Source organism: Nakamurella leprariae, from assembly GCF_016918035.1.
Taxonomy (GTDB): Bacteria; Actinomycetota; Actinomycetes; order Mycobacteriales; family Nakamurellaceae; genus Nakamurella; species Nakamurella leprariae.
Genome location: NZ_JAERWK010000010.1, coordinates 1 through 57671 on the forward strand (window position 1 = coordinate 1; position 57671 = coordinate 57671).

51 protein-coding genes, 5 tRNA genes and 1 pseudogene (1 of these 57 running past the window's edge) are annotated in these 57671 nt (G+C 72.2%); 26 read left to right on the forward strand and 31 right to left on the reverse strand.

Annotated elements, in window-relative coordinates; translation table 11 throughout:
* The first annotated feature begins 74 nt into the window (after window positions 1-74).
* Both JL106_RS07545 and JL106_RS07550 read left to right on the forward strand, forming a co-directional pair.
* Window positions 75-824 (forward strand): 2-oxo acid dehydrogenase subunit E2, encoded by a 750-nt coding sequence (locus JL106_RS07545; RefSeq protein ID WP_328841705.1) that lies wholly within the window; start codon window positions 75-77, stop codon window positions 822-824.
* Between the two features lie 76 nt (window positions 825-900).
* The gene (locus JL106_RS07550; RefSeq protein ID WP_205260103.1) at window positions 901-1797 is read left to right on the forward strand and encodes a TIGR01777 family oxidoreductase; all 897 of its coding nucleotides are present in this window, start codon (window positions 901-903) and stop codon (window positions 1795-1797) included.
* A gap of 17 nt (window positions 1798-1814) precedes the next feature.
* Here the strand turns inward: JL106_RS07550 and JL106_RS07555 are convergent, their stop codons facing one another.
* The 5 genes from JL106_RS07555 to recO all read right to left on the reverse strand — a co-directional run bounded on the left by JL106_RS07555 (window position 1815) and on the right by recO (window position 7589).
* On the reverse strand, window positions 1815-3815 hold the full coding sequence (locus JL106_RS07555; RefSeq protein ID WP_205260104.1) for a glycoside hydrolase family 15 protein: 2001 nt from the start codon (window positions 3813-3815) through the stop codon (window positions 1815-1817).
* 90 nt (window positions 3816-3905) lie between these two features.
* Window positions 3906-4832, reverse strand: coding sequence for a TIGR03943 family putative permease subunit (locus JL106_RS07560; protein ID WP_205260105.1), 927 nt, complete (start codon window positions 4830-4832; stop codon window positions 3906-3908).
* Window positions 4829-5902, reverse strand: a complete 1074-nt coding sequence (locus JL106_RS07565) for a permease (protein ID WP_205260106.1) — start codon at window positions 5900-5902, stop codon at window positions 4829-4831. Before JL106_RS07565 ends, JL106_RS07560 begins: the two co-directional genes overlap by 4 nt.
* A complete protein-coding gene (locus tag JL106_RS07570; RefSeq protein ID WP_328841708.1) occupies window positions 5899-6780 on the reverse strand; it encodes an isoprenyl transferase in 882 nt (293 codons plus the stop codon). Before JL106_RS07570 ends, JL106_RS07565 begins: the two co-directional genes overlap by 4 nt.
* On the reverse strand, window positions 6777-7589 hold the full coding sequence (gene recO / locus JL106_RS07575; RefSeq protein WP_205260107.1) for a DNA repair protein RecO: 813 nt from the start codon (window positions 7587-7589) through the stop codon (window positions 6777-6779). The genes JL106_RS07570 and recO overlap by 4 nt, the downstream gene beginning before the upstream one ends.
* A gap of 194 nt (window positions 7590-7783) precedes the next feature.
* On the opposite strand from recO, the gene JL106_RS07580 reads away from it, so the two are divergent.
* From JL106_RS07580 to JL106_RS07590, 3 genes are all read left to right on the forward strand, one after another.
* Window positions 7784-8266: a GNAT family N-acetyltransferase gene (locus JL106_RS07580; protein WP_205260108.1), complete on the forward strand. Its 483-nt coding sequence runs from the start codon at window positions 7784-7786 to the stop codon at window positions 8264-8266.
* Window positions 8267-8346: 80 nt separating this feature from the next.
* Window positions 8347-9195 carry a formate dehydrogenase accessory sulfurtransferase FdhD gene (gene fdhD / locus JL106_RS07585; protein WP_205260109.1) on the forward strand — a complete coding sequence of 283 codons (849 nt, stop codon included), beginning with the start codon at window positions 8347-8349 and terminating at the stop codon, window positions 9193-9195.
* A gap of 143 nt (window positions 9196-9338) precedes the next feature.
* Window positions 9339-10466: an LLM class flavin-dependent oxidoreductase gene (locus JL106_RS07590; RefSeq protein WP_205260110.1), complete on the forward strand. Its 1128-nt coding sequence runs from the start codon at window positions 9339-9341 to the stop codon at window positions 10464-10466.
* A gap of 25 nt (window positions 10467-10491) precedes the next feature.
* Here JL106_RS07590 and JL106_RS07595 read toward each other — a convergent pair whose 3' ends face one another.
* From JL106_RS07595 to JL106_RS07620, 6 genes are all read right to left on the reverse strand, one after another.
* Window positions 10492-11184, reverse strand: a complete 693-nt coding sequence (locus JL106_RS07595; RefSeq protein ID WP_205260111.1) for a hypothetical protein — start codon at window positions 11182-11184, stop codon at window positions 10492-10494.
* Between the two features lie 43 nt (window positions 11185-11227).
* Entirely contained in the window at window positions 11228-12496 is a 1269-nt protein-coding gene (clpX, locus tag JL106_RS07600) for an ATP-dependent Clp protease ATP-binding subunit ClpX (protein ID WP_205260112.1), read from the reverse strand.
* A 340-nt stretch (window positions 12497-12836) separates the two neighbouring features.
* On the reverse strand, window positions 12837-13481 hold the full coding sequence (locus JL106_RS07605; RefSeq protein ID WP_205260431.1) for an ATP-dependent Clp protease proteolytic subunit: 645 nt from the start codon (window positions 13479-13481) through the stop codon (window positions 12837-12839).
* Window positions 13482-13554: 73 nt separating this feature from the next.
* Entirely contained in the window at window positions 13555-14184 is a 630-nt protein-coding gene (locus tag JL106_RS07610; protein ID WP_205260432.1) for an ATP-dependent Clp protease proteolytic subunit, read from the reverse strand.
* A gap of 336 nt (window positions 14185-14520) precedes the next feature.
* Window positions 14521-16083: a trigger factor gene (gene tig, locus JL106_RS07615; RefSeq protein ID WP_205260113.1), complete on the reverse strand. Its 1563-nt coding sequence runs from the start codon at window positions 16081-16083 to the stop codon at window positions 14521-14523.
* 83 nt (window positions 16084-16166) lie between these two features.
* Window positions 16167-16243 (reverse strand) — tRNA-Pro (locus JL106_RS07620).
* A gap of 179 nt (window positions 16244-16422) precedes the next feature.
* Between JL106_RS07620 and JL106_RS07625 the strand changes: the two genes are divergently transcribed.
* A tRNA-Gly gene (locus tag JL106_RS07625) sits at window positions 16423-16493 on the forward strand.
* 203 nt (window positions 16494-16696) lie between these two features.
* Complete coding sequence (locus JL106_RS07630) at window positions 16697-17920, forward strand: pyrophosphate--fructose-6-phosphate 1-phosphotransferase (protein WP_205260114.1); 1224 nt, start codon at window positions 16697-16699, stop codon at window positions 17918-17920.
* A gap of 613 nt (window positions 17921-18533) precedes the next feature.
* Here the strand turns inward: JL106_RS07630 and JL106_RS07635 are convergent.
* The 3 genes from JL106_RS07635 to JL106_RS07645 all read right to left on the reverse strand — a co-directional run bounded on the left by JL106_RS07635 (window position 18534) and on the right by JL106_RS07645 (window position 20322).
* Window positions 18534-19004, reverse strand: coding sequence for a ribose-5-phosphate isomerase (locus JL106_RS07635; protein WP_205260115.1), 471 nt, complete (start codon window positions 19002-19004; stop codon window positions 18534-18536).
* A gap of 39 nt (window positions 19005-19043) precedes the next feature.
* Window positions 19044-19490, reverse strand: a complete 447-nt coding sequence (locus JL106_RS07640; RefSeq protein WP_205260116.1) for a universal stress protein — start codon at window positions 19488-19490, stop codon at window positions 19044-19046.
* Between the two features lie 181 nt (window positions 19491-19671).
* Window positions 19672-20322 carry a mycothiol-dependent nitroreductase Rv2466c family protein gene (locus JL106_RS07645; protein WP_205260117.1) on the reverse strand — a complete coding sequence of 217 codons (651 nt, stop codon included), beginning with the start codon at window positions 20320-20322 and terminating at the stop codon, window positions 19672-19674.
* Window positions 20323-20660: 338 nt separating this feature from the next.
* Between JL106_RS07645 and pepN the strand changes: the two genes are divergently transcribed.
* Entirely contained in the window at window positions 20661-23225 is a 2565-nt protein-coding gene (pepN, locus tag JL106_RS07650) for an aminopeptidase N (RefSeq protein WP_205260118.1), read from the forward strand.
* A gap of 238 nt (window positions 23226-23463) precedes the next feature.
* Here pepN and JL106_RS07655 read toward each other — a convergent pair whose 3' ends face one another.
* The 3 genes from JL106_RS07655 to JL106_RS07665 all read right to left on the reverse strand — a co-directional run bounded on the left by JL106_RS07655 (window position 23464) and on the right by JL106_RS07665 (window position 25574).
* Window positions 23464-23949 carry a DUF5130 family protein gene (locus tag JL106_RS07655; protein ID WP_205260119.1) on the reverse strand — a complete coding sequence of 162 codons (486 nt, stop codon included), beginning with the start codon at window positions 23947-23949 and terminating at the stop codon, window positions 23464-23466.
* The gene (gene ctaJ / locus JL106_RS07660; RefSeq protein WP_205260120.1) at window positions 23936-24166 is read right to left on the reverse strand and encodes an aa3-type cytochrome oxidase subunit CtaJ; all 231 of its coding nucleotides are present in this window, start codon (window positions 24164-24166) and stop codon (window positions 23936-23938) included. The genes JL106_RS07655 and ctaJ overlap by 14 nt, the downstream gene beginning before the upstream one ends.
* An 88-nt stretch (window positions 24167-24254) precedes the next feature.
* Window positions 24255-25574: an MFS transporter gene (locus JL106_RS07665; protein WP_205260121.1), complete on the reverse strand. Its 1320-nt coding sequence runs from the start codon at window positions 25572-25574 to the stop codon at window positions 24255-24257.
* 695 nt (window positions 25575-26269) lie between these two features.
* Here JL106_RS07665 and JL106_RS21550 point away from each other — a divergent pair.
* Window positions 26270-26392 carry a hypothetical protein gene (locus JL106_RS21550; protein ID WP_268928058.1) on the forward strand — a complete coding sequence of 41 codons (123 nt, stop codon included), beginning with the start codon at window positions 26270-26272 and terminating at the stop codon, window positions 26390-26392.
* 509 nt (window positions 26393-26901) lie between these two features.
* Here JL106_RS21550 and JL106_RS07670 read toward each other — a convergent pair.
* Window positions 26902-27525 carry an HNH endonuclease gene (locus JL106_RS07670; protein ID WP_328841720.1) on the reverse strand — a complete coding sequence of 208 codons (624 nt, stop codon included), beginning with the start codon at window positions 27523-27525 and terminating at the stop codon, window positions 26902-26904.
* Window positions 27526-27854: 329 nt separating this feature from the next.
* On the opposite strand from JL106_RS07670, the gene JL106_RS07675 reads away from it, so the two are divergent.
* Complete coding sequence (locus JL106_RS07675; protein ID WP_205260122.1) at window positions 27855-28256, forward strand: globin; 402 nt, start codon at window positions 27855-27857, stop codon at window positions 28254-28256.
* 27 nt (window positions 28257-28283) lie between these two features.
* Here JL106_RS07675 and JL106_RS07680 read toward each other — a convergent pair whose 3' ends face one another.
* From JL106_RS07680 to JL106_RS07710, 7 genes are all read right to left on the reverse strand, one after another.
* Entirely contained in the window at window positions 28284-28973 is a 690-nt protein-coding gene (locus JL106_RS07680) for a hypothetical protein (protein ID WP_328841724.1), read from the reverse strand.
* Entirely contained in the window at window positions 28970-29389 is a 420-nt protein-coding gene (locus tag JL106_RS07685) for an acyl-CoA thioesterase (protein WP_205260123.1), read from the reverse strand. The genes JL106_RS07680 and JL106_RS07685 overlap by 4 nt, the downstream gene beginning before the upstream one ends.
* Window positions 29390-29481: 92 nt before the next feature.
* On the reverse strand, window positions 29482-34779 hold the full coding sequence (locus JL106_RS07690) for an NAD-glutamate dehydrogenase (RefSeq protein WP_205260124.1): 5298 nt from the start codon (window positions 34777-34779) through the stop codon (window positions 29482-29484).
* A gap of 114 nt (window positions 34780-34893) precedes the next feature.
* Complete coding sequence (gene ettA / locus JL106_RS07695) at window positions 34894-36570, reverse strand: energy-dependent translational throttle protein EttA (protein WP_205260125.1); 1677 nt, start codon at window positions 36568-36570, stop codon at window positions 34894-34896.
* Between the two features lie 181 nt (window positions 36571-36751).
* Window positions 36752-37249 carry a single-stranded DNA-binding protein gene (locus JL106_RS07700; RefSeq protein ID WP_205260126.1) on the reverse strand — a complete coding sequence of 166 codons (498 nt, stop codon included), beginning with the start codon at window positions 37247-37249 and terminating at the stop codon, window positions 36752-36754.
* Between the two features lie 154 nt (window positions 37250-37403).
* Window positions 37404-39521, reverse strand: coding sequence for a cytochrome c oxidase assembly protein (locus JL106_RS20810; RefSeq protein WP_205260127.1), 2118 nt, complete (start codon window positions 39519-39521; stop codon window positions 37404-37406).
* An 83-nt stretch (window positions 39522-39604) separates the two neighbouring features.
* On the reverse strand, window positions 39605-40189 hold the full coding sequence (locus tag JL106_RS07710) for an RNA polymerase sigma factor (protein WP_328841729.1): 585 nt from the start codon (window positions 40187-40189) through the stop codon (window positions 39605-39607).
* A gap of 158 nt (window positions 40190-40347) precedes the next feature.
* On the opposite strand from JL106_RS07710, the gene JL106_RS07715 reads away from it, so the two are divergent.
* From JL106_RS07715 to JL106_RS07745, 7 genes are all read left to right on the forward strand, one after another.
* Window positions 40348-40421, forward strand: a tRNA-Arg gene (locus JL106_RS07715).
* A gap of 127 nt (window positions 40422-40548) precedes the next feature.
* A complete protein-coding gene (locus JL106_RS07720; RefSeq protein ID WP_205260129.1) occupies window positions 40549-41952 on the forward strand; it encodes a tyrosine-type recombinase/integrase in 1404 nt (467 codons plus the stop codon).
* 190 nt (window positions 41953-42142) lie between these two features.
* On the forward strand, window positions 42143-42343 hold the full coding sequence (locus JL106_RS21970; protein WP_205260130.1) for a helix-turn-helix transcriptional regulator: 201 nt from the start codon (window positions 42143-42145) through the stop codon (window positions 42341-42343).
* Window positions 42344-42497: 154 nt separating this feature from the next.
* Window positions 42498-42971, forward strand: coding sequence for a zinc finger domain-containing protein (locus JL106_RS07730; RefSeq protein ID WP_205260131.1), 474 nt, complete (start codon window positions 42498-42500; stop codon window positions 42969-42971).
* A 283-nt stretch (window positions 42972-43254) separates the two neighbouring features.
* The gene (locus JL106_RS07735; protein ID WP_205260132.1) at window positions 43255-43650 is read left to right on the forward strand and encodes a hypothetical protein; all 396 of its coding nucleotides are present in this window, start codon (window positions 43255-43257) and stop codon (window positions 43648-43650) included.
* A gap of 16 nt (window positions 43651-43666) precedes the next feature.
* Window positions 43667-44044 carry a hypothetical protein gene (locus JL106_RS07740; protein WP_205260133.1) on the forward strand — a complete coding sequence of 126 codons (378 nt, stop codon included), beginning with the start codon at window positions 43667-43669 and terminating at the stop codon, window positions 44042-44044.
* 761 nt (window positions 44045-44805) lie between these two features.
* A complete protein-coding gene (locus tag JL106_RS07745; RefSeq protein ID WP_205260134.1) occupies window positions 44806-45324 on the forward strand; it encodes a hypothetical protein in 519 nt (172 codons plus the stop codon).
* 139 nt (window positions 45325-45463) lie between these two features.
* Here the strand turns inward: JL106_RS07745 and JL106_RS07750 are convergent, their stop codons facing one another.
* The 4 genes from JL106_RS07750 to JL106_RS07765 form a co-directional block, all read right to left on the reverse strand.
* Window positions 45464-45607 (reverse strand): hypothetical protein, encoded by a 144-nt coding sequence (locus JL106_RS07750; RefSeq protein WP_205260135.1) that lies wholly within the window; start codon window positions 45605-45607, stop codon window positions 45464-45466.
* 381 nt (window positions 45608-45988) lie between these two features.
* A complete protein-coding gene (locus tag JL106_RS07755) occupies window positions 45989-46252 on the reverse strand; it encodes a hypothetical protein (RefSeq protein ID WP_205260136.1) in 264 nt (87 codons plus the stop codon).
* Between the two features lie 246 nt (window positions 46253-46498).
* Window positions 46499-47335, reverse strand: a complete 837-nt coding sequence (locus JL106_RS07760) for a hypothetical protein (protein WP_205260137.1) — start codon at window positions 47333-47335, stop codon at window positions 46499-46501.
* Between the two features lie 125 nt (window positions 47336-47460).
* A complete protein-coding gene (locus tag JL106_RS07765) occupies window positions 47461-49119 on the reverse strand; it encodes a helicase HerA-like domain-containing protein (protein WP_205260138.1) in 1659 nt (552 codons plus the stop codon).
* Between the two features lie 107 nt (window positions 49120-49226).
* Here JL106_RS07765 and orn point away from each other — a divergent pair, with 107 nt between their 5' ends.
* From orn to JL106_RS07805, 9 genes and pseudogenes are all read left to right on the forward strand, one after another.
* Complete coding sequence (orn, locus tag JL106_RS07770) at window positions 49227-49844, forward strand: oligoribonuclease (RefSeq protein WP_205260139.1); 618 nt, start codon at window positions 49227-49229, stop codon at window positions 49842-49844.
* A 92-nt stretch (window positions 49845-49936) separates the two neighbouring features.
* Window positions 49937-50009 (forward strand) — tRNA-Lys (locus JL106_RS07775).
* Between the two features lie 2 nt (window positions 50010-50011).
* Window positions 50012-50087: transfer RNA gene (locus JL106_RS07780), tRNA-His, on the forward strand.
* Window positions 50088-50146: 59 nt separating this feature from the next.
* Complete coding sequence (locus JL106_RS21975; protein ID WP_205260140.1) at window positions 50147-50866, forward strand: glycoside hydrolase family 16 protein; 720 nt, start codon at window positions 50147-50149, stop codon at window positions 50864-50866.
* Window positions 50867-50981: 115 nt separating this feature from the next.
* A complete protein-coding gene (locus JL106_RS07790) occupies window positions 50982-52544 on the forward strand; it encodes a DUF2252 domain-containing protein (protein WP_205260141.1) in 1563 nt (520 codons plus the stop codon).
* A 358-nt stretch (window positions 52545-52902) separates the two neighbouring features.
* Window positions 52903-53121, forward strand: coding sequence for a hypervirulence associated TUDOR domain-containing protein (locus JL106_RS07795; RefSeq protein ID WP_205260142.1), 219 nt, complete (start codon window positions 52903-52905; stop codon window positions 53119-53121).
* 33 nt (window positions 53122-53154) lie between these two features.
* Window positions 53155-53919: pseudogene (locus JL106_RS22460) on the forward strand (DUF1206 domain-containing protein); the annotation flags it as partial.
* A gap of 250 nt (window positions 53920-54169) precedes the next feature.
* On the forward strand, window positions 54170-54967 hold the full coding sequence (gene ppk2 / locus JL106_RS20825; protein ID WP_407940124.1) for a polyphosphate kinase 2: 798 nt from the start codon (window positions 54170-54172) through the stop codon (window positions 54965-54967).
* 99 nt (window positions 54968-55066) lie between these two features.
* Window positions 55067-55864: a phospholipase A2 gene (locus JL106_RS07805; RefSeq protein ID WP_205260144.1), complete on the forward strand. Its 798-nt coding sequence runs from the start codon at window positions 55067-55069 to the stop codon at window positions 55862-55864.
* A 171-nt stretch (window positions 55865-56035) separates the two neighbouring features.
* Here the strand turns inward: JL106_RS07805 and JL106_RS07810 are convergent, their stop codons facing one another.
* Together JL106_RS07810 and JL106_RS07815 are read right to left on the reverse strand one after the other, a co-directional pair.
* The gene (locus tag JL106_RS07810) at window positions 56036-57205 is read right to left on the reverse strand and encodes a L,D-transpeptidase (protein ID WP_328841739.1); all 1170 of its coding nucleotides are present in this window, start codon (window positions 57203-57205) and stop codon (window positions 56036-56038) included.
* Between the two features lie 371 nt (window positions 57206-57576).
* Window positions 57577-57671: the 3' end of a DUF3618 domain-containing protein gene (locus tag JL106_RS07815; protein WP_205260145.1), read on the reverse strand. It continues 127 nt past the right edge of the window; the window shows 95 of its 222 coding nt (coding positions 128-222); the start codon falls outside the window, past its right edge; it ends in the stop codon at window positions 57577-57579.

Below are 57671 nucleotides of genomic sequence, written 5' to 3' on the forward strand. Positions count from 1 at the left end.
GGGGGGCCCGCCGCCCCCCCCCCCCCCCCCGCGCGGGGGGGGGGGCCGCCCCCCCCCCCCCGGGGGAGGGGGCGGTGGCGCCGAGTGCGGAGGCCGTCGCGCTGATCGGCACCACGGTCAAGCTCCCGCGCATCCGTCAGTCGATCGCCAAGAACATGCTGGCCGGGCTGCAGACGGCCGCGCAGCTCACCACGGTGATGGAGGTCGACGTCACCCGGGTGGCCGCGCTCCGGGCTCGCGCCAAGGGCGCGTTCGAGGCGCGCGAGGGCGTGAAGCTGTCCTTCCTGCCCTTCTTCGTCAAGGCGATCATCGAGGCGGCGAAGCAGTACCCGATCGTCAACTCGTCGATCTCGGACGATCTCAAGGAGATCACCTACCACCCGACGGTCAACGTCGGCATCGCGGTCGACACCCCCCGCGGGCTGATCGTGCCGGTGATCAAGAGCGCCGAGGACCTCAGCATCCCCGGCATCGCCCGCCGGATCGCCGAGTTGGCTGCGCGCACCCGGGACAACAAGATCGCTCCCGACGAGCTCTCCGGCGGCACCATCACGGTGACCAACACCGGCTCGGTCGGGGCACTCTTCGACACCCCGATCTTCGTCCCGCCGCAGTCGGCCATCGTGGGCACCGGCACGATCACCAAGCGTCCCGCGGTGATCCAGGACGCCGACGGCAACGACGTCATCGCCATCCGCTCGCTGATGTACCTGGCGATGTCGTACGACCACCGCAACATCGACGGTGCGGACGCCTCCCGGTTCCTGATGGCGGTCAAGAAGCGCGTCGAGGGCGGCCAGTTCGCCGGCGACCTGGGCATCTGACCCGCTCGCTCCCCCGGCCGGCCGACCGCGTGCAGCGGCCGGCCGGCCGGATCCGGCGCATCTCGGAGGTGACGCGGTGAAGGTGGTCAGCGCAGGTTCGAGTGGCTTCCTGGGCATCCACTTGACCGACCACCTGCGGGCGGCCGGTCATCAGGTGCACCGGCTGGTCCGCCGCGCCCCGTCCGGGGACGACGAGCTCCGGTGGGATCCGGACACGGGCACGTTGTCAGCGGCGGCCCGCCGAGCCATGGCCGACGCGGACGCCGTCGTGAACCTGTGCGGCGCGGGCGTCGGCGCGCACCGCTGGACCGACGCCTACCGCCGCACCATCCGCTCCTCTCGGGTCGGCCCGACCGCGCTGCTGGCCCGGGTGTGCGCCGAGGAAGGTGTGCCGACGCTGTTGAACGCGTCCGGCACCGGCTACTACGGCGACCGCGGGGCCAGTCCGATGCCGGAGACCGAGACACCCGGCGCCACGTTCCTGGCCGGGGTCTGCGTCGACTGGGAGGCGGCCACCGCGCCGGCCGCCACAGCCGGCACCCGGGTGGTCCTGCTGCGCCAGGCTCCCGTGCTGGGCCGGGGTGGTGACCTCCTCGACCGCCTGTCGCTCATCGTCCGACTGGGTCTCGGCGGCCCGATCGCCGGCGGTCGCCAGTTCCTGCCGTGGATCTCACTGCGCGACCACCTGGCCGTGGTCGGCTTCCTGCTCGAGGCGGACGTCGCCGGCCCGGTGAACCTGGCCGCCCCCGAGACGGTGACCAACGCCCGGTTCGTCCGCGCGCTCGGCGCCGTGCTGCACCGGCCGACGCCCTGGCCCGTTCCCGGCATCGCCCTGCGCGTGGCGCTCGGCGGGTTCGCCGAGGAGATCACCGGCGGTCAGCGCGCGGTGCCGGACGTGCTCACCGGGGCCGGCTTCCGGTTCGCCGACCCGGAACTGCGCGGCGCGCTGGAGTGGGCGCTCGGGCAGTCGTGACCAACAGCGCCTGACCGTCAGTCCCCCGGCGGCGCCGGCGGCGGGTCCTCCAGCGACATGGCCGCCTGCAACAGCGCCAGGTGGGACAGCGCCTGGGGCAGGTTGCCCATGAACGCCCCGTCCCGCGGATCGATCATCTCGGCGAACAGGCCGACGTCGTTGGCCATCGGGACCAGCCGGCGCATCAGCTCCCGGCCCTCCTCGGCCCGGCCGACGGCGGCCAGCGCCGCCACGCCCCAGAACGAGCAGGCGACGAACGCACCCTCCTCCTGAGCCATGCCGCTGTAGCGGTACAGCAGCGGGCCGTCCCCCAGCTCGGCCAGTACCGCGTCGATGGTGGACGACATCCGCGGACCGGTGTCGAACCCGCTGATCGCGTGCAGCAGCACCGAGGCGTCGAGGTCCTGCGTGCCGGGGTACCAGACGTACGCGCCGCGCTCGTCGTCCCAGCAGTGCTCCCGGACCCACGCGGCGATCCGGTCGGCCTCGCTGCGCCACCGGGACGGGTCGCCGGGGATCTGCCCCCGGTCGGCCAGGTCGGACGCGCATCGCAGCGCCTGCCAGCAGCCCAGTTTCGACGACGTGTAGTGCCGCTCCTCGTGCAGCTCCCACATCCCCGCGTCCGGACGGATCCACACGTCGCAGGTGCGGTCGGCGATCGCGGCGAGGATCCGCCCGGTGTCCGCGTCGATGAGGTGCTCGTTCAGCACGGCGAGTCGGACGATGTCGAACAGGTCGCCGAAGACGCCGAGCTGGAGCTGGGTGGACGCGGCGTTGCCGACGACGACCGGTCCGATGTCCCGCCACCCCGGCAGCTCCGGGTAGTGGTGACCGCGGGGACGGCTGCCGTCCATCTCGTAGAACACCGACAGCTCGGGGCCGTCGGCGCGGATGGTGCGCAGCAGCCAGCTCACCGCGGCGTGGGTGTCCTCGCGGACGCCGTACCGGAACAGCGCATTCAGCGTGTACGCCATGTCGCGCACCCACGCGTAGCGGTAGTCCCAGTTCTTGCCGCCGTCCCAGGACTCGGGCAGGGACGTGGTCGCGGCCGCCGCGATCGAGCCGTGCGGTGCGTGGATGAGCAGCTTCAACGCGAGCGCGCTGCGCAGCACCGCGTCGGCGAACTCGCCGCCGGGACGGTCGTGCCCGGACGCCTCGCCCGCGGCATCGGTCGAGGACCCGTGCTCCTCCGGACGTGCGGTACCCGGCTCGGTGGTCCCGCGCAGCGCCGGATCACCGTCCGGATGCGCGGCGGCGCGACCGCCGCGGCCGCCGGCACTGAAGGTGCGCGACCAGCGCTGCCAGCTGTCGATGGTGCGCTCGATGCCCGCGTCGACCTCCTCCGGCGGGTTGAGGTGCAGGGGTTCGGCGTCGGTGGCGACCAGACCGACCAGATACCGCGAGCCCGCGGTCGCGACGAACTCACCGGCCACGTCCTGCTCACCGAGCGCGACGTCCATGTCACCGAGCAGCCGGACCGCCATGGTGACGCCGTCCAGCCGCAGCACGTGACCGTGCACGGTGTCCTGGCGCCACGGGGTGGCGGTGCCCAGCGCCGTGCCCGGAGCGACCCGCCAGCGCATCGGCACTGCGCCCCGGAGTCCCTCGATCCGGCGGGCCAGCTCGGACCAGGGCAGCCGGCCGGCGATCCCGGAGTTCATCGAGTCGGTCACCCGGACCTGTCCGGCCGGGCCGGTCCATGTCGTGCTCAGCACGTTGGTGCCGTCGACGTACTCCCGGTGCACGGTCATCGCGTCCGCGTCGACCGGTCGGAGCTCGATCCAGCCCCCGTTGTCCCGGTCGAGGATGGCGGCGAAGGCCGGTGGCGAGTTCAGGTCGGGCAGCGGCAGCCAGTCGATGCGGCCGTCCCGGGCGACCAGTCCGACGGTGCGTCCGTCACCGATGGCGCCGTAGGTGCGCAACGCCGCCCACTCCGGGGCGGCCGGGGAGGCCAGGAAGCGACCGGGTGGCCGGGCGGCGCTGCGGGGCGGGTCCTGCGGTCCGGCGTCAGTGGTCATCGATCGGTGCTCGCCGCTCCTGCTGGTCGGGGCTGGTCGGGTCGGTACCGCGGGCCGCCTGCTCGGCGCCCGCCGCGGTGCTGGTGGAGGTCAGTGCTCGTACGGGTCGGCCGGCTGTGCCACGGTGCGCAGCGCATGCACCTGCACGGTCGGCACGTAGAAGTTGTCCGCGTTGCCGGTGCCGGGGACCGCGGTGATGACCGCCTCGACCCAGGTGTCGGACGGGAGCGGGGCATCACCGTCCACGTGCAGCTGGACCGGGGTGGCGTCGGCGGCGCAGCAGCTGATCACCATCCGGGCGATGCTCCAGCCGCCGTCGAACCCGTCACCTGCCGGCGCGACGAACCCGGTGACGGTGACCGGGTGGTCGGCCAGCGAATGCCCGGGGTCGTACAGGGCGCGCAGCACGGTGTCTCGCATGGTCAGCGGCGGATCGCTGCCGTCCGGCAGCGGCGGGAAGGTGCTGGCCGCTCCCTCGCCCGTCGGGGTGTCACCCCCGGCCGCACGCGCGGCGGCGCCGCCCAGGTTCTGCCGGTCCGCGACCGACCCGGTCTCCTGACCACCACCGACCAGGGAGTACCCGGCCACCGCCTGCGACTGCGCGGTGCGGGTGATCGAGTCCGCGCCCAGCGCGGGCGGCGCGACCAGCAGCAGCACCAGCACCGGCACCACGATCAGCCAGGGGGCGCGGGACGAGTCGTGGTCGTGACCGTGCGCGTCCGGGCCGACGCCCTGGGCGGCATCGTCGGGGGCGACATGATCGGGGGCGGCATGATCGGGGGCGCCGTCGTCGTGTCCGTGCTCGGCTCCGACCCGCTGGGACCGCTCGGCCCGCAGGTCCGCCCGTACGGCCAGCACCAGGCTGATCAGCCCGACCGCCACCAGCGCACTCCCGCCGATGATGAGCAGCGGCGCGAACCCCGGCTTGACGTATGCGGTGAAGCGCCCGGAGACGGTGATGGCCAGCAAGAGTCCACCGAGCAGCACCGTGATGATCGACTGCGTCAGCCGGTTCACGACCATCCTCCCCAGAACAGCAGGCCGGTGGCCGTGCCCACCACCACCGCCACGACGAAGGTCAACGGCGCGAACCGGACGGCGAACCGCTTGCCGAAGGTGCCGGCCTGCATGGCGACCAGCTTGACGTCGACCGCCGGCCCGACGGTCAGGAACACCAGTTTGCCGACCATCGGGATGGTCGAGAACGCAGCCGCAACGAAGGCGTCGGCCTCCGAGCAGAGGGCCAGGATGAACGCCAGGGCGGCCATCAGCAGGATCGACAGCAGGATCGACGACGCGATGTGCTCGTCCATCCAGCGCCGGGCCAGGACGTTGAACGTGGCCGCCGCGGCCGCGCCGATCACCAGGAAGCCCGCGGCCTGCGCGAAGTCACCGAGCATGGTGCCGACGAACAGCCGCCAGCGGCCGGCCGCGGTGGCCGGGCGGTCCGTCCCGTCCAGCTCCAGGGCCCGACGTGGCACCAGCCACTGCGGTTTGCCGATCCGCTGCCAGATCCACCCGACGATGAGGGCCGTGGCCAGGCCGGCGACCAGCCGGGCCCACACCATCGACGGCTCGGTCGGGAACGCGATGGCCGTCGCGACCAGCACGATCGGGTTGACCGCCGGCGCCGACAACAAGAAGGCCAGCGCCGCGGACGCGGGCACCCCTCGGTCGATGAGCCGGTTGGCGATGGGCACCGACCCGCACTCGCACCCGGGCAGGGCGATGCCGGCCGCGCCGGCGACCGGCACGGCCAGCGCGGGACGCTTCGGCAGCAGCTTCTGGAAGACCCGGGCCGGGACGAAGGCGGCGATGGCGCCGGACACGATCACGCCGAGGACCAGGAACGGGGTGGCCTGCACGATCACGGCCACGAACACGGTCGACCACGTCTGCAGCACCGGGCGGTCGAGCAGCCGTTCCAGCGGTCCCTTGAGCAGCACGCCCAGCAGCAGCACCGCACCGAGCATCTCGAGCGATCCGGGCCGGTAGCCGGAGCGACCGCGCCGGGCGAGCCCACCCGACGGTCCGCTGCCGGGGCGGGTCGTGGTGGTGTCCGCGCCGCCACCGTCGGGGCCGGTCATCGAGCGGCCCGCTCGGCGTCGACCGGCGCCGCGGACCCGGACGTCCCAGCACCGCTGCCGTCCTCGAGCACCGCGCCGAACCGCCGGGTACGGCTCGCGTACAGCTCGCAGGCCTGCCACAGGTCGCGCCGGTCGAAGTCCGGGAACAGCGTGTCCAGGAACACCATCTCCGCGTACGCGGACTGCCAGAGCAGGAAGTTGCTGGTCCGCTGCTCCCCCGACGACCGCAGGAACAGGTCGACGTCGGGCATGTCCGGCTCGTCCAGGTAGCGCGCCACGGTGCGCTCGTCGACCCGGTCCGGATCCAGCCGGCCGGCGGCGGCGTCCTGGGCGATGGCCCGGGCAGCGTCGGCGATCTCGGCCCGGCCGCCGTAGTTCACGCACATGGTCAGGGTGAGCACCGTGTTGTCCGCGGTCAGCTCCTCGGCGGCCTCGAGTTCTCGGATCACGCTGCGCCACAACCGCGGTCGGCGACCGGCCCAACGCACCCGGACACCCAGCTCGTGCATGGCGTCCCGGCGGCGCCGGATGACGTCGCGGTTGAACCCCATGAGGAAGCGCACCTCGTCCGGCGACCGTTTCCAGTTCTCGGTGGAGAACGCGTAGGCCGACAGGTGCCGGACGCCGATCTCGATCGCGCCCTCGACGACGTCGAACAGGGCCGCCTCGCCGCGCTTGTGCCCCTCGGTGCGGGGCAGACCCCGGGCCTTGGCCCACCGGCCGTTGCCGTCCATGACCAGGGCGACGTGCCCGGGCACGGTGTCGGCGGGCAGCGCGGGCGGCCGGGCTCCCGAGGCGTGCGGTGTGGGCGGTCGAACCGGCCGGACCGATCGGGACGATCCGGCGGCCCGGGCACCGCCGCGCAGGCTCGGGCTCACCCGACACTCCCGGCGGGGGCCTGCGGCCCGGGACCGGCCACCGCGCCGGTGGTCACGGGCACCCCGTCGGGTCCGTCGCCCGACCGGTCGACCAGGGGCAGCGAGCGCAACGCCCGTTCCAGGTGCCACTGCAGCAGCGCGGCCACCAGACCGGCCGACTCACGCCGCTGCACTGGCGTGGACGCACACGCGGTGACCCAGTCCCCCTCAGCCAAGGCCGCCATCAGTCCAACGGTCGCCGGTGACGGCCGGGCCGCGCCGGTCGACCGGCAGACCGCGCAGAGCAGGCCGCCCGCCGGCACCGAGAACGCGGGGTGCGGGCCGGGAGTCGCGCACCGGGCGCACTCGCGCAGCGCCGGCGCCCACCCGGCCAGCGCCATCGCCCGCAGCAGGAAGGCGTCCAGCACCAACGCGGGATCGCGGTCGGTCTCCACCAGCGTCCGCAGCGCCCCGACCAGCAGCAGGTGCAGCCGCAGCGCCGGCTCCCGCTCCTCGGCCGTGAGCCGTTCGGTCGTCTCGGCGATCACCGTCGCGGTGGTCCACCGCTCGTAGTCGGCGGCCAGTGTGGGTCCGAACGCGTCCAGCGAGACGGCCTGCGTGACGATGTCCAACGACCGCCCTTCGTACAGCTGCAGATCGACGTGGCTGAACGGTTCCAGCCTGCCGCCGAAGCGGCTCCTGGTCCGCCGCACCCCCTTGGCCACGGCGCGGACCCTCCCGGTCCGCTTGGTCAACAGGGTGACGATGCGGTCCGCCTCACCCAACTTGCCGACACGCAGCACGACTGCGCTGTCCCGGTAGACCGCCACCCGGTCATCGTGCCACCGCCGGGACGTCGTCCCGGGGATCACCGCGGGCAAGGGCGTGGACTAGCCTGAGCCGGACCGGACCGAGGGTCGCGACGGGGCGCGTCCCAGTCGGATCCGGCACCACTGTCGGGCGCCCTCGACCGGGCCGCTCGACGGCCGCGACCGGTCCCCCGAGCGATGGAGAGGTTGGTCCCATGGGTACCGCTCCGACGGTCCGGCGTGCCGTCCCGGACGACGCCGAATCCTTCGCCGCATGCCAGTTGGCGTGCTGGCGGGAGGCGTACTCGTCGCTGTGGGGCCCGGACCGCTTCGACGAGCTGGATCCTGCCGGGCTGGCCGAGCTGCGCCGGTCCGAACTCGAGGCCGGGACCGCCGAACATCTGCTGGCCGAAGAGGGCGGCGAGGTGATCGGCATCGCCATCGCCGGACCGACGCGGGACGACGACGCCCCCACCGAACTCGAGCTGTACGCGATCTACGTCCGGGCCGCGTCGCAGAACTCCGGCGTCGGCGCGACGCTGCTCGAGGAGGCCACGGCCGGGCGCCCCGTGTCGCTGTGGACCTACCGCGACAACGCCCGGGCCACCGCCTTCTACGTCTCGCACGGCTTCATCCCTGACGGTGAGGAGCGCAACGACTCCGAGGGGATCCTCGAGATCCGGATGGTCCGCCGCTGATCGGCGGCTGACCCGACCGTTCGTCGGCCGGGAACCGTCCGGCAGCGCGATGGCCCGGTCGGCGCTGGCATGCTGATCCCGTGGGCCGAGTCACCGCACGCACGCCCGTCCGCCGCTGGCGCGACGGTGCCTTCACCTCCCGACCCGACACCGTGGCGGGCGAGGAACCCCTGGAGATCCGGGTCGATGGCGTCTCGCTGGCCGTCACCATGCGCACGCCCGGCGCCGATGTCGAACTGGTGCACGGATACCTGCACGCCGAGGGTGTCCTGGCCGAGGCCGACGACGTGGTCACCGCGCGGTACTGCGACGGGGTCGACGAGCAGGGCCGCACCACCTACAACGTGCTGGACATCAGCCTGCGCCGCGGCCCCGCCGACCGCCGCGACCGGGCCCCGCTGCCGGTGCGGGCGGTGCTGACCAGTTCGGCCTGCGGTGTGTGCGGCACCGCCGCCATCGATGCGGTCCGGCAGCGTGGCCGCCACCCGATCGGGCCAGGACCACAGCTGGACCCCGCGGTGATCACCGCCCTGCCCGACCGGTTGCGGGACGGGCAACGGTGGTTCCGCAGCACCGGTGGCCTGCACGGCGCCGTGCTCGTCGACACCGACGGCTCGCTCGGCCCGGTCCGCGAGGACGTCGGCCGGCACAACGCGGTGGACAAGGTCATCGGCGTTGAACTGCTGGCCGGGCGGCTGGGTCCCGGCCGCCCGTTGGCCGACCGCGCGTTGGTCACCTCGTCCCGCGCGTCGTTCGAGCTCGTGCAGAAGGCGTTGCTGGCCGGGATCTCCACCCTCATCGCCGTGTCGGCCCCGTCCTCGCTGGCCGTCGAGCTGGCGCGGGACGCCGGAATGACGCTCATCGGGTTCACCTCGGCCCGTGGGTTCAACGTCTACAGCGGCCCGCACCGGGTGGCCGGCGCCGGCTGAGCCGTCGTCCCGGAGATCGGCCCGGTCCGACCGGAACACCCGACGCCCGGAACGGGTTGCACACCAGGGAGCACGCTCCCCGGGATCACGTCCGTACGGACCCGGGTGGAGCGTCGTTCGGACGAGACGACGAGGAGCTGTGGATGAGCGAGCCGACGACCGCGACGGGGACGACGACCGGTGGCCCGGCCGAGCGGGCGGAGGCCGCGGGGCTGGGCCGAAGAACGCCGGGCCGGGCGGTGCTGTCCGTGCTCGACCTGGCCACCGTCGGCGCCGGGGTCCCTGTGACGCGGGCGCTGCGCGACACCGCCGAGCTGGCGCAGCTGGCCGAACGCCTCGGCTACCGCCGCTTCTGGGTGGCCGAGCACCACGGCATGCCGGCCGTGGCCTCCGCGTCACCGCCGGTGGTGCTGGGGCACCTGTCCGCGGTGACGTCCACCATCCGGCTCGGATCCGGTGGGCTCATGCTGCCGAACCACGCCCCGCTCGCCGTGGCCGAGCAGTTCGCCACCATCGGAGCCTTCGCACCCGGCCGGGTCGACCTCGGCCTGGGCCGCGCCCCCGGCACCGACCAACTCACCGCCTACGCGCTGCGCCGGCGGATGGAGGACGACCGCACGGACGACATGGCCGACCGGCTCGCCGAACTGCAGCACTTCCTGCGCGGCGACTTCGCCGGTGACCACCCGTTCGGCCGCATCAGGGTCGTCCCCGACCCGACCGGACTGGTCGTCTGGCTGCTGGGCTCCTCGGACTACTCGGCCCGGCTGGCGGGCCGACTGGGCCTGCCGTTCGCGTTCGCCCACCACTTCGCCGGCATGGGCGGCACCACCGAGCAGGCGCTGGACGTCTACCGGTCGTCGTTCCGGCCGTCCGAACTGCTGGACGCGCCGTACTCGATGATCGGCGTGAACGCGCTGGCTGCGGACGACGAGGAGAGCGCCGCCTACCAGGCCGCCGCGGGAGCGCTGTCGATGGTGCTGCTGCGGCAGGGCCGACTGCAGGAGACCCCGACGCCGGAGCAGGCCGCGGTCTACCCGTACACGCCGGCCGACCGCGCCACCATCCAGGCGATGCGCGGCACCGCGCTGGTCGGCACGGCTGAGCAGATCGTGGACGGGCTGGACGACCTGGTCCGCCGGCTCGAGGTGGACGAGCTGATGGTGACCACCCAAGTGCACGGGGCCGCTGTGCGGCGCCGGTCCTACGAGCTCGTCGCGCAGGCCTGGACAGCACGCCAGCCGGCCGAGCCGACCCCGGTGGCCGGCTGACACCAGGACACCGACCCGCGGCGGATCAGCCGCCGCAGGTGGTGTCGACCCAGGTCTCGAGGTTCGTGAGCGCCTGGGTGACCGCCGGGTCGTCCACGATGGCCAGGGCCTCCGCCCCGCTCGTGCCGTTGGCCGCGTCCAGTGCGCCGAGCAGCACCTGCACGTCCGGCACCAGTTCCGACGGTACGGACTCGAGCAGCGGTTCGACCGCGGACCGCAGCTCCGCGCCGTCGAACGGGGTGTCCGGATCCAGGTAGGGCTGCAGCAGGCCGAGGCCCAGCGCGGCGTACGCGGTGGCCACCGTCGCGCAGTCCTCGTCCCACCCGGGCAGGTCCTCCAGCCCGGTGAGCTCGGTCGGCAGCGTGAGGTCGGTGGGCAGGTCGAGATCGGTCGGCACAGAGAGGTCGGTCGGCAGCGTCGGCAGGGTGAGATCGGTCGGCACCGCCAGCGTGGACGCCGGATCGGAGGGGTCCGGGATGATCACCGTCTCGGTCTCGTCGATGGTCAGCTCGGTGCCCCGGGCGGTGGTGGTCGGCGAAAGGGTGCCCGCCGTGGTACCGCTCGGGCTCGAGCCCGCCGTCCCCATCGCTGCGGGGACGGGCTGCGCAGACCCGCCGACGGCGGACGAACAGGCGACCGTGACGCCCAGCAGGCAACTGGCCGCGGCCAGCACGGCCGCGGTGCGCCCGCTCAGCCGGCGACGAGCTGCCCGCGACACCGGCTGACGGTCTCGCTCGGGACGGATGAGTCCGACCATCGGGTCAGGCCGACTTCTCCCGCGGCGTGCGCTTGGCGGGCCGCGGCACGATCGTCGGGTAGACGTTGGACCGGACCGTCTCGGCGGTCACCACGACCCGCTCGACGTCGTCCCGGCCGGGCACCTCGTACATGGCCGGCAGCAAGACCTCTTCCATGATCGCGCGGAGCCCGCGCGCACCGGTCCCGCGCAGGATGGCCTCGTCGGCGATGGCCTCCAGCGCGTCCGCGTGGAAGTCGAGGGTGACACCGTCCATCTCGAACAGCCGCTGGTACTGCTTGGACAGCGCATCCCGCGGTTCGGTCAGGATCTTGACCAACGAGTCCTTGTCCAGGTTGGTCACCGAGGCGACGACCGGGAGCCGGCCGATGAACTCCGGGATGAGCCCGAACTTGATCAGGTCCTCCGGCATGACGTCGGCGAAGACGTCGGAGGAGTCGATGTCGAACTTGGACCGCACCTCCGCACCGAAACCCAACCCACGCTTGCCGACCCGCTCGCCGACGATGCGCTCCAGGCCGGCGAAGGCGCCCGCCACGATGAACAGCACGTTGGTGGTGTCGATCTGGATGAACTCCTGGTGCGGGTGCTTGCGACCGCCCTGCGGCGGCACCGACGCCTGAGTGCCCTCGAGGATCTTCAGCAGGGCCTGCTGGACGCCCTCGCCGGAGACGTCTCGGGTGATCGACGGGTTCTCCGACTTGCGGGCGATCTTGTCGACCTCGTCGATGTAGACGATGCCGGTCTCGGCCCGCTTGACGTCGTAGTCGGCGGCCTGGATCAGCTTCAGCAGGATGTTCTCGACGTCCTCACCGACGTACCCGGCCTCGGTGAGCGCAGTGGCGTCGGCGATCGCGAACGGGACGTTCAGCATCTTGGCCAGCGTCTGGGCCAGATAGGTCTTGCCGCAGCCGGTCGGGCCCAGCATCAGGATGTTCGACTTGGCCAGCTCGACCGGCTCGGGGCCACGGTCGGGGCCGGCCTGGATCCGCTTGTAGTGGTTGTAGACGGCGACGGACAGTGCCTTCTTGGCGGTGTCCTGGCCGATCACGTACTGGTCGAGGTACTCACGGATGGCCGTCGGCTTGGGCAGCTCGTCGAGCTTGACCTCGCTGGTCTCGGCGAGCTCCTCTTCGATGATCTCGTTGCACAGATCGATGCACTCATCGCAGATGTAGACGCCGGGGCCCGCGATGAGCTTGCGGACCTGCTTCTGGCTCTTCCCGCAGAACGAGCACTTCAGCAGGTCTCCCCCGTCACCGATGCGCGCCATGAGCCCTCTCGATCTTTCTCCTGGGCAGGTTCCCCAGTTCGGTCGGCGACCAGTTCCCGCACCGTACCGGCTGGTCGGTCGAACGCCGTCGGCAACGCCGCGGTGATGCAGAAAACACTCGATCCGGGTGTCCGGCCCCGGCAGGCGGGGTCGGACCGGTCGACCCGAGGACCCGTGACCAGCGTAACGACTGGCGCTGACCGGCGCAGGGACATTCACCCGTCGGGAACCCTGCGTCCAGAAGGGGCCACTCCGGATGGGCCGGCGGCGCCCCGCCGGCCGGCCGGGCCGGCCGCGGCCGGGAGGACACGAACGGTGTCTCCCCGGCCGGCGGGTCAGCTCAGGCCTCGACCTTGCGGTAGTTCAGCACGTCGTCGATGAGGCCGTAGTCCTTGGCCTCGGCGGCGGTGAGGATCTTGTCGCGGTCGATGTCGACCCGGACCTCCTCGGCCGACTTGTTCGAGTGCCGCGCCAGGATCTCCTCGAGCGCCGAGCGCATCCGACCGATCTCGCGCGCCTGGATCTCCAGGTCGGACACCTGGCCGTACACGCCCTCGGTGGCGGGCTGGTGGATCAGGATCCGCGAGTTCGGCAGCGCCATGCGCATTCCCTGCGATCCTGCGGCCAGCAGCACGGCCGCAGCGGACGCGGCCTGCCCCAGGCACACGGTCCGGATGTGCGGGCGGACGTACTGCATCGTGTCGTAGATGGCCGTCATCGAGGTGAACGAGCCGCCGGGCGAGTTGATGTACATGATGATCTCGCGGTCCGGGTCGGTGGACTCCAGCGTCAGCAGCTGAGCCATCACATCGTTGGCGGACGCGTCGTCGATCTGCACGCCGAGGAAGATGATCCGCTCCTCGAACAGCTTGTTGTACGGGTTGGACTCCTTGACCCCGTAGCTGGTCCGCTCGACGAACGACGGGAGGATGTACCGCGCCTGCGGCAGGTTCAAGGCGTTGCCGTGGGCCAGCCCGCCGGGCATCTGGTGGCCGTTCTTGTTCACTGTGCGCTCCTGCTCTGCTGGTCGGTCCTGGTCCCGGTGGGGGATCCGGCCGTCACTGCTTGGCTCCGGCGCCGGTGGCACCGCCGGCGGCCGGACCGCCCGGCTGGTCGGCGGCGCGGCTGACGACCCGGTCGATGAAGCCGTACTCGAGCGCCTCCTGGGCGGTGAACCAGCGGTCGCGGTCCTGGTCGACCTCGATGCGCTCGAGCGGCTGCCCGGTGTGCAGGGACTGCAGCTCGGTGAGCTCCCGCTTGCTCTTGGTGAGCATGTCGGCCTGGATGGCGATGTCCGCGGCGGTGCCGCCCACGCCGGCCGACGGCTGGTGCATCAGGATCCGGGTGTGGGGCAGCGCGGAGCGCTTCCCCTTGGCCCCGGCAGTGAGCAGGAACTGCCCCATGGAGGCGGCCAGGCCCATGGCGATGGTGGCCACGTCCGGCTCGATCAACTGCATGGTGTCGTAGATCGCCATGCCCGCGGTGACGCTGCCACCGGGCGAGTTGATGTAGAGGGTGATGTCCTTCTCGGGGTCCTCGGCGGCCAGCAGCAGGAGCTGGGCGGTGATCTCGTTGGCGTTGGTGTCACGCACCTCGGAGCCCAGGATGATGATGCGCTCGCGCAGCAGCCGTTCGGACACCGAGTCGTTCAGGGACAGTCCCGGCGTCCCGCGCATGACCGCGGGCATGACCTCCGGGGCGGCCGACGTCAACCGCCGCAGCGCGGCGAGGGGGGAACGGTGGCTCAACGGACAGCTCCTCACGAGAAGGGTCGCGTCGCGGCAGGGCCGATGAGTGACGCGTGGTCGGGCGGCCCACCACTCGGGTCCCGACGGGGAACCGCCGCGGTGGACGTGCTCCGACAGTAACCACGGCAGGTGCGCTGCCGCCGGGAGGGGCGGCACTGTTCGCTGTCGGCGTGACCGACCGTGGCGGCCCCGGGGACACGACAGCCGCCCCGGCGGACCGGGGCGGCTGTCGGGAGGAGCCGGGCAGGACCGGACGCGTCGCGGGGACGCCGACGGTCAGTCCTTGGTCGGCTGTGCGTCCTGCGTGTCGGCCGCCAGCGTGTCCCCGTCCGGCGAGTCGGCGTAGGCGTCGCTGTCGGCGGCGTCCGGATCGGCGGCCTCGGCGTCGACCGCCTCGATGGCCGCGGCGTCCGCCTCGTCGACAGCGTCATCGGCAGCGTCATCGGCAGCGTCGTCGTCAGCTGACACGGTGGCCACGTCGATGACGTCGGGACCGTCGGACTCGTCCTCGGCGACCTCCTCGACACCGAAGAGCTCCGGCACGTTGAGCGTGTTGCCCGACGCGTCGGTCACGGTGGCCTGCTCGACGGCGGCGGCCAGCGCCTTGCCCCGCCGCACGTCGGAGAACACCGCGGCGATCTGACCGGTCTCCTGCAGCCGCTGGAAGTACTGCTCCGGCGGCACGCCGATGCGCTGGGCATTGAACAGCAGCCGCTGGGTGAACTCCTCCTGGCTGACCCCGAGCTGGGCCTGCTCGGCCATGGCGTCCAGCAGCAGCTGGGTGCGGACGGCCTGCTCGGAGCTCTCGCGCACCTCTGCGTCGAACTCCTGGCGGGTCTTGCCTTCACCCTCGAGGTACGCGGCGAACGCCTCCTCGTTGTGGTCGAAGGCATGCACGGCGTCGTGCTCGCGCACCTCCACCTCGGCCTTGACCACGCCCGCCGGCGCCGGGATGTCCACCGCGGCCAGCAGAGCCTCGAGCACCTTGTCCCGGGCCTGCGCGCCACGCTCCAGGTTCTTCACCCGGGTGATCTTCTCGACCAGGTCGGTGCGCAGCTCGTCCACGGTGTCGAACTCCGACGCCAGCTGCGCGAACTCGTCATCCACCTCGGGCAGGACGCGCTCCTGGACGGCGGTGACCGTGACGGTGACGTCGGCCTCCTGGCCGGCGAACTCGCCGGCGACCAGGTTGGTCCGGAAGGTCGCGAGGTCGCCGGCGGACATGCCGACCAGCGTGTCGTCGAGGCCGTCGACCAGATCGCCGGTGCCGACCCGGTAGCTCAGACCGTCGGTCGCCGCGTCGGTGAGCTCGCGGTCGCCGACCGCGGCGCGCAGGTCGATCGTGACCAGGTCACCGTCGGCGGCGGCCCGGTCGACCGCGGTGGTGGTGGCGAACCGCTCGCGCAGGGCGTCGATCTGCTCCTGCACGTCCGCGTCGGTGATCTCCAGGTCGTCGACGGTCACCGAGACCGTCGACGCGTCGGGGACCTCGAACTGCGGCCGGATGTCGACCTCGGCGGTGAACTCGATCGACTCGTTGTCGTCGACACGGGTGACCTCGATCTCCGGCTGGCCCAGCACGGCCAGCTCGGACTCCGACACGGCCTGGCCGTACTTGACCGGCACGGCGTCATTGACCACCTCGGACAGCACCGCCCCGCGCCCCAGCCGGGCGTCCAGGATGCGGGCCGGGACCTTGCCCGGCCGGAAGCCCGGCACGCGCACCTGGCCGGCGAGGGCCTTGTACGCCTTGTCGAACTGCGGCTTGAGCTCGTCGAACGGGACCTCGACGGTGAGCTTCACCCGAGTCGGGTTCAGGTGCTCGACAGTGCTCTTCACGGTGGTGGACTCCTCGGTGCGGGGATCGGGCCGGATGGCCCTCCGACCGGGGGCCGACCGGGTGGTCAGCACGGATTGACCGCTGGTCGGGGTGACAGGATTCGAACCTGCGACATCCTGCTCCCAAAGCAGGCGCGCTACCAAGCTGCGCTACACCCCGATGCCGGCGGGGCGCATCCTGCACCCAGGGCGCAGCACCACCGACCCGGCGAGCTTAGCCCGGGCGCTACGATGGACCGGTCCGGTCGGACGGGCGGCGATCACCCAGGTGGTCGCGCTGCGGTCCGGCGGCGCGGTGCGATCCCGACGGATCGGTCCACCTGCACCTTCCGGACGATCGCGGGCGTAGCTCAATGGTAGAGCCTCAGTCTTCCAAACTGATGACGCGAGTTCGATTCTCGTCGCCCGCTCCGCACCGGGCAGGACCGGCGTCCGCCACCGGTCGCGCCCGGCGCGGGCGTGCCAGTGCTGGCGGCGCCCGCCCGGGCCGTGCACGACGGCGTCCTACGATCTCGGGGTGCGGGACCGCGCTCCGGTCCCCCGGACCGTCCCCGACCACCGACGCCCGGGGCAGACGGATCCACCGTGTCCCACGCAGAGGGAAGTGTCAGTCATGACCGTGCGCAAGGTCGCCCTGCTCACCGCCGGGGGATTCGCCCCGTGCCTGTCGTCGGCCGTCGGTGGCCTGATCGAGCGGTACACGACGGTCGCACCCGACGTCGAGATCATCGGCTACCGGTACGGCTACCAGGGACTGCTCAGCGGGTCGTCGATGCCGGTGACGCCGGACGTCCGCGAGGGCGCCGGCCTGTTGCACTCCTTCGGCGGCTCACCGCTGGGCAACTCCCGGGTCAAGCTGACCAACGCGGCCGACCTGGTCGCCCGCGGATTGATCGGCGAGGGCGAGGACCCGCTGGCCGTCGCCGCCCAGCGCCTGACCGAGGACGGGGTGGACGTCCTGCACACCATCGGCGGGGACGACACCAACACCACCGCCGCGGACCTGGCCGCCCACCTGCGCGACCACGGTCACGACCTCACCGTCGTGGGCCTGCCCAAGACCATCGACAACGACATCATCCCGATCAAGCAGTCACTCGGGGCCTGGACCGCGGCCCAGGAGGGCGCCCGGTTCGCCCGGAACATCGTGGCGGAGCACAACTCCGGCTCGCGGATGCTGATCGTCCACGAGGTGATGGGGCGGCACTGCGGGTGGCTCACCGCGGCGACGGCCTCCGCGTACCGCGACTGGTTGGCCGGCCGGCAGTGGCTGCCCGAGTTCGGTCTCGATCTCCCCGGCTGGGACGTGCACGGTGTGTACCTGCCGGAGGCGGCGCTGGACTTCGAGGCGGAGGTCGCGCGGCTGACTGAGGTGATGGACCGGGTCGGCAACGTCACGCTGTTCGTGTCCGAGGGCGCCGGGATGGACACCATCGTCGAGCAGCTCACCGCGTCCGGCCAGGACGTGCCCCGCGACCCGTTCGGTCACGTCAAGCTGGACAAGATCAACCCGGGCCAGTGGTTCGCCGACCGGTTCGCCGACCGGCTGGGCGCGCAGAAGGTCATGGTGCAGAAGTCGGGGTACTTCTCCCGGTCGGCGCCCGCCGGCGAGGCCGACCTGCGGTTGATCCGGTCGATGACCGACCTGGCCGTCACCGTGGCCCTGGACGGGCACGCGGGGGTGATCGGTGAGGACACCGAGCGGGGCGGCGAACTGCGGGCCATCGAGTTCGAGCGGATCAAGGGCGGCAAGGCGTTCGACCTGGACACCGACTGGTACCGGGCACTGCTCACCGACATCGGGCAGCCGCGGGCTGTCCCGGTCGGCACGGTCTGAGTCGCGGTCCGGTCGGACGGCCATGAGCGAGGGACCGTCGCCGGGGTCGCCCGACCCCGCGACGGGCGGGCCGACCCCCGGACCGCCGGTCGTCCCGGACGACCGGGCCGGCGCAGCGGGCAGCGCCCGGCGACGGCACCGGACGCGACGGACGGCCGCCCCGTCCGCTTCCGATCGTGCGCCGGGGCCCGAAGCAGCCGTGCGATCGGCCCCCGGAGAGCCGCCGGTCACCACCGCGGACGAGCAGGGCTCGGGCGGCCGGCCGGCTCCTGACACGGCCTCGCCCGCCGCGGGGCCGGCCGATCCGGGGACCGATGCGGGGGGACCGGCACGGTCGGGAGCCGCGGGCCGCCCGGCTCGGCGGGCCCGTGGCGGACGCCGGACGACCGGAGGACCGGATCTGGGCGACCGTCCGGACCGGGGCACGCAACTGCCCTGGCTCGACGCCGTCCGAGCCCGGGAGGTCGCCGTGCCGTCGGCCGCCGACCTGCGCGCCGCCGACGGGGAGGTCGTGCTGGTGCGCCGGCACTGGGTCCCGCCGACGGAGGTGCGACGGGGCCGGTCCGACGCCGGATCCGGGACCGACTGAACGCCGGCCCGGGCCGGACGAGGGTCAGTCGGACAGCTCGGGCGCCACCGGGTCGGCTTCGTACTCCGCCAGCATCCCGATCCGCCGCTCGTGCCGGGGGTCGTGGCTGAACGGCGTGGCCAGGAACAGCTCGACGAGTCGGGTGGCCGTCGGAACGTCGTGCATGCGGGCACCCACGGACACGACATTGGCGTCGTTGTGCTGCCGGGCCAGGGTCGCGGTGTCCTCGTTCCAGGCCAGGGCGGCCCGGACCCCACGCACCTTGTTGGCGGCGATCTGCTCGCCGTTGCCCGACCCGCCGATGACCACGCCCAGGCTGCCGTCGTCGGCGACCACCCGGCGACCGGTCTCCAGGCAGAACGGCGGGTAGTCGTCCTGCGGATCGTAGTGATGGGCACCGACGTCGACGACGTCGTGACCGAGACCGCCAAGGTGCTCGATCAGGTGGGCCTTGAGCTCGAAGCCGGCGTGATCCGAACCGATGTAGACGCGCATGGCGTCAGTGTGGCAGGTGCCCGCTCGGTGGTCGGCAGGTCACGGGACCACCAGCACCGGAAACCGGTGCCGGGCCACCACGGCCCGGGACACCGATCCGGCGGTGATCCGGTGCAGCACGTCCGCGAACCCGTGGTGCCGCTTGCCCACCACGACGCACGCCGCGTCCCGTTCCTCGGCGATCCGGATCAGTTCGGTGCCGGCCTCACCGGTGGTGGAGATGAGCTGCCACTCGGTGCCCTCGAGGTCGCCCGATGCCCGCAGCGCCGCGACGAGCTCCCGCTCGACGGCCTCGTCGGCCTCCCGGTCGACGGCGAACTCCTCGGGCATCGGCACGTAGCCCTCGATCATCGGGACCGCGGGCCGGCGCACGTGCACCAGGAGCAAGGGCCGGCCCGCCGCGCGGGCCAGGAACACCGCGGCCCGCAACGGCCGGCCGCAGGCGGCCGCGTCGTCCACACCGACCACCATCGGCCCGGACCGCATGTCCGGTGGGATCGGGATCCCGGTCGGCCCGACCTGCCCCGGCCCTGCCGGAACGCCGGAACCGACCCGGCCGTCACCCGGTCCTGCTGGGACGCTCGCTTCCATCGCTGCCGCCTCCTCCGTCGCGCGGACCACCTCGTCCGCACCGGGCCCGGGCATCCGCCCGCCCGGGCATCGCCTCTCAGTCGAACCGCGGCGCCTCGGTCCGGGTCCGCTTCAGCTCGAAGAACTCCGGGTACGACGCCAGCGCCACCGTTGCATCCCACAATCGCCCGGCCTCCTCGCCACGCGGGATGCGAGTGATCACCGGACCGAAGAACGCGACGCCGTTGACGTGGATGGTCGGGGTGCCGACGTCCTTGCCCACCGGGTCCATGCCGCGGTGGTGGCTCTCGCGGAGCTGCTCGTCCCACTCGGTGCTGTCGGCCGCCGCAGCCAGCTCGGCCGGCAGACCCACCTCGGCCAACGACCCGGCGATGACCTCGGCGGGATCGTCGATGCCCTGGTTGTGGGTGCGGGTGCCCATCGCGGTGTACAGCGGGGCGAGCACCTCTTCGCCGTGCCGGGCGGCTGCGGCGACGGCGACGCGGACGGGCCCCCAGGTCTTCGCCAGCAGGTCGCGGTACTCCTGCGGGATGTCGTTGCCCTCGTTCAGCACGGCCAGGCTCATCACGTGCCAGTGGACCTCGATGTCCCGGACCTGCTCGACCTCGAGGATCCAGCGCGAGGTGATCCATGCGAACGGACAGCGCGGGTCGAACCAGAAGTCGGCGCGGTCCTTGCCGGTGGTCGACAGTTCGGTCGGGTCGGCCGCAGGCGTCGTGGTGGTCATCCGGTCTCCTCCAGCTCTGGGGCGGCGAGGTCGCCGCCGACGGCGGGCAGTCCCGTCGGTCGCCACGATCATGCGCCGGTGGTCCGACAGCCCGGCCTGCGCCCCCCGGCCCGACCCCGGTCGACGGCGTCGCTGCCGTCCACTGTCCCACCGGGCCCGGCCGCCCGGGTCGACGGGTCGGCTCCCGCACGATCGTCGACTGTCGGCCGGACGTGATTGGCTCTTGGCATGGCAGGCGCACCGCGCCGCGATCGAAGGACCGGTCGCGTCCGGTCGCACGTCCGCCGGACGGGGCTCCCCGGTCGGCGGCATCCGTGGAGTTCGGAAGGACAGCAACGATGGCCCAAGGCCCCAATCTCACCCGCGAGCAGGCCGCCCGCCGCGCCGCCGCGATCGAGGTCCGGTCGTACGACATCCGTCTCGACCTGACCGACGGCGCCGGCGCTCCGGGGACCGACACCTTCCGCACGCGCTGCGTGATCGACTTCGCCGCCCGCACCCCGGGGTCATCGGAGCCGCTGTGGGTGGACTTCGTGGGCGACTCGGTGGTCTCCGCGACGCTCAACGGGGAGCCGGTCGACGTCAGCGGCTGGTCCGACACCGAGGGGCTGGCGCTGCCGTCCCCGACCGAGCGCAACGAACTCGTCGTCGAGGCGGTCGGTCGATACACGAACACCGGCGAGGGGCTGCACCGGTTCGTCGACCCCGTCGACGGCGCGGTCTACCTGTACTCCCAGTTCGAGACGGCCGACGCCAAACGGCTGTACCCCTGCTTCGACCAGCCGGACCTCAAGGCGACTTTCACAATGACGGTGACGGCACCGGGCGACTGGCAGGTGGTCTCCAACGGGGCCACCGCGTCCATCACCGACGACGAAGGTCTGGGCAGCCGCACCCACGCGTTCGTGACCACCGAGCCGATGAGCACCTACGTGACCGCGCTGGTGGCCGGCCCGTACCACGTCGTCCGGGACCAGCACGACGGCATCGACCTCGGCCTGTTCTGCCGGCGCAGCCTGGCCGAGTTCCTGGACGCCGACCGACTGTTCGCCGAGACCAAGGAGGGGTTCGACTTCTTCCACTCGGCCTTCGGGGTGCGGTACCCCTTCGGCAAGTACGACCAGCTGTTCGTGCCGGAGTTCAACGCCGGGGCCATGGAGAACGCCGGCGCAGTGACCTTCCGCGAGGAGTACGTGTTCCGGTCGCGGGTGACCGGCTACCTGTACGAGCGGCGCAACGAGACGATCCTCCACGAGATGGCGCACATGTGGTTCGGCGACCTGGTCACCATGCGCTGGTGGGACGACCTGTGGCTGAACGAGTCGTTCGCGACCTGGGCCTCGGTCGTCGCGCAGAGCGCCATCGGTCGCTACCCGGCGCCGTGGACGACGTTCGCCAACGTCGAGAAGTCGTGGGCGTACGTGCAGGACCAGTTGCCGTCCACCCACCCGATCTCCGCGGACATGGTCGACCTGGCCGCGGTCGAGGTGAACTTCGACGGCATCACGTACGCCAAGGGCGCCAGCGTGCTCAAGCAGCTGGCCGCGTACGTCGGCTTCGAGGAGTTCCTGACCGGGCTGCGGGCCTACTTCTCCGCGCACGCCTTCGGCAACGCCACGCTCGCCGACCTGCTCGGCGCCCTGGAGCAGACCTCCGGCCGGAACCTCTCCGCCTGGTCGGCGGCCTGGCTGCAGACCACCGGCATCAACGAGCTGGCGGCCGAGTTCGAGCTGGACGCCGACGGGACGTTCTCCCGGTTCACGGTGGTGCAGGGTGGCGCGGCGCCAGGGGCCGACGAGCTGCGGCCGCACCGGCTGGCCGTCGGCGTCTACCGCACCGACGCCGAGGGACGGGTGGTCCGCGACCGCCGGGTCGAGCTCGACGTCACCGAGGGACGCACCGACGTCCACGACCTGGTCGGGGTTCCGGCCGGTGACATGGTCCTGGTCAACGACGACGACCTGACCTACGCCAAGGTCCGGCTGGACGACCGCTCGCTGCAGACCGCCATCGAGCACATCGCCGACGTGCCCGAGTCGCTCCCCCGCACGCTGGTCTGGTCGGCCGTCTGGGAGATGACCCGCGACGCCCGGATGCGGGCCCGTGACTTCCTGGCCCTGGCCGTGCGTGGACTGGCCGGCGAGGACCAGATCGGCGTCGTGCAGCGGGTGCTGTCGCAGCTGCACGGAGCAGTCGGGTCGTACGCCGACCCGGTGTGGGCCGACCGTGAGGGCTGGCCGTCGCTGACCGCCGCCCTGCTCGATCTCGCCGGGCAGGCCGAACCCGGCAGTGACGTGCAACTGGCCGCGGTGAACTCGCTGGCCGGCGCCCGGCTGGATGACGACGCCCTGGATCGCGTGGCCGGCTGGCTGGACGGCTCGGCACCGCTGCCCGGCCTGACCGTGGACACCGACCTGCGCTGGACCCTGCTCGGAGCCCTGGTGGCGCACGGCCGGGCGGGCGAAGCGGAGATCGCGGCCGCCGAGGCGGCGGACGCGACAGCGTCGGGCACCCGGCGGGCCACCGGTGTGCGCGCTCTGGTGCCGACCACGGAGAACAAGCGGCGGGTGTGGGACCAGCTGATGACCGACGACTCGATGGCCAACGCCCTCCAGGACGCCGCCATCGGTGGGTTCTCGCACCCGTCGCAGAGCGCGCTGCTGCAGCCGTTCACCGACCGGTACTTCGCCGAGGTGGCCGGGGTGTGGGACCGGCGGTCGATCGAGGTGGCCCAGAAGGTCGCGGTCGGACTCTACCCGCGGTGGGCGATCGGCCCGGACACCGTCGAGGCCGCGCTGGCCTGGGAGGCCCAGGACCATCCGACCGCATTGCGGCGGCTGGTGTCCGAGGGCCGCGCGGGGACCGAGCGTGCGGTGGCGGCCCGGCGCGCCGACGCCGGCTGAGCCACCCCGGACATCATTCGGGGTCGCGCGGTTGCACGATCCCGGATGCCCGACAGGCCCGTGGGGTCGACGCGGACGTGCTCGCCGTGCGGGCTCGCCACCCGACAGCCCCGGAACGACGACGATCCCGGCACCGTGGCGGCGCCGGGATCGTCCTGGGCGAGCGACCAGGCTGGTGGGCGGACCGCCCACCGGGTGGTCCGCCGACGACTTCAGGAGCCGCCGCGGACCGGTGGGGTCACCAGCGGACGCGTTCGGGCAGCGTGCCCGCCTGCTCGGCCAGCACCCGGACGCCGTTGACCAGGCCGCCGGCCAGATCGCCGTCCGTGCAGGACGAGACCACCGAGAGCACCGCCAGGCGGGCGGCGCGGTCGCTGATCCGCAAGGCTGCCTCCGCGCCGGTGATGACCTCGACCACCTTCTGTGCGGGCGAGACGGCCAGCAGCACCGCCTGCGGGTGGTCGCTGCCCAGACCGTCGAGCAGGCTCTCGGCGGTGGTCCTGGTCGACTCGCCCAGATCACCGAGGTACGTCGAGAAGCGCAGGCCGGTGAGCAGCTCGGCCTCGTACAGGACGTCGTCCAGCCGTTCCAGTTCGACGGTGGTCAGCGGGTTGTTGTACTCCCCCACCGGACCACAGGTCGGCGGACTCCAGGGCTGCACACCCCCGGACCTGACCGCCAGTCCCTTGGTGTCCGCCATCGGCCGGTCGTCACCATGTGCCACGAGCGCCTCCTCGGCTGCTGTCCGGCGTGCTGATCGTCGAACCGGAGGCGACCGGCTCGCTGCCCGCCCACCACTGGGCCGGGTAGTCCCACCCCGGGCCACCCTTCGGCCGGCGCCGTTGGTGGATCCGGTGCGGCACCAGGACCAGCAGCGCGATCAGCACGTACAGGGCCAACGGAGCCAGGACGAACACCGAGACCGTCTGCAGAATGCTCACGCCGGTGAGCGTAGCGTGCCCACCCCGACCGATCCGGATGCCCCACAGGGCGGACCGGTGCCGCCGCCGTGGATGCCTGCAGTCGGCGTCACCAGGCGCGGGCGGGCGGTTCCGGCGCGAGCAGTGAGCGCGCCGCGGCCACCGCCGCCAGCAACGTCAACCCGCCCGCGGCCACGAACACCGCCGGCACGCCCCAGCGCTCCGCGACGGCGCCGCCGGCGGTGGCCCCCAGCGGCAGCACCCCCCAGGCCACCACGCGGAACGCGCTGGAGACCCGGGCGATCATGTCGCGCGGCGTGCGACGCTGCCGGCGCGCCGCCGACAGCACGTTCCAGGTGCCCTGGGCCAGACCCAGCACGGTGTAGCCGAGCAGGGCGGCCGCCGGGTGCACGAGGAATCCGACCGCGAGCAGGCTGCCCCCCATCCCCAGCACCGCCACGAACATCACCGGGCCGCCGCGGTAACGACTGGCCACCCAGGGCAGGCCGAAGGACGCCACCAGGGTGCCCACCGAGTACGCGGCCAGCATGAAGGCGTAGAACGTCTCCGGCATCCGCAGTTCGTCGGTGGCGTACAGCACGAGCATCGCGTCGGCCGCGGCGTTGGCCAACGCGAGCACCGCGACGGTGCTGACCAGGGTCCGCAGGGCGCGGTCCCGCCAGAGCACGCGCAACCCGCTGCGCACCCCGTCCGCCATCCCGCGCCTGACGCCCGCGGCTCGATCGCCGCTCGCTGACTCGGCCGGCGCATCGGTCGGCGCCGACGGTCCGGGTGCGGCTTGCTCGGAGGTCGCCACGGCCGCCACCGGTCGCGGATCGGTCGGCGCCCGGACCGTGGTCACCACGACCGCGCCGACCAGGTAGGCCGTCGCGCAGGCCGCGAACGCGGCGGTCGGGGACACGGTGAACAGCAGCCCGCCGACGATCGGACCCACCAGGTCGAGCGCGGTCGTCTCGGTCGTCACGAACCGGGCGTTGGCCCGTTCCAGTTGTTCCGGTCCGACGACCCGCACCACGAGGCTCTGGGCCGCCCCGTCGGCGAAGGTCTCGGCCGTGGTCGCGGCGAACCCGACGACACACAGCACGGTGATCGACAGGGCGTCGGCCACCAGGAAGCCGATCAGCGCACCGATGAGCGCGGCGCGGACGACATGGGCGACGGCCATCACGCGGACCGGATCGAGCCGGTCGACGAGCGCACCGGCCGGAATCGCGATGAGCAGCCAGGGGGCCGCGGTCACCGCCGCCACCACGGCGACCGCCGCGGGTGACGGATCGACCGTGACCGTCAGCAGCGGGAGGACCACCACGCGCAGACCGTCGGCGGTGAGCGACGCCGCCCACGCGACGATCAACCGGTGGAAGGCGGGTGGCAGCCTGTCGGTGGGTGCGCCGCGTCCACCGACCACCTGCGCCGCTCCCCTCGTCGTGCGACTCTTGCACCGGACGCCGGACGTTCCGTCCAGGCCATGGGCCGCACCGCCGGCGGTCCTGGTCGTCGGTGTCCGGTGCCGGTGAGTGCGCGACCCGGGTCATTCGATCACGGCCCGGATCGCACGAAACGCGTCGCGCCGGAACGACGCGCACGGCGCCGGGTACTCGCAGGGACCGTGCCGGCCGACCGATGACGTCGCCGGGTTCTGCTCGAGTTCCGTCAGCCGAGTTCAGCCGGACGAATGGGACGAACAAGGACTTTTCGACGCAGGGCCGAACGGGTCGACTCTCGATTCCATTCAGTGAAACTGCGACTTTCGAGTGAACCACACCGAAGCTCTCGCTTCGTCAAACGAGTGAAAACACTCATTTGCGTGGTTTCGCCATCCAGTCCGTCCATGTCTCGTGCAATCGGACACTCACTTTCCGTGATCATCTCGGTGGGCCATTCAGGCCATCGCGGCCGCTCCAACCATATATTGGTGAAGCACGACCGCCGCAGCGCGGACATGAAAGACCAAGTCCTTCAGACACTCTCACCAGCATCCCCCAATTGGCAGGCGACCCCGCAGGCCCCGTGGCCGACGGCTCGGACGCCGCCCCGCACCGCCGGACGGACCCACCCGGTTCCGTCCGCCCCCAGCTCGTCAAGATCATCGAGGAGATCCCCATGTTCGCAGCTCGTGGCACCCGCGTCGGCTTCGGCACCCGCGTCGGCTTCGGTACCCGCGTCGGCTTCGGCACCCGCGTCGGCTTCGGTACTCGCGTCGGCTTCGGCACCCGCGTCGGCTGATCAACCGGCCTGGATCTCACGACGAGTGATCGTCTACCCCGAACCGGTCACACAACGTGCAGGCCGACGGGACGGTGCGAGATCCGTACCAGTCACACGTTCGCGTGACTGCTTCACGATGAGTGAGCGAACAGCTGATGACGCATCAATTGCATTCATGTTGATGCGGTATTTCCGGACTGGGGCGCCGTCACGGCTCGACCCGGATCCACCCGCCTGAGCGCCGCTACGGCCACCGGTCCCGCCGGCGCTCGGCACTGCACGACCGATCGACCCGGTGCTGATCCGAGCCGACGTGGCAGCGCATCTCGCCTGGAGTGGCGCCGGTCTGACCCGCGTCCGACGGCGGTCCACGGGTCCGGCGATCCTGGCTCGGCGAGCGCAGCTGGGGCAGCGCCGGTCACTCCCGGACCACGCCTCGCGCGGCTCCGCCGACCCGCAGCCTCCCTGCATCCCGGGGGCACCACCGCCGAGGTCGGCAGCCGTCCACCTCGACCGCGACCGCTGGGTCAGGCCACCGGCGCCAACCACGGCTCCCATGCCGGATCCCGCTCCTGACCGATCCATCCGGACCGCACCCGACGGCCGGGAGGCCCCGGGACGAACGGCAACGTCCATCCGAGCTCGGCGAGCAGCCGATCAGCCTTGCGCCGGTTGCAGCGCAGGCAGCACGCCACGCAGTTCTCCCAGCTGTGCGACCCACCCCGGCTGCGCGGCACCACGTGGTCAACCGTCTCGCCCGATGCACCGCAGTAGGCGCACCGCCGGCCGTCGCGTCGCAGGATGCCGAGCCGCGTCACCGGCCCGGTACTCGGCGGTGGCAACGGCACGTACCGGTGCAGGCGCACGACCGACGGCACCACGCCGACCGTCGACGGCGACCGGATCACCGTCTGGTCCTCGCGCTCGACGACGCACTCCGCCTTGCCGGCCATCAGCAGCACCACCGCCCGCCGGCCGGTGATCACGGTCAACGGCTCGTGTCCGGAGTTGAGCACCAGCACCCGGAGCACCGCACCGACACTGCCGGTGCGACCGCCGATCGCACCGTCACCGACCGTCCCGTCCGGGATCCGGCGGTCCCCGAGTGGACCCACCAGGACCGCGCCGACGGCCGGACCGACCGGCGCCACGGCCCGGATGTGCGGTTGACCGCCGTCGGGTCGGGCCTCGTCGGAGCCACGCCGCCCGGCCTGCCGTTCGGCGGACCGACCCTGGCCGATGGACCGGTGCGGCCGGACCGTCCCGGTCGGACGCCCGCCTGTCGCTGCTGGACCCACGTGTCACTCCCGTGCCGAGGTTCGGTGTCCCGGCCCCGTCGCCGGTGTGCTGCGCGAGCCGGGAGTCAGCCGGCCCTGGGGTAGTCAACATCGTCGCCGGGCCGCTGGCCAGCACATTCGTGGCGGACGGCTGCGGGGCGCGTGGGACCCGGAGCGGCGGGCAGGTCCCGACCGGCCCGGCGATGGCGGACACTGGACAGGTGCAACCCTCGGCCACCTTCTTCGACGAGATCGGCGGACACGCCACCTTCAGCCGGATCGTGCACCGGTTCTACGAGGTGGTCGCCCAGGACCCCGTGCTCCGGCCGCTGTATCCGGAGGAGGACCTCGGTCCCGCGGAACAGCGGATGCTGATGTTCCTGGAGCAGTACTGGGGTGGTCCGCGCACCTACTCGGAGCGACGCGGCCATCCCCGACTGCGGATGCGGCACTCGCCGTTCACCATCGGCCAACGCGAACGGGACGCCTGGCTCGCCGCCATGGCGCAGGCGGTCGACGCCGAACACCTGTCGCCCGAGGCGCACGAGCGGCTGTGGTCGTACCTGGTGATGGCGGCCGACAGTCTGGTCAACACGCACGGCTGAACCGCCGGCGTAGGCAGGGCCTGCCGGTCAGCCGAGCAGCAGCGGGAACAGGCTGTGCCGCCGGCGCAGCACGGTCCCGTACCGCCCGTCCAGCCGCAGCCAGGCGTCGGTGGCGCTGACCCGGACCTCCTCCCCCGGAGTGGCCGGGGCGAACCCCATGCCCGACAGCGCGAACAGCACCCGCATGGTCAGCGGCACCACCATGCCGGACCCGGTGACGGTCAGGGCCTCGTGGTCGAGCAGCGCGGTGGGCGCGCCGCCCATCGGACCGGGTCGCTCCCGGGCGCCGCTCACGCCTTCCTCGGCGAGCCCGGCGAGCACCGTGGCCGGGACCAGGTCGACCGGGACCCAGCCGGAGACCGGCGGCAGTTGCGTGCGCCAGGTGGCGTCGGCCCGCGGTCCGGGGTCGACGGTGGCCGCCGTGGTGACCGCGAGCGCCGCCAGCAGGTTGCCGGCCAGCACGGTGCAGTCACCGGGTCGGACGGTGCCGTGGACCGACCGTGCGACCAGGACGTCGAACGGCGTGCCCGCCCACATCCGGACCACGTCGGCGGCCGGCCCGGTGCTGGGCTCGGTGGCGGTGACCCGGTCCGCCCGGATGCGCACCGGGGTGCGGCGGTCCCAGCGCGCCACCCGGCCGGCGAAGGAGGCGGCGTCGGCCCGGTCCTCGGCCGTCGCCGGCGTCAGCGCGACTCCGGTGGTCTCCGGCCCGGTCACGAGCGGTACGTCTCGAGCCAGGCCCGCTCGTGCGGCTCGAACCGGCGGGCGCGGAACGTCTGCGGGTCGACCGGAACCATCGTGCTGGTGGCGGTGACCACCAACCGGTCGCGTTCCTGGGCGGCGGGCACGGTCACCTGGTAGTCGATCTCGAAGGACGACGCCCGAAGGTCCTGCACGCCCATCGACACGACCAGGCGGTCCCGGTAGTCGATCGGGCGGCGGTACCGGATGCCCAGCGCGGCGACGACGATGCCGCTGGCCAGCCGCTGCAGACCGAGGGATTCGGCGTCCAGGAACAGCCAGGACACCCGGGCCTCCTCGAGCAGCGTGAGCGTGCGCGCGTTGTTCACGTGGCCGTAGGCGTCCATGTCCGACCAGCGGATCGGGACCTCGACCTCGTACCGCCGCCCCACCCGTCCTCCTCGCCCCGGATCCGCCGGGATCCGGTCGTCCACCGCGACCGCTCGGTCCCGGACGGGTCGTCCGACCTCGTTGCTCGCCCCGGTCATCGCGTCATGGCCCGGATCTCGCGCGCGGCGACCGACAGCGCCGCCAGGCTGCCGCCGTCCGGGTCGTCGGCCAGCCGGGCCAGCGCGGTCCGGGACCGATCCATCCGCGAGGCGTTGCTCTGTTCCCACGCCGCGATGGCCTCGGGTGCTGGTGTGCCCGGATCCGTGCCGGCGAGGACGTCCGCCACGATCAGTCGCAGCGACCGGTACAGGTCGTCCCGCAGTGCCTGCCGGGCCAGCGCCCCCCACCGGTCGTCCCGCGGCAGCGCCGTCACCTGACCCAGCAACCGATCGAACGGCAGGTGGGCCGAGAGCGCGTAGAACAGCTCGGCGCACTCCGCGTCCGGCCGGCCGAGCTGCTCGGCCAGATCCACCGCGTCCAGCAACGGGTATGCGGCCAGCGCTCCGGCCACCGCGACGGCCAGGGTCTCGTCCAGACCGAGGTCCTGCAGCCGGGCCGCCTCCCCGGCCACCGCCTCCTGCTCGGCCCCGGTGAGCCAACCCGGGATCTGGGGGCGCAGCACACTGATCCGGTCCCGGAAACGCGACACCTCGGCCCGGACGTCCAGCGGCTGCGGGCGCCGGGTCAGCAGCCAGCGGGCGGCCCGGTCGAGCAGCCTGCGCACCACCAGCGCCGCGGCGTACTGCGCCGACGTCGGCACCTGGCTGTCGCGGCGCGCGACCTCGTGCCACACCGCCGGCAGCTCGAAGATGTCGACCGCGGAGGTGAAGGCGCGGACGGCGTCGGTCGGTGCGGCGGCCAGCTCCTCGCCGACGCGGTAGACGAAGGTCAGGCCGGCCGCGTTGACCAGCTGGTTGACCGTCATCGTGGTGACGATCTCGCGGGCGAGCGGGTGCCGCTGGTCCGCCGACTCCCCCGCCTCCCCGCCCATGCGGGGCGGGAAGTACGTCCCCAGCCGTTCCGCGAACGCCGGATCCTGCGGGATGTCGCTGTCCAGCACGGCCCGGGACAGCGACGACTTCACGTACGCCAGCAGCACGCTGAGCTCCGGCGAGGTCAGGCCGCGGCCGTTGGCGGCCCGGGTGCCCAGCTGCGCCGGGGTCGGCAGGAACTCCAGATCGCGATCCAGCCCGCCGTGCTCGGCGAGGTGGTCGATCACCCGACCGTGCACGCTCACCATCGCGGCGGCGTGCGACCGGGACACCCCGAGCACCCGGTTCTGCTCCCGGTTGTCGGCCAGCACCAGATCGGCCACCTCGTCGGTCATCGAGACCAGCAGCTCCCGGCGACCCGGCTCGTCCAGGGTGCCGTTCCGCAACCGCTCCGCCAAGGCGATCTTGATGTTGACCTCGTGGTCCGAGGTGTCGACGCCGGCTGAGTTGTCGATGGCGTCGGTGTTGATCGACCCGCCGCCGGCAGGGCCGTCGCCGCGGCCGCCGCGCAGCGCGTACTCGATGCGGCCGAGCTGGGTCACGCCCAGGTTCCCGCCCTCCCCGATGACCGCGGCCCGGACCTGCGCGCCGTTGACCCGGACGGCGTCGTTGGCCTTGTCACCGACGTCGGCCGCGGACTCCTCGGTGGCCTTGACGTAGGTGCCGATGCCGCCGTTCCACAGCAGGTCGACGGGTGCGGTGAGGATCGCGCGGATGAGTTCGGTCGGGGGCAGCGCGGTGACGTCGTCGGCCAAGCCGAGCGCCGACCGCACCTGCTCGCTCACCGGGATCGACTTCGCGGTGCGCGGCCAGACTCCACCGCCGGTCGAGATGAGCGAGGTGTCGTAGTCGGCCCACGACGACCGTGGCAGTTCGAAGAGCCGCAGCCGCTCGGTGAACGACCGCTCGGGCTCCGGCTCGGGATCGACGAACACGTGCCGGTGGTCGAACGCCGCGACCAGCCGGATGTGGGCGGACAGCAGCATGCCGTTGCCGAAGACGTCACCGGACATGTCGCCCACGCCGACCACGGTGAACTCCTGGCGCTGGGTGTCCAGGCCGCGCTCCCGGAAGTGCTGCTTGACCGACTCCCAGGCCCCGCGGGCGGTGATGCCCATCGCCTTGTGGTCGTAGCCGACGCTGCCGCCGGAGGCGAAGGCATCGCCCAGCCAGAACCCGTACTCGGCGGCCACCGCGTTGGCCGTGTCGGAGAACGACGCCGTGCCCTTGTCCGCCGCCACCACCAGGTACGGGTCGTCCCCGTCGTGCCGGACGACGTCCTGCGGTGGGACGACCGTGCCGTCCACCCGGTTGTCGGTGAGGTCCAGCAGTCCGGCGATGAACCGGCGGTAGCACTGCACCGCCTGGGCCTGCGCCGCGTCCCGATCGGCCACCGGATCGCCGGTCGCCTCGACCGGCCGACGGACCACGAACCCGCCCTTGGCACCGACCGGCACGATGACCGCGTTCTTCACCTCCTGGGCCTTGACCAGGCCGAGCACCTCGGTGCGGAAGTCCTCGGGGCGGTCCGACCAGCGCAGACCACCGCGGGCCACCGCCCCGAACCGCAGGTGCACACCCTCGACCTCGGGCGAGTACACCCAGATCTCATGACGGGGAACGGGTCTCGGCGCCGAAGGGATGCGCCGCGGATCCAGCTTGAACGACAGCACGGGCCGCGGTGCGCCGTCGGCGTCGTGCCGGTAGGCGTTGGTCCGGTCGGTCGCGGTGATGACGGAGAGCAGCGAGCGCAGGATGCGGTCGGCGTCCAGGCTGGTCACCGCGTCCAGGTCGGCGGTGATCGACTCGACCAGGCGGTCCGAGGCCTCGACCCGGGCGGCGCCGGCCCCGCCCCCGTCGGAGCTCCGGTCGTCCGCATCGGGGAACCGCTCCGGATCGAAGCGGACCGCGAACAGCTCGGCCAGGTCGGCCGCCACCGCGGGCTGAGCGGTCAGGACCTGCTCGATGTAGCCCTGGGTGTACGGGGTGCCCAGCTGCCGCAGGTAGCGGGCGCAGGCGCGCAGCACGACGACCTGGCGCCAGCGCAGCCCGGCGCGCAGCACCAGCCCGTTGAAGCCGTCGACCTCACAACGGCCGCGCCAGGCGGCGACGAACGCCTCGGTGAAGTGCTGGCGCAGTTCTGGCGACGCGGCCGCGCGGGCCGCGGGACCGGCGGCGAACTGCAGTCCGAAGTCGAGGATCTGCCCGGCGGTGCCGTCCGAGCGCCGGACGTCGTACGGCCGTTCGTCCAGCACCACCGCGCCCAGGGAGTGCAGCACCGGCAGCGCCCGGGAGAGGGTCACCGGCGCCCCGACCACGTAGAGGGTGAGGCGGTGCACGACCGCCCGGTCGTCGGCCGTGGGGTCCTCGGTCGCGGCGTCGGACATGCGCACGGCCAGGTCGTCCGGTCCGCTCAGCCCGTCGAGCACCTGCAGGTCGGCCACGGCGTCCGCGACCGAGTGGTCCTCCTTGTACGCCTCGTCGAAGGCGTCGCCGTACCGGCTGAGCACCGCGGCCGTGTCCAGGTCGGCGGGTGAACCGGCCAGCACCGCCTCGTCCGCCGGGTGTTCCGGGTCGAGCAGCTGCCCGGCGAGCATGCCGCCCGGCCCGACGAGTTCGCCGACCAGGCGGTCCTCCCAGGTGAGGATGGCCTCGCGCAGCTGCTCGGACAACGGACCCGGATCGGGGGCGGCGGGCCGGTCGGGATCGGTGTCGACGGTGAAGTACAGGGAGGCCAGCAGCGAGTCGCCGACACGCGCCGTGTAGTGGATGGACCGCCCGGCGAACTCGCGCAGCAGCACGTCCTGCAACCGCAGCCGCGAGACGGTCGTGTAGCGGTCACGCGGCAGGAACACCAGGACGGTGACGAACCGCCGCATCGGGTCGGCCTGCACGAACGCCCGCAGCCGCCGCCGGCTGGTCAGCTCCAGCACACCCCGCACCACGCGGGCGATCTCGTCCGCCCGAGCCCAGAACAGGTCGAGCCGCGGGTAGCCGGCCATCAGGTCCAGCGCCTGCTGCCCGGTGTACGAGTTGGCCGTGGCGCCCAGCGAGGACATCACCTGCTGCACGATGCCGCGCAGCACGGGGACGGTGGCCGGTTCGGCGGCGGCCCCGCGGGAGGTCAGCACCCCGACGAACCGGTGGTCGGCCAGCACGGACCCGTCCGCAGCCAGGATCCGGACGCAGACCGCCAGTGGCGGGATGGAGCGGGACAGCGACAGGCCGTGGTTGGCCCGGGTCAGCAGCAGGTGCCCCGGCGCGGTGCCGGGCGGGTCGGACAGCCCGTCGGTCAGGTCGACAGTCACCTCGTCGTCGCCGGGACCGACCGGGGTTCCGGGCGTCGCGGCGCGGTCGGATGGGTCCGCGTCGTCGGCGGCGTACTGGACGGGCGGGTCGGTGGCACGGCGCAGCACGCCGAGTCCGCTGTCGGCGACCGCGACCATCCGGACCGTCCGCGGTTCGCCGGGCCGGGGCACCCGGTCGTCGGGGCCCGGCCGTTCCACCACCGGGCCGGCCGGTTCGTACCGCTCGTACCCCAGGAACGTCAGGTGGCCCGAGACCAGCCAGTAGAGCAGGTCAGCCGCCTCGGTGACCTCCTGTGGGGTGCGCGGGCTGGGTACCGCTCGCAGCTCGGCGGCGACCGCGGCCGCCGCTCCGGCCAGCGCATCAGCGTCCTGGACGGCCGCGCGCACCTGCTCCAGCGCGGTGGTGAGCGCGGCCTGGACGTCCTCGGCGCGGCTGGCATCGGTGATCCGGTCCACCAGCAGGTGCATCCACGACTCGCGGACGACCCGCACGCCGGCGCCGTCGCCGATCCCGTCCGCGGCGCCGGGGCGATGACCGCCGTGCGCGCCGGGCCCGGCTTCCGCGGACACCGCCTGCAGCACGCCGTCCACGTCCCGGTGGGCCAGCAGGACCGGGTGCAGCAGGCGGTGCACCGTCAACCCGAGCGCGGACAGCGCCGCCACGGTCGTCTCGACCAGGTAGGGCATGTCGTCGTTCACGACGGTGACGACCGTGGCGGCCCGCTGCCAGTCCGCGCTCCGGTCACCGAGATCCGACGACCGGTCGTGGCGGGGCGGATTGACCACTCGGATGGCGATCTCGCCCGGGCGGCGAACGGACGCGGTCCGCCGGTGCTGATCGACGATGGTTAGCAGGTCGTCGACCTCGGTGGGCCGGTCCTCCTCCGGCATGCGCCGGAAGTACGCGTCGATCAGCGCGGCGAGCTCGGGCCGCCGCCGGGTCGCCTCGGCGGCGACCAGGTCCGGGCCGCCCGGACGGACCGGCTCGGCCTCCGGGCCGATCGGCAGCAGATCGCCGGCCGTGTCCCCGGCGACCCGACCGGCGGCCCGTGCTCCGGTCGGATGGTCGTCGGCAGTTCCGGTGGCCTTCATCTGCTCCTCGTCCGCTGGCGGCAGGTTCCCGGTGATCGCGGGCCGGGGCGCCGCCCGCGCGCCGGTGCGGTGGGCCGCAGCCGGCGCGCGGGGAGGCGGTGTCCCGCGGTTGGGTCAGTCGCGGGTCAGCTTGCGATGGGTCACCCGGTGGGGACGAGCGGCGTCCGCACCGAGCCGGTCGATCTTGTTGCGCTCGTAGTCGGAGAAGTTGCCCTCGAAGAAGAACCACTTGGCCGAGTCCTCGTCGGTGCCCTCCCAGGCCAGGATGTGGGTGCACACCCGGTCGAGGAACCACCGGTCGTGGGAGATGACCACGGCGCAGCCCGGGAACTGCTCCAGGGCGTTCTCCAGCGAGGAGAGCGTCTCGACATCCAGGTCGTTGGTCGGCTCGTCGAGCAGGATCAGGTTGCCACCGACCTTGAGGGTCAGCGCCAGGTTCAGCCGGTTCCGCTCGCCGCCGGAGAGCACCCCGGACGGCTTCTGCTGATCCGGACCCTTGAACCCGAAGGCGGAGACGTAGGCGCGGGACGGCATCTCGGTGCTGCCCACCTTGATGTGGTCGAGCCCGTCCGAGACCACCTCCCACACCGTCTTCTTCGGGTCCAGGCCGCCGCGGCTCTGGTCGACGTAGGACAGCGACACCGTCTCGCCGACCTTGACCGTGCCCTGATCGGGCTCCTCGAGCCCGACGATCGTCTTGAACAGCGTCGTCTTGCCGACGCCGTTCGGGCCGATCACCCCGACGATGCCGTTGCGCGGCAGCGTGAACGAGAGCCCGTCGATGAGGATCCGGTCCCCGAACCCCTTCTCGAGCCCGTTGACCTCGACCACGATGTTGCCCAGGCGCGGGCCGGCCGGGATCTGGATCTCCTCGAAGTCGAGCTTGCGGGTGCGCTCGGCCTCGGCCGCCATCTCCTCGTAGCGCTCGAGCCGGGCCTTGGACTTGGCCTGCCGGGCTTTGGCCCCCGACCGCACCCAGGCCAGCTCCTCCTTGAGTCGCTTGGCCAGCTTCGCGTCCTTGCGCCCCTCGACGTTCAGCCGCTCGGCCTTCTTCTCCAGGTAGGTGGAGTAGTTGCCCTCGTACGGGATGAGCCGGCCGCGGTCGACCTCGGCGATCCACTGGGCCACGTTGTCCAGGAAGTACCGGTCGTGGGTCACGGCCAGCACGGCCCCGGCGTAGTTGGCCAGGAACTGCTCCAGCCAGAGCACCGACTCGGCGTCCAGGTGGTTGGTGGGCTCGTCGAGGAGCAGCAGGTCGGGCGCGGTGAGCAGCAGCTTGCACAGCGCCACCCGCCGGCGCTCACCGCCGGAGAGGACCGACACATCGGCGTCGCCCGGGGGGCAGCGCAGCGCATCCATCGCCTGCTCGAGCTGGGAGTCAAGGTCCCAGGCGTTGGCGTTCTCGATCTCCTCACCGAGAGAACCCATCTCCTCCATGAGCTCGTCGGAGTAGTCGGTGCCCAGCAGCTCGGCGATCTCGTTGTACCGGTTGACCTTGGAGTACACGTCGCCGAACGCCTCCTGGATGTTCTCCAGGACGGTCTTGCTCTCGTCCAGCTCCGGCTCCTGCATGAGGATGCCGACCGAGTACCCGGGGGTCAGGAAGGCCTCACCGTTGCTGGGTGTGTCCAGCCCGGCCATGATCTTGAGGATGGTCGACTTGCCGGCGCCGTTCGGGCCGACCACGCCGATCTTCGCGCCCGGGTAGAACGACATGGTGACGTCGTCGAGGATGACCTTGTCGCCGTGCGCCTTCCGCGCCTTCTTCATGGTGTAGATGAACTCGGCCACGCCGTCTCTTCCCGCCGTCTCTTCGCGTCTGACATCGATGGGCTGCTCGGCGGCCCGTCCCCGCCGCCGGCTGCTGGCCGTGGCTGGTCGGGACCGACCGGCGCAGCGACCGCCCCACAGTCTGCCTCACCGCGTCCAGTCGGTACCGCCCGATGCTGCCGCCGCGTCCGGTGGACCGCCGTCAGGCCGGCTGGGGTCCGTCGTCGTCCTGCGGCGGGTCGCCCACCGGGACACCCCGAAGGTCCGCATCGGGACCGCCGGACCCGGTTCCCGTCCCGGCGGCTCCGGAGTCCATGCTGTCCGTGGCCCGGAGCTGCTCGTCCGTCCGGCGCATCCGACCGCCGAGCCGGGCCACGTCGAGCCCCACCGCGTCCGCCTTGACCTCGGTGAACCAGGCCGGTTCGCCGTTCTTCTCGTACCGGCGACTGACGATCCGGCCGAGCACCACCACCGGATCGCCCTTGCGCACCGTCGAGATCACGCCACCGGCGAGCGAGCGCCAGCAGGTCACCTGCACGGCGTACTCGTCCCCGTCGGTCCACGTCCCGGACCCGGGGTCGTAGCGCCGCTCGGTCGAGATCACCCGGAACTGGACCCGTTCGCTGGGCCCGGCGCCGTGCAGCGCGGGTTGGTTGGCGGCTCGGCCGACGATGGTGACGCTGGCGGCATCGGTGCGCATGGCAGGACCTCGTTCCTCCACTGGGCCCGGTGCCGGCCGCACGACGGTGCGGACGGGACCGGATCGGACGAGGTCCACCGTCGCCGGGCGAGGGGTGCGGGCACCACGGCGCAGCCGTCGTGTGGACGGATCACAGCCATGGGGACAACCCAGGTCAGGCTGGCCGACCGGTCCCGTGATCCGGACGGGCGTCGTCCGCCGATGCTCCGGCCGGACCGCTCGGCCGCGTCGGATCACCGGAACCCGGCGTGCCCGGGCCGGCCGAGCGCGCGGCCATCTGCGCGAGCATGGCGTTGTACGCGTCCAGCTCGGTGTCCTGGCCGGTGTCGGCCCGGCGGTCCAGCCGCCGCGCCTCCCGGTCGTCGGACCGGGCCCACTGGGACAGCAGCGCCACCACCACGATGATCATCGGCAGCTCGGTGGCGCCCCAGGCGATCGCCCCGCCGAGCTGCTGGTCGTCGACCAGGTCGGGCACCCAGGGCAGGGCCAGGGACCCGAAGTAGTCGGTCGCCATGGCGCTCCGGGAGTTCATCAGCGCCAGCCCGAAGAACGCGTGGAACGGCAGGGCGCCCAGCAGCATGGCCAGCTTGATCAGCGGCGACAGCCGACGTGGGGTGGGGTCGACCCCGATGATCACCCAGTAGTAGAGGTACCCGACCACCAGGAAGTGCACGTTCATCACGACGTGACCGACGTGCGAGTCCATCAGCGTGGCGAACAGTCCGGTGAAGTACAGCGCGAAGAACGAGCCCACGAAGAGCAGGAACACCACGATGGGGTGGGTCAGGAAGCGGGTGACCCGGCTGTGCAGCGCCGCCACCAGCGCTTCGCGGACGCCCGGCGGCTGGTCCCGGCCGGCCGCCGGGAGCGCCCGCAGGGCGAGCGTCGTCGGACCACCCAGCACGAGCATGATCGGGGCGATCATGCCCAGCACCATGTGGGCGATCATGTGCACCGAGAACTGCGCCATCCCGTACCGACCCAGCCCGGACGACGTGGCGACGAGCACGAGCAGGCAGCCGAGCAGCCAGGCGACCAGCCGCCCGGTGGGCCACCGGTCCCCACGCCGGCGCAGCCGGACCACACCGACCATGTACAGCGCGGCCGCGGCGATCACCGCCGGGCCGAGCAGCCAGTCGAAGCGCCACTCGCTGAGGAGCTTGATCGCGTCCGGGGGTCCGTCCAGGTCGAAGCCCAGCACCAGCTCCAGGTCACTGGGCACGGTGGCCGACGTCGGCGGCGAGGCGGTGCGGGCCAGTGCGGCGGCGACGCCCATGGTGGCCGCCATCAGCAGCGCCTCGACCGTGGCCAGCCGGATGAGCGGGCGTCGGTCGCCCCCGTCCCGGATCAACGGCAGGGTCCGCCGCCGGTGCAGCCAGCCGAGGACGCCGAGCGCGACGAGCAGCACCGCCTTGAGCACGACCAGTCGGCCGTAGTCCGTCAGCCACAGGTCGTCCAGCGCAGCCAGCCGGACCACCGCGTTGGCCATTCCGGACAACGCCACCGCGACGAACGCGACCAGGGCCGCCGAGGAGTACCGGCGCGCGACCACGTCCAGGTGCGGCGCCCGCTGCCGGGCCAGGCCGAGCAGGGCGACGAGTCCACCCACCCAGACCGACACCCCGAGCAGGTGCCAGATCATCGTGTCGACGGCGACGTCATGGTCGCCGGACTGGGCCGAGTGCCCGCCCAGGGCCTGCGGCAGCACGCCGATCAGTGCGACCACCAGCAGGGCGAACGTCCAGGACCGGCGCAGCACCACCCGGGACATCAGTCCCACCACGGCCGCGACCACGGCCGCGACCAGGTAGCCGCGGACGGCGTCGGAGACCTCCAGGCCGAGCAGGATCCGGTCCGCGGACAGCGCGTCCAGCAGCGGCTCGCCGTACGAGTCGGCGAAGGTGAGCGGAATCAGCGCCAGCGAGGCCGCGGTCCAGACACCGGCCGACAGGGATGCCGCCTGCACACACCGGTAGCCGCCCACGTCGAGCAGACCGGACCGCTGCGGCGGACAGAACCAGGCCGCGGCCAGCAGCCAGCCGACCGTGAGCGCGGCGGTCAGGTCGAAGAGCGCCTTGACGGCCGGGAGCGCGTACTCGACCAGTCGTCCGGCGTCGGGCAGTCCGGGAATGAGGACGCGCGGGGCGACCGAGGCGGCCAGTCCGACCGCGACGCACATGGCCACCAGCGCCGCGGCGACCACGGCCGAGGTGACGCGCCAGCGGTCCACCCCGGGCCGGCCCGAGGCGCCGAGCGTCGGGGCATCTGACACGCGATCGAGGGTACTGCCGGCCGGGACGGTGACCCGCTCCTCGACCGTGGCGTGCGTGACACCAGACGATCACGCCGGATCGGTCAGGCCAGGTAGCGCCGCATCGCCTCGGTCTCGCGCAGCTTCTTCAGACAGCGCGCTCGGGTCGGACCGATGCTGCCCACGGGCATGCCGAGCCGACGGCTGATCTCCTCGTACGGGACCGGCGGGTCGGCGACCAGCAACAGCAGCAGTTCCCGGTGCTGCGGCGACAGCTCGGCCAGTCCGTCGCGCAGCGCGCGCTGCCGCTCGTCGGCCAGCAGCGCGTCGTCGGAGTCGGGCAGGTCGGCCCGCAGCGGCAGTGCGTCGGGCGCGGCCAGGTCGACCGGCGTGGACCGACCGTGCACCCGCAGCACCCGCAGCGCCTCGTTGCGGGTGGTGGTGACGATCCACCCGGGCACCGCGCGGGGCTCCCGCAGGTCGGGCAGGTGCTCGACGAGCCGCAGCCACACGGTCTGGTTGACGTCCTCGGCGTCCCGGTCGGACAACCGGAACCGCCGGATGACCGAGTACACCAACGGCAGGTACCGCTCCACGAGCTGGTTCCAGGCGTTCCGGTCGCCGGCATTGGCGGCCGTCACCAGCTCGCTGACGTCCTCGATCGTCGCCACCAGGTCGCTCCCGCTCACCGTCCACCGGATCCGGGTGGCCTCCCGTCGACGTGGCGCACGCCGACGACAGCCGTTCCCGCCCGGCATTGTGACAGCCCGATCAAGGCGGGGTGCGGCCGGCATGCAGCTCGTCCGGACGGATCATCGGGTCGCCTTCGCTACCCTCAGCCTCGTCAGCGCTCGTAGCTCAGCTGGACAGAGCAGAGGACTTCTAATCCTCGGGTCGCAGGTTCGAATCCTGCCGGGCGCGCTTTGCGCTGGTCAGAGCATCGACCTCCCTTTCTTCCCCTCGCTCGACCCCGCCACTGCACGCCTACTGCACGGATTCATCCGTACCAGTGCACTAAGAGTGCACGGTTTGGCGGTACGATCGAGGCATGCCCCGTCACCGCATCGCTCCTGGTTCCGTCGGTCCGATCGCCGTCGTCCCGATAGGGATCGACGGCGACGGCGCAGAGTTCGTCATCCCCCGTCCGACGACGGACGGCGGGGAGGTCTTGGACTACCCCAAGGGGCTCCGGGTCGGACAGCCGGTCAAGGTGGAGACGCCGACCGGCATGGTCGAGTTCGTGCCCACCCGGTGGCGCGGACTGTGCCGCGCCGTCGATGTGGACGGCACCGAGCACATGATCCGCCGCTGGCGACCCACCAAGGGAGCCGCCGAGGCGGCCACCCAGCGGGCCGCTGAGGACAAGCTGGCCGAGCTGGCGAGGCGGCGTGAGGCGGCCGTGCTCGCAGCCGCCGAGGCGGCTGACGGCGACCGCACGACCACGGTCGCTGATCTGGTGGCGCGCGTCCTGGCGTCGCCGGACGTGGCCCGGCTCGCCGCCAAGACGCAGCAGGACTACCGCTATGCATCGCAGCACATCACCGGTCACCCCATCGGCACCATGCTGCCTCGTGAGGTGGACGTGGCCGCCGTCCGCGACTTCCTCCGCGACTGCGCCGAGGGTCACGGCAAGGGCGGCACCGTGCACGCCCGGGCCGTGCTGTCCCGCGCGTTCGACCTGGCCGTGGAGACGGCCGCTCTCCGCGTGCCGATGAGCCCCGTCGTCGGGGCTCGCAACGCGATCCCCAACGTCGTCGTCCGGACCACCGGCATCGACCACCACCGGGCACCGACGGACCAGGAGGTCCGCGCGCTGCTCTCCGGGCTCACCCGGGACCCGCGCGCCCGAGCCTGGTACCCGGGCACGGGTCGGGCCAAGGCACGGCACGGCCATATGGCCGAACGGTTCAACGGCCTCGACGTGGCCGACCTGGCGGCCATCATGTTCGCCACCGGCTCCCGCATCGGTGAGGTTGCCGGCCTCAGGTGGCAGGACGTGGACCTGGTCGCCGGGACCGTGAACATTTCCGGGACGTTGACCACCCGGGCCGGTACGGGCACCGTCCGGCAGGAGTCCACCAAGACGCGCGGCTCCACCAGGGTTGTGCCGCTGGCATCGTGGGCACGGGCCGCCCTGGCCCGTCGCGCTCGACGGTTCGGCATCAACATGGAGAACCCTCCGGCGTCGCCCGTGTTCGGGTCCCCAGCGAAACCGGAGCAGTGGCGCGACCCCCGCAACCTCAGTCGGGCCGTGGCCGAACTGTTCGCCCGGCACGGCGTGGACTTCGCCCGTGGGCACTCCGCCCGCAAGTGGCGGGTCACCTCGCTCGCAGAGCGAGGCATCCCCGTGCACAAGATCGCGGACCTGGTCGGTCATACGAAGATCGAGACGACCTCCGGGTACCTCGGACGCGGTCGGCAGACCGACCCGGACGTGGTCGCCGCCCTGTAAACACCGGCTCCACGGAACGGCATTCTTTAGCTGAATGATCCCGGTTGCGTCGAGCTGGTTCCTGGTGCATTGGCGCAGGTCAGACACCAAAACCGGACACCAAGCGCGGAGGGCCGTGCTAGAACGTCCCTCAGCGGGCCGTCGATTGGCGTCGGTACCGAATTGGGACAGTCGGCAGGAGAGCCTGATCGTGAACAATCCCGCGATTCTCGACACGCGCGAGGCGGAAGCGGAGTACCGCATCAAAGACGCCACCTGGCGCACCTGGCGGAGCCAGGGGAAGGGACCGGCATTCATCCGAGCCGGTGGTCGCGTGCTCTACCGCCGCGAAGACATCGAACGCTGGCTGGACGACAACAAGGTCGGCACCATCGACCAGCCTGCCGCCTAAGGCGGCATCGCAGCATCCCTGAGGGCCGATTCTGCGGCCCGATCTCTCTGCCCCGGGTGTGATCACCCTCCGGACCGATTCTGATCGGTTCTAGGACCGCCAGTCGGTCCTCAAACGGGCACTTCCCTACGAACCATCGGAGATGGATCGACCCTTGGACGACTACAAGGACCGCTGGAAGCGGTTCAAACTGCCCGACTGGTGCACCGAGTCGAGCCCAGCCGAGCATGGACTGATCGGCAGCGTCGTGCGGATCAGCACTGCCGTCGTCGGCATGCGCGACGGCGAAGCGACCGGACCGAGCGTGCGGGACTTCGTCGGGCTCTCGCTCGACCTGCTGACGCCGGTATTCGACGACGCGGAGAGTCGTGGCGACCTGGTCGCCGTCACGTCGACCCGGCTCGGTCGGACGGCGGTCCACTACTACCCGGGCGATCAGTTCGTGGCACAGCCGGTGACCCCGGCACCGATCGAACTCCCCGTGCTCGACCTCTCGGTGCCGTGCAAGCGGTGCGGCGCTGAAGCGGACGAGCGTTGCGAATCCGCGAACGGTATCGAGCTGACTCAGGGCACCCATCAGGTGCGCCGTCGCGCTGCGTCGGCGGCACGTCAGCCGGGGGCCGCGTGAGCCGGGCCGGTGAGCAGGTTCGGAGGGTGCTCTGGCTCAACGGCGTCCTCCACGATGACGACCTGACTCCGACCGAGCGGACGGTCGGCCTGTTGGCCGAGGCTCGGGCCAGACCGATCGGCCTGGAGCTGCGTCCGGTCTGGGTTGAGCTGGATGGTCCACGGCTGGGTTTGAGCGTTGAGACGGTCCGCTCCGGCCTGCAGACGCTGGCCGAGCTCGGGTATCTCGGACTCGGAGGGGATGACCGGGTGGCCCTCCGTGATCCACGACGGAGGGCTGCCGGATGAGCTTCCGCCGCTTCACGATGGACGAGGCGCTGGCCGAGGCCGGCAAGTCGTCGCCGGGCGCTTATGACTCTCGGGCGTTCCACGACAGCGCCGATGGTCGCTGCTCGCTCTGGCTCGCCACTCTGGCGCGCGACGTGCGGGTCACGGAGCCGCGCGTGCGGTACATCGGCCTCATGGTCGGTGCTACCGCCTACTGGCCGACCAAGTTCGTCCGGGTGGAGTCCCGGACGATCGCGCGGGCGGTCCAGTGCACCGAGGCCGACGTGTCCAGCGCGGTCGACACGCTGGTCGGACTGGGCTACGCCGAGCGGCACGGCCGCTCACAGGACGGACGCACCGAGCTTCGTCTGATCGTTCCGCGCATCGCGAGGTACCGCCGTGGCAGCCGGTAGGAGGATCGAGTTCGGGATGGAACCGACTGGTGGAGCGCAGAAGTGGAGCGCGGTCGCTCGGGCCGAGTGGGACCGGCGGTCCCGCTCTCCCGAGTTTCGCGCGGTCGAGCGGATCGAGTCGGCCGCCATGGCCCGGATGAACGCAGCCGGGCATGCCGAGTTCGCAGCCGACGAACTGCGGGACGTACTCGGACACGACGACGGTGACGGCGCATGGAAGCTGGCTGGTCGGTCCAGCGTCTACGACGCCATCACACGGGCGGTCGAGCGTGGAACGCTCGCCGCCGAATCGGACCCCAGGTGCCTGGTCGTTCCTCGCCATGTCGGGCAGACCACGTCTGGTGACACCAAGTGCCTGCACCACCGGGAAGGACTGCGCTACGGCGCGGGCTGACCGGGGCAGTTTCCGGAAACTCTGGACGCGTCACCTGGGAAAACGCCGAAAAGGCTGGACTGATCGTCCGGGACGGCCGGAATCGGCGACCGTGCTGACCTGCGGAAACGCAAACGGCTCTAAGTTCTCTCTCAATAGGGGTCACTGTGCGTTCCCCCTTCCGTCCGACCCGAAAGGTCGGCCGGTGCTGACGGCGACCAACGAGGGAGACGACAGGAACACCGTGGTCCGTGCTGGGCATTGGCCCAGCCCGTCCCGATTCGACGGCGAACCTGAGAGCCGGCGCTACCTGAAGGGCCGACCCACAAGAGTCGGACCTTCCCCGGAACGGGCGGACCCGTGGGTCCGCTGACGGACCTGTGAAGGGTTTCGGACTTGGAATCCGAAACCCGGATCCGCAACTGACAGAGGGGACGCGCTACCGCGCGGTCCCCAACCGTGAACGGTCCTGCCCGGCTTCCGCCGTCAGGAGCCAGCCGAACAACGGTGAGGCTGTCGGAACGGGCTACCGCCCGTTCCTCTACGCGCGAGTGGGCAGGAGCGCCCGCGACTGCGCAAGGAACACCTCCGGCGGGATTACCGCCGTCAGGAGTACCGACTTTAGTCGGTCCAGCGCACGCACGCATCAGCGTGGAGTGCCGATTCCCGCACTGGCGTGCGGCCCTGAGACCGCCGTTCTGCGGCGGCCTAGGCAATCACCTTCTTGCCGGACTTTCCGGCCCGTCTGAGACGCGCCCCATGAGGGCGCAGAGGGGTCAAACATGACCGAGCACTTCACGACCGTCAGCGACCAGGAGGTCGCCGCCGTCGAACTGCCGCAGGCGATCCGCGATCGGATCGCCGCGGGCGACACCAACTTGAGCCAGGCCGACGTCCGCAAGGCCAAGGAGGCCGAGGACATCGCCGCGTTGACGGCTGCGGTCCAGGCAGAGCAGGACCGCCGTGCCGCCGAGGTCGCGCGCCGCGAGGCCATCGACAATGGCACCCAGGCGGAGGCCGCCCTGAGGTCGGCCGACCGGGCGGCACAGGAGCGGTGTACCGAGGCACTGCGGGAGGCGTTCGCGGAGCTGGCGCAGGCGCACGCTGCCGCGTGGGCCGACACTGCACCCGCGCGGGCGGCGCTGACCGCCGCTGGCATTAACACGTTGAACAGCGCGAGCCCGTTCCGCGACACGACGCTGTCGCGGGATCGTCCGGACGCGATCTTCCGGGAGATCGCCGACTCGATCGCTGGACGGGCCGGTAACACCGCAGCGGCGGCACTGGCCCGTCGCGGCTGACGCAACCGGCCCAACCCGCTCAACGGCTGAGTGACACGACTGCCCCTCCTCCGAACAGGAGGAGGGGCGTCGCGCTACTGTCCTCTGACGCGTCGGCAGTCAGGTTGCCGCCTGACCTGCCGTCGCACGAGGACCCGGGTCACTTCTTCTTCGTGCCCGTGCTCTCAACCTGTGTCGTTCGCGGATGCTTGGCGGCGTATGCGAGCGGCACGAACTTGCCGGAGATCGAGGAGCGGGCGATCTTGCCCCCTCCCGATCCCGCAGAAGATGCCTTCTTGCCCACGGTGGTGTCCCTCCCTCCTAGTTCCGGCACGCTTCGTACGTGCGTTCGTGATCAACGTTATGTGCGCTCCGCCGTCCTAGGCGTCGACACGCCGATGACCACCACATCTTGTGGTCGTCAGCGAGTACCGGATAGTTGAGCGTTCACCAAGACGTCAGAACTCGGGCGCGATCCGAGGCGCTATCGACTGGGAGTGGCGGCCCCATCGGTTTGGGGGTCCCTCCCCACCCCCTCAGCACGTCCCCTCAGCGCGTCGCTGAGGCGACCGCGCACGACCGGACAGCGGATCACCAGGACACCAACGCGAACGCGGCACAGCGTGAAGACACCAACGGCCCGGCGTCCCCCACCGAGGGGAGCCGGGCCGTCTGTCGTCTCGGGTCAGAGCGAGGCGAGAGCACTCCGGTCGATGACTCGCCGTTCCAGCTCCGCGAGGTCCGCCACGACCGCCGCAGGGAGTGGGGTCTCGGCCGGCACGACGCCGTAGATCACGGCGGTGTCGGTCAACTCGACCTGTTCGTCCGGCCACGTCAGCCGCGCACCGAGCGCGGCCAACTCGGCTGTCACCTCAAGCAGCACCGCAGGTGCGTACGCAAGCGGCAGCACAGCGGTTCCGGTCCTGCTGGTGTGGTCGAACTCGGTCACGTAGGTGTGCATCGGTGGTCCTCCCGAGGGAATCCGTGCACTGCGACTCAGTGCACGCTTACTGCACGGATTCAACCATGCAGTCGTCGACATCCGTCGACACGGAGTGCGAGGTGAACCTGCCGTGAACTGCAGCAATGCGCCTAGCCCTCGCAGCGATCGACGCGCCGCGACAGCTCAAGCGAGAATCCTCGGGTCGCAGGTTCGAATCCTGCCGGGCGCGCCTGGACCCGCAGTCGGCGCAGGTCAGAAGTCGCCGCCGCCGCCGCCGAAGTCGCCACCACCACCACCACCCCAGTCGCCGCCTCCACCCCAGTCGCTGCCACCCGCGTCGTACCCACCCGCGTCGTACCCGCCGGCGTCGTAGCCACCCGCGGCATCGCCGCCGTCGCCGAGCTCACCGCCGTCGGCCTGCGCATCGGCCAGACCGTCCTCGTACCCGGCGTCGTACCCGCCGTCGGCACTCCACGCGCCGACGCCGGCCATGCCGGCGAACAGCGACGACGCGATCAGGTACGTCCCGACGCCCCAGGCACCGGCCACCAGGGCGGGCTTCCACCACGGTTCCGAGTACCAGCCACGCGGGACCGGCTTCCCCGCGACCATGCCGCCCGGGTAGTAGTGCGACGCCCGGTCGCTGGGATCCGGCGACGCCTCGAACTGGCGGCCGTCCACCTGCACCTGCCGGTCCTCGGTGACCGCACCGGCCTGCTGCTGGCCGGGCACGGCGGGCAGCTCCGGCCCCGGGTCCAGACCCATCGAGGTGCGGGCCGCCCGCACGTAGTAGAGGCCCTCGTACGCGGTCTGCTGGGCCAGCCGGTACTGCTGCTCGCTGCGGGCCTGATCGACCTGGGCGCCGGCCGCGGTGAAGCGTTCCGAGGCGTCCGCCAGGGCCTGACGTGCCGGCGCGTTGTCCCCGGCGTCCAGCGAGTACACCTGGCCGCCGAGTCGCTCCACCCACCGGCGGGCCTCCGCCTGGGCGTCCTGCAGCGACGTGGCCGACGTCCGGCGGCGGTTCTGCACGAACCACACGGCGACGGCGGCCACCACCAGGACCAGCACGATCAGCAGCAACGCGTCCACGGCAACTTCCCCTCAGCTCGTCGCGGACCGCCGACCCGGCCGGCGTGCCGCTCGGGCGCCCGACGTCCGCCGGGCCCCGTCCCTGCTGGAACGTCCGGACGCCCGCCGACGTTCCGCCGCCCCCCTCAGCGGCGGCGGCGACGTCGCCGGGTGCCGCTCACCGACCGCCCGAGGGCGCCGCCCAGCGCCGCCCCGAAGGACGACACGAACGAGGTCAGCACCGGACTGCCCAGCAGGTCGCCCAGGCCGCCGCCGGTGGATCCGCCGGCCGTCGGCCCGCCGACCGGCGGGCTCACCGGGTCGAGATCGAGGCCGCTGCCCAGGTAGGGGTTCTCCGGCGGCACCAGGGACGGCCACTCCACCGGCCCGGGCGGCGCGCCGGGGCCGGGCACCGCAGCCGGTGGGGCGGCCGGCGCCCGACCGGCGGCCTCGGCCAGGCGCCCGGTGAGCAGCTCGTAGGCCGACTCCCGGTCGACAGCGACGTCGTACTTCGGTCGCAGCGCCGAGGCGGCGACCGTCGCGGTCAGCGCCTCCGCCGGCGGCGGGGCCATCAGCGACCGGGGCGGCCGCAACCGCGTCCAGGCCACCGGGGTGGGCGCCCCGGACTCGGACAGCACGGTGACCATCGCCTCGCCGGTGCCCAACCCCGGCAGCGCGCGGGCCAGGTCGTAGTCCTCGGTGACCGGGTAGGTGCGCACCGTCGTGGACAGCGCCCGCTGGTCGTCCGGGGTGAAGGCCCGCACCGCGTGCTGGATCCGGGCTCCCAACTGCGAGAGCACCGGCCCGGGGATGTCGGTCGGCAGCTGGGTGCAGAAGAAGACGCCGACGCCCTTGGACCGGATCAGCTTGACCGTCTGTTGTACCGCCTGCAGGAACGCCGCGGAGGCGTCGGCGAACAGCAGGTGCGCCTCGTCGAACAGGAAGACCAGTTCCGGCTGCTCGACGTCGCCCACCTCGGGCAGCTCCTCGAACAGTTCGGCCAGCAGCCACATCAGGAAGGTGGAGAACAGCACGGGCCGGGTCTGCAACGCGCTGGCCTGGATGACCGAGATGACGCCCCGGCCGTCGGGCGCGCGGCGCAGCAGGTCGGTCACGGAGAACTCCGGCTCGCCGAAGAACGCCTCGCCGCCCTGCGCGGACAGGTTGGTGACGGCCCGCAGGATCACCCCGGCGGTCGACCGGGCCACCCCGCCGAGGTCGGTCAGATCCTGCTTGCCGGCGTCGCTGAGCAGATGGGCGACCACCGCCCGCAGATCGGCCAGGTCGAGCAGCGGCAAGCCGGCCCGGTCCGCGAAGTGGAAGACCAGGCCCAGGGTCGACTCCTGGGTGGCGTTGAGGTCCAGCACCTTGGCCAGCAGCACCGGACCGAACGAGTCGACCGTGGCCCGCAGCGGCACGCCCTGCCCGGCCCCGGGCAGGCAGAGGAACTCCACCGGGCAGCCCTGGGGCGACCACGGCATGCCGGTCTGCTCGGCCCGGTCGGTGATCGCCGGCGCGGGTCGGCCCGGCTCGAGCAGTCCGCTCAGGTCGCCCTTGACGTCCGGCACCACCACCGGCACCCCGGCGGCCGAGAGCGACTCGGCGATCAGCTGCAGGGTCTTGGTCTTGCCCGTCCCGGTCGCCCCGGCCACCAGGCCGTGTCGGTTGAACATCGGCAGGGCCATGCGGACCAGCGCGGTCGGATCCGCGGTGCCGTCGATCACCACCGAGCCCAGCACCACGGCCGGTGCGGTGGTGCGGTAGCCCGCGGCGATGCGCTGGGCGGCCGGCGTCGAGGAGGTCATCGGCCGATCCTTCCCCCTGGGCCTGCGCAGCGTCACGCCGGCGCGGTGGGCGTCGCGGATCGGCGGCCGCGACGCCGCCCGCCGATCCCCGGCTAGGGTCGGTGCCCGTGAACGACAAGCTGGTGTGGGTGGACTGCGAGATGACCGGGCTGGATCTGCGCAAGGACGCGCTGATCGAGATCGCGGCCCTGGTCACCGACGGGGAGCTGAACCTGATCGGCGAGGGGATCGACCTGGTCATCCACGCCGATGACGACGTGCTGGCCGGCATGCCGGAGGTCGTCGAGCAGATGCACGCCCGGTCGGGGCTGACCGAGGAGGTCCGGGCGTCCACGCTCACGCTGGCCGATGCGCAGCAGCAGGTGCTCGACTGGCTGCGGCAGTACGTGCCCGAGCCGCGCACCGCCCCGCTGGCCGGCAACTCGATCGCCACCGACCGCGGGTTCCTGGCGCGGGACATGCCCGAACTGGACGCCCACCTGCACTACCGGATGATCGACGTGTCGTCGATCAAGGAGCTGGCCCGTCGCTGGTACCCGCGGGTCTACTACTCGCAGCCGCCCAAGGGGCTGGCCCACCGGGCGCTGGCCGACATCACCGAGTCCGTCCGCGAACTGGCCTACTACCGGGAGACGGTCTTCGTCCCCGGACCGGGACCGACCAGCGAGCAGGCCCAGGCCGCCGCGGCCCGGGTCCCGCTGCTGCTGTCCGAAGAGCCGTCCTGACCAGCGATTTCACGGCTGGGCCCAACAACCTGTAGAGTTCCCTCTCGGCTCGCCACGCAGTCGGCGGGCCGATCGGCCCCGCGAGGGGCCACGCGCCATTAGCTCAATTGGCAGAGCAGCTGACTCTTAATCAGCGGGTTCGGGGTTCGAGTCCCTGATGGCGCACGGTGGGCGTAGCTCAGTTGGTAGAGCCCCGGCTTGTGGTGCCGGTTGTCGCGGGTTCGAGTCCCGTCGCTCACCCCATTCTTCCTCCCCCGGGCGGCCCGCTGGATCGTTCCCGGACCCGAACCTCCGGATGATGCGTGAGCAGCAGCGGTCGACCGGCCCCGACCGGGGACGTCGCCTCCGGCGGCCTGCGGTGGCGGTCGCGGTTCGTCGAGGACTTCGAGACCGACGCGGGCCTCGGTGAGATCGGTAGCCGGTACGACGGCGCGCTCCGCGGGTACGACGGCTTCGCCGACACCAGTGGCCGCGGCCGGTACGACCCGGACCGGGTCCTCACCGTCCACGACTCGCTGCTGGACTACCACCTGCACACCGCCGACGGCGTCCCGCGGGTCGCGGCGCCGACGCTGATGGACTGGTGGGGCCAGACGTACGGCCGGTACGCGATCCGGTTCCGCGCCGACCGGGTGCCCGGCTACAAGATCGCCTTCCTGCTCTGGCCGTCCAGCGACCGTTGGTCCGACGGCGAGATCAACCTGCCCGAGGCCGATCTCGGCGGCACCGTGCACGGGTTCAGTCACGACGTGACCGGCGATCCGGCGCGGAACGCCTTCGCGGTGGACACCGGGACGACCACCGTGGACTGGCACACCGCCGTGATCGAGTGGGCACCCGACCGCGTCCGGTTCCTGCTCGACGACCGGGCCTGGAGCAGTACCGATCCCACCGCCATCCCGCGCCGCGACATGCGCTGGACCCTGCAGGCCGAGACCGCCGGCGCTGTCACCCCGGTCGGGGCCGCGGGCCGGGTCCAGGTCGACTGGGTCGCCGTCTGGTCGTTGGCCGGGACGGCGTGAGCGCGGGCCGGGCAGCCGTTAAGGTGACCGACTGCCGGACTCCGGCGGCGCCCGCCCGCCGGTCCCGGCAGCCCGCCCGGGCGAACCGGTTCCGAGCCCGCCCCAGGAGGCGACCATGACCGCCTCGGTCCCGGACGCAGGTGCCCAGCCGGACCTCCCGGCGGACACCGCCGACGGCTCGCCGGACCGGAACGGGAACCCGGGTCCCGCGGCGCACGACGGCGGGCCGGAGCAGGACGCCCGGCAACTGCACTCGGTGCTGGCCAACGTCGACGCCCGGGCGTACGGCTCGCTGCGCCGGCGCCCGGTCGACCGGCAGGAGCGCTACGAGCTCGGCCGACGGCTGCGACACACGGTCCCGCGTTCGTCGCTGGCCGACTGGCGGCCGCCGACCGACCGTCCCGATCCTGTCGCGCTCGTCGAGGAGTCGCACCAGGGCCGGCTCGACTGGCTGGTGCCGGTCCGGGTCGGCCGGATGGTCGCGTCGCCGTACGGGTTCCTCCGCGGCAGCGCCGTGGTGATGGCCGAGGACGTCGCGCGACTGCCCGCCACCGGCATCACCCCGGTGGTCAGCGGCGACGCGCACCTGGGCAACTTCGGCTTCTACGGGTCGGCCGAGGGCGACCTGGTCATGGACCTCAACGACTTCGACGAGGCCCACCCCGGCGGGTGGGAGTGGGACCTGCGCCGGCTGGTGGCCAGCATCTGGGTGGCCGGTCGACAGAACTCGGCCTCCGAGGACCAGTGCCGCGCGGCGACCATGTCCTGCGTCGCCGGGTACCGCGACGAGGTCGCGTACCTGGCCGACCAGCCGTTGCTGTCCCGCAGCTACCAGCGGCTCACCGCCGAGGCGGCCGGGCACCGGGCCAACGAGCGCTCGCTCCGGGACGAGATCGCCCGGGCGGCGCGCCGGGCCCGATCCCGGACCAGCGACCGTGCGCTGCCGCGGTTCACCACCCGGCACCGCGGCCGCCGCCGGATCGTGGCCGAGCCGCCGCTCATCACGCCGTTGCCCACCGGCGAGTACGACGCGGTGGCGCAGGCCCTGGACGACTACCTGGACACGCTCGCCCCGCACTGGCGGCGCGCGCTGGCCGGGTACACCCTCGTCGACATCGCCCACAAGGTGGTCGGGGTCGGCAGCGTCGGTCTGCGCGCGTACGTCGCGCTGCTCGAGGGCAGCAGCCCGGACGACGTCGTCTTCCTGCAGCTCAAGCAGGCGCGCCGGTCGGTGCTGGCCCCGTACGTGCACGGCACGTCGGCGTGGCACCGGCACCAGGGGCAGCGGGTGGTCGAGTACCAGCAGGCACTGCAGACGGTCAGCGATCCGCTGCTGGGCTGGACGACCGTGCGCGGCACCAGCGGAGCGGGCCAGGACGGCGCCCACACGCAGTACTACGTGCGCCAGTTCCGCAACATGAAGGGCACGGTCGCGCTCGACGCGATCGACCCGGGAGCGTTGTACGACTACGCCGCCATCGTCGGCCGGCTGCTGGCCAAGGGACACGCCCGCACCAGCGGTGCGTCGATGATCTCCGGCTACCTCGGCGACTCGGACAAGGTGGACCGGGCGCTGTCGAAGTTCGCCCGTGCGTACGCCGACCAGACCGAGGTCGACCACGCGGCCATGGTCACGGCGGTCCGCCAGGGGCGGCTCCCGATCGAGCGCGGGGTCTGACCGGTCCCGGACGCGGACGACCCCCGGGCCTGGTCCGCTCCCCCGCACGGTGCGGGAGCGCGGGCCGACTGGACGAGGTCGGCGGCCCGGGGGTCGGGTGATTGTCCGGAATTGCCAGGACACGGCCACGCTGGTCATCCACGACGTGGTCTGCCCGACGGTGATCGTGGCCTAGCGGCCAACCACCTCACGAGTCCTGTTGATGTTCAACTCAGGACCACCTCCTCTCCCGTGTACCGCCACGGTACGCCGGCGCCCCGGGCGCCCGGCAAGCGAATTACCGCCCGCTCGCGTCGACCCCATCGGAGGCGGGTACCGGACGACCACACGACACCATGCAGCGACCGGAGGGACGACGATGGCCACGGACGACCAGAGCTTCACCAAGGGCGACGAGGTGACGTGGAAGTCGCACGGCGGCACCGCCCACGGCACGGTCGAGAAGAAGATCACCTCCGACACCGAGGAGGCCGGCCGCACCGTCCGGGCCAGCCAGGACGATCCGCAGTACCTGGTGCGGAGCGACAGGTCGGGCGGCGAGGCGGTGCACAAGCCGGGCGCGCTGAAGAAGGACTGAGCCGCGGCCGCCCGGGTCGAGCAGAGTGGACCGATGAGTGATCGTCCCGATGCAGGCTCCGCCCGGAGTGCCGCCGGGGCCGCGGGTCGGGCCAACGCCCAGACCGAGCAGCACCCGGCCTTCCGGCACCTGGTGACCGTCGGCCTGGTCGCCTACGGCGTGGTGCACCTGCTCATCGCCTGGATCGCCCTGCAGATCGCCAGGGACCTGGGCGGTGGCGAGCAGCAGGAGGCATCCCAGCAGGGCGCGCTGGCCGAACTGTCCGGCAACCCGGTGGGCGCCGTGCTGCTGTGGGTGATCGGTGTCGGGTTCGCCGTCCTGACCGTGTGGCAGGTGCTCGAGGCAGGTTGGGGCCACCGCGACAAGGGTGACCGGCGGACCGGGAAGCGGCTGAGTTCGGCCGGGCGCGCGGTCCTGTACGTCGCGCTGTGCGTCACCTCCGTCACCACTGTGCTGCGCGGTCCGCGCTCCGGCGATCAGCAACAGGAGGACTGGACGGCCCGACTGCTGGGCGTGACCGCCGGTCGGGTATTGGTCGTCGCCGTCGGCGTGGCCGTGCTGGCCGTCGGCGTCCGGCAGGTGGTCAAGGGCGTGCGACGGTCGTTCACCGAGGACTTGCGCGGTGGCGTCGACCGACGGGTGATCACGCTCGGTGCGGTCGGCTACGTGGCCAAGGGCATCGTCATCGCCGTCGTCGGCGTGCTGTTCGGCTCGGCGGCGATCACCGCCGACCCGGAGCGGGCCGGCGGTCTGGACGACGCCCTGCGCACCCTCCAGGAGGCACCGGCCGGGACCTGGCTGCTGACCGCCATGGCGCTCGGGCTGGCCGCGTTCGGTGTCCTTCTGTTTCTGGTGGGCGCGGTTCCCGGCCCTGACGGTGTCGGGATCGTCGGGGGCGCCGTCGCGCTGAGTGCGGGATCATGCCGGAACACCGGCGCAGCCCGACCCATCGCGCCGGCCGTCCTGCGACCCCCAGGAGCATGCCGTGAGCGCTCACGATCGACCGTCCGACGAGGCGCAGGCCGGGCACGAGGGCGACGCGCCGTCCCTGGCCAAGCTGCCCAAGAAGGCGTACGAGAAGGAACTGCTGCGACTGCAGACCGAGTTGGTCACCATGCAGCACTGGGTCAAGGACACCGGGTACCGGCTCATCGTGCTCTTCGAGGGACGGGACGCGGCCGGCAAGGGCTCGGCCCTCAAGCGGATCACCGAGTACCTCAACCCGCGCACCGCCCGGACCGTCGCGCTGCCCGCGCCGACGGAACGCCAGCGCAGCCAGTGGTACTTCCAGCGCTACATCGAGCACCTGCCGGCGGCCGGTGAGATCGTCCTGATGGACCGCTCCTGGTACAACCGGGCCGGTGTCGAACGGGTGATGGGCTTCTGCACCGACGCCGAGTACCACCGGTTCCTGCGTCAGGCGCCGACCTTCGAACGGATGCTCATCGAGGACGGCATCGCGCTGCGCAAGTACTGGTTCAGCGTCTCGGACGTGGAGCAGGAGCGGCGGTTCAGGTCCCGTCGCGACGATCCGGTGCGGCGCTGGAAACTCTCGGACATGGACCTGCTGTCGATCACCCGGTGGGAGGACTACTCGCGGGCCAAGGACGCCATGTTCGCGGCCACCGACGTCCCCGACTCCCCCTGGTACTCGGTGGAGAGCGAGGACAAGAAGCGGTCGCGGCTCAACGTCATCGCCCACCTGCTGTCCACCGTGCCCTACGAGCACCGGGAGCCGCCGCTGGTGGACATCCCGGACCGACCCGCGGGCTCCGGCTACCAGCGACCGCCCCGATCGACGGTGCACTGGGTCCCGGACCACGCCGCATCGCTGCTCGACGACTGAGGTGGCGGTGCGGGTCGACCCCGGTCCCACCCTGGGTCGACCCTCGTCCGGAGCGCCACCGGGATCCCCGCCGACCGGGCTCTGGCACACTCCCCAGGCATGGTCCGCTGGTTCGCGCTGCTGGTGGCAGCAGCCGCGGCCGCCCTGTGGACGGTGCACATCACACCGGAGCCGGATGCGCCGGGTGATCCGGCGGCGCAACGGGCCCTGGACGCCGTCACTTCCGCAGCGTTCGACCCCACCCGCCCGGACGCCCTGTTCCCGGCCGACTTCGCCGCGGTGATGGGCTACCGGCCGCAGACCGCGACCGGTCCCCACGGACGGACCATCCTGATCAAGCCGGCCGGTGACTGCTCGTCGCCCACCGGGCCGACGGCCTACGACTTCGAGGCCGTGTGCAAGGAGCACGACCTGGCCTACGACCTGGTCCGGTACGCCGGGCGCGTCGGCCGCCCGATGCCGGCCGACGCCCGCCGGCAGGCGGACGCCATGTTCGACCGCGAGTTGCACGCGCGCTGCAGCGAGCAGCCGCTCGGCGTCTGGGACGCCGGCGTGTGTCACTCACTGGCGGAGTCGTTCGCGGTGATGGTCGAGATCAACTCGTGGCGTCAGGGCTGGTATCCGCCGGAGCCGGAGAATCTCTGGGTGCTGGCCCGGTACCTGGCGTTCATCCCGGTGTTCCTGGCCGCCGGGCTGCTGGTGGACCGGCAGCTACGGTCCGCGCTGCGGCGGCGCCGACCGTGGGATCCCGACCTGCTGCCGTCGCCGGTCATCCGGCGCGGGCCGGTGCTCCCGTGGCGGCGGCTGACCCGACTGCCGTCCGGCCTGCCGGCGGCCCTGTCGCCGCCGGTGCCACGCGGGTTCCGCCGGTCCGCGGCGACCGACGACGGGAGCTGATCGTTCCGCCGGAACCGGGTCCGACGCCGTCAGACCACCCTGACCTCGTCGTGCAACCGGGCGGTCCGCTCGGCGTCCCGGACGACCAGGCCGGCCTCCGGGAGGAGCGTGAGCCCGGCCGCACGCACGCTGCTGACGGCCATGCTCAGGATGGCGCCGGGCCCACCGTCGTCACAGGGCCGACAGGGTCTGCCACTCGGCCCAGGACACGCCCCACACCCAGATGTCACCGTCGGCCGGCGACAACTGGATCTCGGTACCGGTGATCTCCACCGGGTCACCCCACAACGCCGACTTGTAGTACGCCTCGGCATTCTCGGTCGAGAGGTTGATGCAGCCGTGCGTCACATTGCTGCTGCCCTGAGCGCCGACGCTGTTCGGGTTGGCGTGGATGAACTCGCCGTTGTTGCTGATCCGCACGGCCCACTTCTCGGGCAGGTTCTCGTAGCCGTACCGGGGGTTGCTCATCAGCTTGGTCTCGAAGAACTCGTTGACCACGTGGACCCCGGACCGGGTGATCAGGTTCGGGTCGACCTTCTCGACGCCGTTCTCGACCACGACGCCCCGGCCGTAGGAGGCCGGGTAGCTCGCCACCGGCACGCCGTCCTGCTCGACGACCATCTGGTGCGAGTTCACGTCAGCCTTGACCACCTGGTTGCGACCGATGGTAAAATCGCTGGTCAGGTCGGACGCTCCGTAGGCGCCGGGACCGAACTCCAGACCGTACACCTTGACGTCCACGTGCACCTGGGTGTTCTCCGGCCAGTACTCCTCGGGCCGGAAGGTGAGCGTCATGCGCCCGTCGTTGGACTCCAACCAGCCCCAGGAGCCCTCGACCGCCGGGGTGGTGGTGAGCGTGACGTTCCTCTGGATGAGGGCACGGTCGACCGGCTCCTGGCCGAAGCTCACGGTGATGGGCGCGGCCACGCCGACCACGGCACCGTCGGCCGGGGCGACCGTGGTGCGGACCTCGGTCTGCGGGGTGACGGTGGTGAAGCTCCCGGAGATCGGCACCACCTTGCCGTCGGTGCCGGTCGCGCTGCCCGTGGCGGTGTAGGTCTTGCCGAAGCCGAGCGGCTCACCGACCGTCCAGCTGGTGCCGTCGGCAGCCAGCGTGCCGTCGACCGGCTCGCCGGCCGGGTTGGTCAGCGTGAAGTCGGTGATGGTGCCCTGCGCGACCGACACCGTGATCGGGTCGACCGGCGAGAGGTCGCTGCTGCCGAACGCCGGGCTGGCCGTCACCGCCGCGACGGGGGCCGCGACCGTGGAGCTCGACGACGAACTCGACGAGCCGCCGGACGACGGGGCCGACGCATCGGTCTGCCCGACGGTGTCGGTCACGGTCGTCGTGCTGGTGGACAGGCCTCCGGTCGAACAGGCGGACACCACCACGAGCAGCGACGCGAGGAACGCGAGAAGGACACGGACCGCACCGGACGACCGATGCGCACGCCGGAACCGCCGACGGAACTGCATTGCCACGACCACCATTCGTTGCACCACGCCGGGTCCCGGGTCGGGATACCGGCGTCTGCCCCCGACCCACCCTCGGGGTGATGGCAGCACGGACGAGGATAACCACGATCCCCGACGGCCCTCCGGGGCCGACACAGCGCGGAGAGGCACGTCATGCGGCGTTCGGGCGATGATCCACCCGTCCGGCGCAGCGTGGCGACGCTCCCTGCGGCGCAGCGCGTCTGCGCCGCGGGGACTCAGCGGAACAGCCGGCGCAGCACGACCAGCGCGAACAGGGATCCGACGGCCACCAGCGAGTACTTGACCTTGGGATCGGCCAGCAGACTGCGCG

Coding starts and splice junctions, on each gene's coding strand:
- JL106_RS07555 (WP_205260104.1), bottom strand. CDS start 3,815: ATGACCACTGACGCCGGACCGCAGGACCCGCCCCGCAGCGCCGCCCGG.
- JL106_RS07565 (WP_205260106.1), bottom strand. CDS start 5,902: ATGACCGGCCCCGACGGTGGCGGCGCGGACACCACCACGACCCGCCCC.
- JL106_RS07580 (WP_205260108.1), top strand. CDS start 7,784: ATGGGTACCGCTCCGACGGTCCGGCGTGCCGTCCCGGACGACGCCGAA.
- JL106_RS07590 (WP_205260110.1), top strand. CDS start 9,339: ATGAGCGAGCCGACGACCGCGACGGGGACGACGACCGGTGGCCCGGCC.
- clpX (WP_205260112.1), bottom strand. CDS start 12,496: ATGGCGCGCATCGGTGACGGGGGAGACCTGCTGAAGTGCTCGTTCTGC.
- JL106_RS07605 (WP_205260431.1), bottom strand. CDS start 13,481: ATGCCCGGCGGGCTGGCCCACGGCAACGCCTTGAACCTGCCGCAGGCG.
- JL106_RS07610 (WP_205260432.1), bottom strand. CDS start 14,184: ATGCCCGCGGTCATGCGCGGGACGCCGGGACTGTCCCTGAACGACTCG.
- JL106_RS07630 (WP_205260114.1), top strand. CDS start 16,697: ATGACCGTGCGCAAGGTCGCCCTGCTCACCGCCGGGGGATTCGCCCCG.
- JL106_RS07635 (WP_205260115.1), bottom strand. CDS start 19,004: ATGCGCGTCTACATCGGTTCGGATCACGCCGGCTTCGAGCTCAAGGCC.
- JL106_RS07640 (WP_205260116.1), bottom strand. CDS start 19,490: ATGCGGTCCGGGCCGATGGTGGTCGGTGTGGACGACGCGGCCGCCTGC.
- JL106_RS07645 (WP_205260117.1), bottom strand. CDS start 20,322: ATGACCACCACGACGCCTGCGGCCGACCCGACCGAACTGTCGACCACC.
- pepN (WP_205260118.1), top strand. CDS start 20,661: ATGGCCCAAGGCCCCAATCTCACCCGCGAGCAGGCCGCCCGCCGCGCC.
- JL106_RS21550 (WP_268928058.1), top strand. CDS start 26,270: ATGTTCGCAGCTCGTGGCACCCGCGTCGGCTTCGGCACCCGCGTCGGC.
- JL106_RS07675 (WP_205260122.1), top strand. CDS start 27,855: ATGGCGGACACTGGACAGGTGCAACCCTCGGCCACCTTCTTCGACGAG.
- JL106_RS07690 (WP_205260124.1), bottom strand. CDS start 34,779: ATGAAGGCCACCGGAACTGCCGACGACCATCCGACCGGAGCACGGGCC.
- JL106_RS07700 (WP_205260126.1), bottom strand. CDS start 37,249: ATGCGCACCGATGCCGCCAGCGTCACCATCGTCGGCCGAGCCGCCAAC.
- JL106_RS07720 (WP_205260129.1), top strand. CDS start 40,549: ATGCCCCGTCACCGCATCGCTCCTGGTTCCGTCGGTCCGATCGCCGTC.
- JL106_RS07735 (WP_205260132.1), top strand. CDS start 43,255: ATGAGCTTCCGCCGCTTCACGATGGACGAGGCGCTGGCCGAGGCCGGC.
- JL106_RS07740 (WP_205260133.1), top strand. CDS start 43,667: ATGGAACCGACTGGTGGAGCGCAGAAGTGGAGCGCGGTCGCTCGGGCC.
- JL106_RS07745 (WP_205260134.1), top strand. CDS start 44,806: ATGACCGAGCACTTCACGACCGTCAGCGACCAGGAGGTCGCCGCCGTC.
- JL106_RS07765 (WP_205260138.1), bottom strand. CDS start 49,119: ATGACCTCCTCGACGCCGGCCGCCCAGCGCATCGCCGCGGGCTACCGC.
- JL106_RS07790 (WP_205260141.1), top strand. CDS start 50,982: ATGACCGCCTCGGTCCCGGACGCAGGTGCCCAGCCGGACCTCCCGGCG.
- JL106_RS07795 (WP_205260142.1), top strand. CDS start 52,903: ATGGCCACGGACGACCAGAGCTTCACCAAGGGCGACGAGGTGACGTGG.
- JL106_RS07805 (WP_205260144.1), top strand. CDS start 55,067: ATGGTCCGCTGGTTCGCGCTGCTGGTGGCAGCAGCCGCGGCCGCCCTG.